This is a genomic window from Micromonospora sp. NPDC050397, assembly GCF_044901685.1.
Lineage (GTDB): Bacteria > Actinomycetota > Actinomycetes > Mycobacteriales > Micromonosporaceae > Micromonospora_G.
Genome location: NZ_JBJDPS010000006.1, coordinates 356,579 through 414,098 on the forward strand (window position 1 = coordinate 356,579; position 57,520 = coordinate 414,098).

Genomic DNA, 57,520 nt, shown 5'->3' on the forward strand with positions numbered 1-57,520 from the left:
CCGATCTGGGCGGTGCTCCGGTCGAGTACCGGGCGGATCCGGCCGTCCAACCAGATCTGGCTGATCCCACCGGCGAGCGCCGGCGCGCCGGCACCGCCCGATCGCGCGGTGGTGGCGGTGTCGGCGGGTGCGGCGGCACGCCAGAAACCGGCGAGGGAGGACTTGCCGGCGGTCAGCGCCGCCCCGCCGATGCTCGGCAACGACCGGGTGCCGGTCGTACCGGCGATGGCGACCCGGGCGCCCGCCGAGGGGTCCCGGTAGCGCACGATGAGCGGCAGGTTGGTCGAGGAGGCGTCCCCGTACCCGTCGGCGATCAGCTCCTGGACGTCGAAGAGGTCCGCGTCGACCGTGCCGGCCGAGACGTACGGCACCACGTCGCTCGGCAGCACCCGTAACCCGCCGTCGACCTCGACGGTGTGGAAGGTGATCCGTTCCCGGCCGGCGGCCGGGCGTACCGAGGCGGTGAAGCGGCCGGACCCGGCCGGGGCGACCTCGACCACGTCACCGGTGATCAGGGTGATCCTGGAGGTGGCGTCGGCGGGTGCGGCGAGCGGTGCGCCCGACGGCGTGCCCGTCGACGGCGCGGCCGATGCCGGTGGCGTGCCGGCGGCGGTGATCGCGAGTACCGCCGCCAATCCGGCGGCCGTACGACGCAGGGGAGTGGACATGGTACGGACTCCTCAGGTTCAGCGGGACGCCATCGAATGGCGACAGCTCGGAGTCTGTGACGCATTTATTTCGGTGATCCCTTGTCGGGGGTGCCGCAGAGGCGACATGGCACCAATTGGACATCGGCCCACAGCCCCGGGTGAACCCGTCGTCGACAGTCGGTGACCGGGGCTGACGGCGGCCGACGACACCCGACACGAGAAGCTCAGGGCCTGCTCCGGGGCGGACACCGGCACGGACGTACGCGGGGCCGGCCCGGTGTTTTGCACCGGAGCCGGCCCCGCCGGTTGTCGCGTGGGGAGGTGTCAGGAGGCGTGTCGGGCGAGGGCGGTCAGCCCGTCGCCGCTGAGCCGGTACGGCACCCACTCGTCCATCGGCGTGGCGCCGATCGAGTGGTAGAACTCGCGGGCCGGGTTCCAGTTGAGCACCCACCAGTCCAGCCGCTGGTAACCACGCTCGACACAGACGGCGGCCAGGGCGGCCAGCAGCAGCCGACCGGCCCCGGTGCCCCGGGCGGTCGGGCGTACGTACAGGTCCTCCAGGTAGATCCCGTGCACGCCGCGCCAGGTGGAGAAGTTGAGGAACCAGAGCGCGAAACCGATCGTCTCGCCGTCCGGGCCGACCGCGACGTGTCCGAACAGCGCCGGGCGCTCGGCGAAGAGCGCCTCGCGCAACTGTTCCTCGGTGAGGTGGCACTCGTCGGCCGCTCGCTCGTACTCGGCCAGCTCGTACACCATCGCGACGACGGCCGGCACGTCCGAGGGACGCGCCGGCCGAATCGTGGGTCGGGGACTCTCGTCCCCCCGGTCGGCGTGTGGCCGACCGGTGGAGAGAGTGGAACTCACGCCTGCTTGGTCTCCCAGAAGATCTTCGAGATCTCGTCGATCTTCTGTAGCAGCTCGTCCGCCTTGGCCGGGTCGGTGGACGCCTTGGCGCCGCCACCGCCGCCGGCCAGCTTGGTGGCCTCGTTGAAGAGCGAGTGCAGGTTCGGGTACTTCTCGAAGTGCGGGGGCTTGAAGTAGTCGGTCCACAGCACCCACAGGTGGTGCTTGACCAGTTCGGCCCGCTGTTCCTTGATGATCAGGGCGCGGGTCCGGAACTCCGGGTCCGTGTTCGCCTGGTACTTCTCGCAGATCGCCTTGACCGACTCGGCCTCGATCCGGGCCTGGGCCGGGTCGTAGACCCCGCAAGGCAGGTCGCAGTGGGCGTGCACGACGAAACGTGGTGTGAGGATGCGTGGAAGTCGCATCAAGGCCCTCCGTGGGATGTTTGCGATGATCCGAGACGACATTACTCCTGACTTACGTCCCCAGGGGCGTGGAGGTGAAACCCGGTGCGGATGGGAGAGGCAGCGGATCCGCCCGCCCGGCGCGTCAACCAGCCGGTCGTACCGGATCGCCCGCTGTACGCCGTACTCGTTCGTGGCCCGTCCATGGTGCCGACGCTGCGTCACGGCGACGCGTTGCTGGTCCGGCGCGGTGGCCGCGCGATCCGCCCCGGTGACCTGGTGGTCGGGGCCTTCCGCACCCGTCCTGAACTGCTCGTGGTCAAGCGGGCGGTACGCGAGCGGGACGGCGGTTGGTGGCTGGTCGGTGACAACGAGTTGATCGCCGACGACTCCAGAGCGTACGGGGTGGCCGACGTGTTCGGCCGGGTGGTGCTCCGTTACTGGCCGCGTCCGCGAAGGTTCGGTTACCACCCGGTATGACCCTCCTCACAGGTACGGTAAACAGACGACAGTATGCTCATTGGCCGTGCCTGGGTGATCCCCCCGCACCGCGCCACCGGTCATTCGCCGACCTCGCGTCGAGCCGGTTGGTCCCAACCGCTCGACAAATTCTGGAGTCTCCTCATGTCATCGTCTTCTGTGGATCACTCTGATCCGGTCTTCGACCTGCACCGCGGCGGCAAGTTGGCGGTCGCCTCGACGGTGCCGTTGACCAGCCGGGAGGACCTCTCCCTGGCTTACACCCCCGGGGTCGCCCGGGTCTGCGAGGCGATCGCGGCCGACCCCGGGCTGGTCGACGAGTACACCTGGGTCTCGCACACCGTCGCGGTGGTGACCGACGGTTCGGCCGTACTCGGCCTGGGCAACATCGGCCCCCGCGCGGCGATGCCGGTGATGGAGGGCAAGGCGGTCCTGTTCAAGCAGTTCGGCGGCGTCGACGCGGTGCCGGTCTGCCTGGACACGCAGGACACCGACGAGATCGTCTCGGTGGTGACGGCGCTCGCGCCGTCGTTCGGCGGGATCAACCTGGAGGACATCAGCGCCCCCCGCTGCTTCGAGATCGAGCGGCGGCTGGACGAGGCGTTGTCGATCCCGGTCTTCCACGACGACCAGCACGGCACCGCGATCGTGGTGCTCGCCGCCCTGCGCAACGCCGCCACGCTGCTCAATCGCAAGCTCGGTGACCTGCGCGTGGTGGTCAGCGGCGCGGGCGCGGCCGGGGTCGCGGTGACCCGGATGCTCGCCGCCGGCGGGGTCAACCCCGGCGACATCGTGGTCTGCGACTCGCGCGGCATCCTGCACGCCGACCGGGACGGACTCACCTCGGTCAAGGCCGAGTTGGCCGAGTTCACCAACGCCGCCGGCCGACAGGGCGACATCACCGCCGCGCTGCGCGACGCCGACGTACTGATCGGGGTCTCCGGTGGGCAGATCCCCGAGGAGGCGGTCGCCGGCATGGCCTCGGGCGGCATCGTCTTCGCGCTGGCCAACCCCACGCCCGAGGTGCACCCGGAGGTCGCGGGTCGGCACGTCGCGGTGGTCGCCACCGGACGCAGCGACTTCCCCAACCAGATCAACAACGTGCTCGCGTTCCCGGGCGTCTTCCGGGGCGCGCTCGACGCCCGGGCCACCCGGATCACCGACAACATGAAGGTGGCCGCCGCCGACGCGATCGCCGCCGTGGTCGCCGAGAACCTGACCGCCGACGCGATCGTCCCGTCGCCGCTCGACCCCCGGGTCGCCCCGGCGGTCGCCGAGGCGGTCCTCGACGCCGCCCGCCGCGACGGCGTCGCCCGCGCCTGAGGTGTAAGGAAGGGCCCCTTCCTATCGTTTTTTGTATAGGAAGGGGCCCTTCCTAACGCCCGGCGGCGGGCGTTGCGGTGGCGGCGGCGGGTGCGGTGGTGGCGGGGTGTGGTGGTGGCGGGAGTTGCGGTGGTGGCGAGCGTTTCGGTCGTGGCTCCGCGCTGTTAGCGTGCGGATCATGCGTGCCGCCTTCGCCTCGGCCATCGACGCCGACAACCCGCTCGCCGCACTCACCGTCGGGGAGCAGCCGGAACCGACCCACCCGGACGACGACTGGGTGACGGTCGACGTACGGGCCAGTTCCCTCAACCGGCATGACCTGTGGTCGCTGAGCGGGGTCGGGCTGACCACGGAACAGTTGCCGATGATCCTGGGCTGTGACGCCGTCGGGGTCGACCCGGACGGCAACGAGGTGGTCGTCTACCCGGTGGTCACGGACCCGTCCGATCCGCGTGGCATGTCGATCCTGTCCGAGCGGCTCCCGGGCACCCTCGCCGAGCGGGTGGCGGTGCCGAGGGCGAACCTGGTGCCCGTACCGGCAGGGCTGGCCCTGACCGACGCGGCCTGCCTGCCGACGGCCTGGCTGACCGCGTACCGGATGCTGACCAGCCGGGGCAGAATCCACGAGGGCGAAGCGGTCCTGGTGCAGGGCGCCGGGGGCGGCGTGGCGACCGCGGCCGTCGTGCTCGCGGTCGCACTGGGCAAGCGGGTGTACGCGACCAGCCGCGACGCCGGCAAGCGTGACCGGATCACGGCGCTCGGTGCGACCGCGGTGGCGCCCGGGGCCCGGTTGCCGGAACGGGTCGACGTGGTGATCGAGACGGTGGGCGCGGCCACGTTCGACCATTCGATGAAGTCGGCCCGCCCCGGTGGGCGCATCGTCGTATCCGGCGCCACGGCCGGGCACGAGCCGAAGGTGAATCTGCGCCGGGTGTTCGCCCTCCAGTTGGAGATCCTGGGCACCTCGATGGGCACCCCGGCCGAGCTGGCCGAGCTGCTCGCGCTCTGCGTCGACCGGGGGGTGCGCCCCGTGGTCGACTCGGTGTACGGGTTCAGCCAGGTCGCCGAGGCGTTCGACCGTCTGCACACCGGGGACGTGTTCGGCAAGGTGGTGCTCGACCACACCCGCTGAGACGGGCCGAGGGCCGGGCGTACGACTCTTGTCTCCCGCCGTCCCGGCCCTCCGCCTCACTGTTTTCTGCGCCGGGTCTGTCTCCGTCATTCCTGCTCGCGGGCTCCGTGCCGTCCCTACTCTTCGGTAGGGACGGGTTGGCTGGCGGTCGGCGACCGGTAGCGGGCTGAACACGCGCGATCACGCGATTTGAAAATCCGGACCTTTCCCCCCTGCTGCGGCCGGGCAAACGAGCGGCATAAGCCACCTGAAAAGCGCAGATAAGACCGGGGTAAGAGTCTCTTCAAGAAAACTAAAGGTTCGGTTTTCGATCTCTTTGTGATATTCCCTCGGCATGTTGGGTGCGCGGTACAGTCAGCCCGTTCTTCTCTGCTGATTGCGGACTATGTGTAGGTCGAAGGGGTCAGATCTTGAGGTTCTCGGCGGCGCACAAGGATATTGAACAAGCACCACGATCCACCCGAGGCGGGCATAAGTTATTTAGCCGTCGCCCACGCTCATTATTGGTAATTCTGGTGACGTTCGCCGTCGCCGTGGCCGGCATCGGGGTGGCCGTGGCGGGCAGCCGGGACGGCTCGATGGCGATCTACAAGGACGGCACCGTGCTCGACGGCGCGGAGGTCGACGGCTACGTCCACGTACGGGCGAACAACGTCACGATCAAAAATTCGACGATCAGGTACGGCGGGGCGTCGCACGCCCTGCGCATCTTCAGCGGTTTTTCCGGCACCGTGATCGAAGATACCAAGATTCATTGTGGTTCGACCCGCACCAATGGAGTGGTTTTCGGCAACTACACCGCCCGGCGAGTGCAGATTTTCGGCTGCCGGAACGGTTTCATGTATTCCGACTCGGCACCGGCGACGATTGTCGACTCGACCTGGAACGGTAAGGAGGTGACCGCCGGAGCGGAGATTGGCCCGGCGCCCGAACGGCCGCCGGCCGAGTCCTCCGCGACCCCCTCCGCCCGACCCAGCGCCACCCGTACGGCCGCTCCGAGCGCCAGCGCGCCACCGGCGGAGGCGATCGGAGGGATTCCCGAATCGTTCCCGGGACCGGGCAACACCGGTGTGCCGTCGGGTGTGGCGCTCAAGTCCTCCGGCTCGATCACCGCGTCAAAGGACGGCCAGGTGTTCAGCGGGCTCGACATCAAGGGATGCGTGCTCGTGACCGCAAAGAACGTGATCCTGCGGAAGTCCCGGATCAGCTGCGGCGGGCTCTACTCGATCAGGACGAACGGGGCGGTGAACCTGGTCGTCGAGGACGTGGAGATCAACGGACAGGGCAAGAACTCGGCCGCCGTCTGCTGTGGCGACTACACCCTGCGCCGGGTGGAGATCACCAACACGATCGACGGGCCGCGCCTGGGCAGCAACACGGTGATCGAGAACTCCTGGATCCACCACCTCACCCGGGCCAGCGGGTCGCACAACGACGCGCTCCAGACCACCGGCGCCTCGAACATCGTCGTACGCGGCAACTCGCTGGAGACGTACAACCCGGTCACCCGGGACCCGTTCAACGCCTGCATCATGATCGGCTCCACGACGGGTCCCGTGGTCTCGAACCTGACCTTCGAGAACAACTACTGCAACGGCGGCAACTACTCCATCGGTATCCGGGAGGACCTCAACGGTTCCAACATCAGGTTCCGTCAGAACGTCTTCGGTCGCGACTTCCGGTTCGGCGTCGTGGCCCGACCCAGCCAGAGCGGCATCAGTTGGGAGAAGTCAACCAACGTCTGGGTGGACAACCGGAAGCCGGTGGTGCCGTAACCCCCCGCTCGACTTCACCCGCCACCCTCCGCCTCGGGTCCGCGCCACCGCGCGGGCCCGAGGTGTCTGCGTACGATCCCCGGCCGTGGTCGCCGCAGGCTCGCGTCCCGCGACGACGGGTGTCGCGGCGACGCGTGTCGGGACGGACGCGTGTCGGTAGGTCGGGTGTCCGGACGAACGCGTGTCGGGACCGGGATGTCGGCGATGACGGCCGTTCGGGCGACGTGTGTCGATGCGAGGACGTGTGTCGATGCGAGGGCGGGTGTCGATCTGAGGGCGGGTGTCGGGGCGGGCGGCACCGGGGCCGCGAGCGAGCGTACGCACGCCGACCGCGTACGTCCTCTCCGGCACTGGCGAGGCACCGCCCGTTGGTCGGGCGCGCCCCGAGGCGGTGACCGCCCGCCCGCAACCGGTGCCCGGGTTCGACGTCGACGGATCGACGGACCATCCACGGTCGTTTCCGTGCACCCCTCTGACCGTAAGCGCGCGCTCCGCCGTACGCGGACAACCGTCCGGTTGCGGTACGGCGGCCAGCCGGCCGATGTTGACCAGCCACCTCGGTGGTGCACCCCGTGTCGTTACGTCCCGTCACCGGCGCGCGGAGGGGCTGATGGGGGCGGTTCGCTATGGTCATCGGCATGCCTGACACGTACCAGGATCCCAGCGGCAACACCGAGGCCTTCCGTGCCTTCGCGCATCCCGCCTCGGAACCGCCCGCTCCTCCCGTCAAGTCCTCCTCGAACCTGCCCCTGATCGTCGGCGTCGCAGTCGCGGCCGTCGTCGTGGTTGCCTTGATCGCCTGGATCACCCTCTCCTGACCCCGGTCCGTCTTGTTGATCATGAAGTTGTCGCGCCGCCACGTCTCTGACGAGTGCGATAGCTTCATGATCAACGAGACGGGGGTCAACCAGACGGGGGTCAACCAGACCGGGGTCTAGCGGACGGGGCGGGGGCAAGCGGTTAGGCGAGCAGGGTGGCGGTCTGCTGGGCTATCTCCAGTTCCTCGTTGGTGGCGATGACGCAGACCGCGACCGAAGCGCCATCGGGGGAGATGAGCCGGTCACCGCTGCCGGCGTTTCGTTCCGAGTCCACGGTGACGCCCAGGGGCTCCAGCCCGGCGAGCGCGGTCGAGCGTACGGGTGCCGCGTGCTCACCCACCCCGGCGGTGAAGGTGATCGCGTCCAGCCGACCGAGTAGTGCCAGGTAGCCGCCGACGTAGAACCTGATCCGCTCGCAGTAGGCCCGGAAGGCCAAGTCGGCGGCCTCGTCACCATCGACCCGTCGGCGCAGCACCTCGCGCATGTCGTTGGCGCCGCTCAGTCCGAGCAGGCCGCTGCGATGGTTGAGCAGATCGTCGATCTCGTCCAGCGACATCCCGGCGGTGCGGTTCAGGTGGAACACGACCGTCGGGTCCACGTCACCGCTGCGCGTACCCATCACCAAGCCCTCCAGCGGCGACATGCCCATCGAGGTGGCGACACTCCGGCCCCCGGCGACGGCACAGGCGCTGGCCCCGTTGCCCAGGTGCAGGGTGATCGTGTTCGTCTCCTCGTACGCCCGGCCGAGCAGCGCCGCCGTACGCCTGGACACGTACGCGTGCGAGGTGCCGTGGAACCCGTACCGGCGGATGCCGTGTTGACGCGCGGTCTCGGCGTCGATGGCGTAGTGCGACGCGGACTCGGGCAGGGTGCGGTGGAACGCCGTGTCGAAGACGGCCACCTGTGGCACGTCCGGCAGTAGCTGGCGGGTGACCGCGATGCCGGTCAGGTTGGCGGGATTGTGCAACGGTGCGAGCGGCACCAGTTCGGTGATCCCGGCGAAGACCTCGTCGTCGATCAGCGTGGGTTCGACATAGCGCCGGCCACCGTGCACCACCCGGTGTCCCACCCCGGTGAGTCCGGACCGGTCGATCCCGTCCAGGACCTGCCGGATGGCGCTCTCGTGGTCGGTCGGCCCGCCGCCCGGCTCGCCGATCCGCTCCACCACCCCCTCGGCGAGAACCACCGCCGGCCCACCGCCGGAAGCCTGGCCGCCGCGCTCGGAAGCCGGGTCGGCGTACGGGTCGAGCTGGTCGTACAGGCGGTACTTCACCGAGGAGGAGCCGGAGTTGATCACCAGGATTCGACTCATCGGGCCACCCCGTCTTCCGGCTCCGGTGCCGCCGCGGCCTGGATCGCGGTGATCGCCACCGTGTTGACGATGTCCTTGACGGTGGCGCCCCGGGAGAGGTCGTTGACCGGTCGCCGCAGTCCCTGCATCACCGGGCCGACGGCGACCGCCCCGGCCGAGCGCTGCACCGCCTTGTACGTGTTGTTCCCCGTGTTCAGGTCCGGGAAGACAAGTACGGTGGCCCGGCCGGCGACCGTACTGCCGGGCAGTTTGGTGGCCGCCACCGACGGGTCGACCGCGGCGTCGTACTGGATCGGTCCCTCGACCAGCAGATCCGGCCGGCGGGCCCGGACCAGTTCGGTGGCCGCCGCCACCTTCTCCACGTCGGCGCCGGCACCGGACGCTCCGGTCGAGTACGACAGCATCGCCAACCTCGGTTCGACCCCGAACCGGGCGGCGGTCTCGGCCGAGGAGAGCGCGATGTCGGCGAGCTGGGTGGCGTCCGGGTCGGGGTTGACCGCGCAGTCGCCGTAGACCAGCACCCGGTCGGCGAGCAGCATGAAGAAGACGCTGGACGCCACCGAGAGCCCGGGCACGGTCCGAATGATCTCGAACGCGGGACGGATGGTGGCGGCGGTGGTGTGGGTGGCGCCGGAGACCATGCCGTCGGCGTGGCCCAGGTGCACCATCATGGTGCCGAAGTAGTTTGCCCCGACCACCACGTCCTGAGCCAGCTCCAGGGTCGCCCCCCGGTGCGCCCGCAGCCTCGCGTACTCGGCGGCGAAGGCGTCCCGCCACGGGCTGGTGTTCGGGTCGACCAGGTCTGCGCGGTCGATCTCCACCCCGAGCTCGCGCGCCCGGCGCCGGATCTCGGCGGGGTCACCGAGCAGGGTCAGGTCGGCCACCCGGCGGCGGAGCAGGATCTCGGTCGCGCGCAGGATCCGTTCGTCGGTCCCCTCGGGCAGCACCAGCCGGCGCCGGTTGGTACGGGCCCGGTCGATCAGCTCGTACTCGAACATCAGTGGGGTGACCCGGGCGGACCGGGTGACCCGCAGCCGGCGGGCCAGTTCCGGAGTGTCGACGGCGGCCTCGAAGGCGCCGAGCGCGGCCTCGACCTTGCGCGGGTTCGCCGCACTCGGACGCCCCTCGATCCGGCTGATCGCGGCCACGGTGTGGTAACTGTCGCCGGGCACCGAGAGCACCGCCAGCCCGGTGCGCAGCCGCTCCACCAGCCGCATCACCCGGGGGTCGGGTTGTTCGCCGAGGGTGAGCACCAGCCCGGCGACCGACACCTGGCCGGCGACGTGTGCCGCCGCGGCGGCCACCAACAGGTCGGCCCGGTCGCCCGGGGTGATCACCAGCGCCCCGTCGGTCAGGTGGTCGAGCAGGGTCGGCACGTGCGCCGCGCCGACCACAAAATCGAGCACGTCCCGGTCGAGCGCGGTCCGGTCCCCGGCGAGCAGGGCCGCGCCGAGCGCCGCCGCCACCTCGGCCACCGTCGGCGCCGACACGGCCGGCACCTCGGGGATGGCGTACGCCGGCACCGGCAGTTCCGGCAGCGTCATCGCCCCCGGCACCCGGTTGGCGATCACCGCCAGTACGGTCGCGCCGAGGTCCTCCAGATCGTGGTACGCCCCCCGGGCGGACGCCGCGATCGCCTCCGGCTCCTGGCCGAACCCGTCCACCACCGGGACCACCACGCTGCCGAACTCGGTCGCCAGCCGGGCGTTGAAGGCGAGTTCCCGAGAAAGCCCGCCGGTACGGCTCTCGGCCGCGTCGTCGAAGTCGCTGCCGACCACCACCACCGCCGGGCAGCCCCGCTCGACCGCCCGGTATCGTCCCACGATCCGGGTGATCAGTTCCTCCCGCTGGCCGTCGGCGACCAGGGCCGACGCCTGCGCGTAGCTGGTGCCGAAGAGGTCCCCGGCGGGGGTGTCGATCCGGTACCGCTCGCGCAGCAGGGCCAGGATCGGGTCCTCTTCGGTGCCGCTGACCAGCGGTCGGAACACGCCGATCCGCTCGACCTGCCGGGAGAGGAGCTCGGCCAGGCCGAGCGCGATCGTCGACTTGCCGCCGCCGTGTCCCAGGCCGGCGATATAGACACTGCGTGCCACGTGCCCAACCTACAAGATCGGGCACGCCGCCGGCCCGGTCCGGACGCGTCTACCGGAACACAGCCGGCCGTCGCCCGACTAGTCCTCGTCCTCGTCGTCGAGGCGGGCGAGCCAGGTGGCGAACCGCTCGATCGGCGTCTCGAACTCGGGATTGAGGTCGACGAAGTCGCGCAGACGCTCGCCGAGCCACTCCAGGGTGACGCTCTCGTCGCCCCGTCGCTCGACGAGCTCCTCGATACCCCGGTCGGTGAAGTACATCGTGGTCCTTTCAGAGCGCCGGGGCGGATCGAGGTGGGAAACCTCGATCCGCCCCGGTTTGGACTGACGGGTGCGGCGATGCTCAGGGGCGGGGGAGAGCCGCCTCGATCAGCGCGGTCTGCTCGGCCTCGTGCATCTTCGCCGAGCCCACCGCCGGCGCCGCCGCCGCCGGGCGGGAGATCCGCCGCAGCCGTACGCCGTCGAGGTGCTCCAGCAGGTTGAGCGCCACGAACGACCAGGCACCCTGGTTGGCCGGCTCCTCCTGGACCCAGGCGAAGTCCTCGGCGTTCGGGTAGTCGGCCAGGGCGGCCTTGATCTCCTCCACCGGGAGCGGGTAGAGCTGCTCCATCCGGACGATCGCGGTGTCGGTGATCTTGCGCTCGTCGCGGGCCTGGAGCAGGTCGTAGTAGATCTTGCCGGTGCAGAGCAGCACCCGCTTGACCGACTCCGGCTTGGCGATGGTCCGGTCGCCGAGCACCGGCTGGAAGCCGCCGTTGGTGAACTCCTCGACGCTGGAGACGCAGAGCTTGTGCCGCAGCAGCGACTTCGGCGTGAAGACCACCAGTGGCTTGCGCTTGTCCGACAGGGCCTGCCGGCGCAGCAGGTGGAAGTGGTTGGCCGGGGTGGTCGGAATGGCCACCCGCATGTTGTCCTCGGCGCACATCTGCAGGAAGCGCTCCGGCCGCCCGGAGGTGTGGTCCGGACCCTGGCCCTCGTGGCCGTGCGGCAGCAGCAGCGTCACCGCCGACTGCTGTCCCCACTTGACCTCGCTGGACGAGATGAACTCGTCCACCACCGACTGGGCGCCGTTGGCGAAGTCACCGAACTGTGCCTCCCAGAGCACCAGCGCCTCGGTGTTCTCCACCGAGTAGCCGTACTCGAAGCCCATCGCGGCGTACTCGCTGAGCAGCGAGTCGTGCACGAAGAACCGGGACCGGTCGTCGGTCATCGCGGAGAGCGGCAGGTGCTCCTTGCCGGTACGCGAGTCCACGATCACCGCGTGCCGCTGGACGAACGTGCCCCGACGGGAGTCCTGTCCGGCCAGCCGGACGGTCACCCCGTCGTGCAGCAGCGAGCCGAAGGCGATGATCTCGCCGAAGCCCCAGTCGATGTTGCCCTCGACCGCCATCTTGGCCCGCCGCTCGAGCAACTGCTGGATCCGCTTGTGCGGGGTGAAGCCCTCCGGCAGCGTGGTGTGCGCGACGCCGATCGAGCGGATGACGTCCGCGCCGACCGCCGTCGTGACCTGCGGCTCCGGTTCGGGCTGCCGACGCGGCCGGGCCGACTGCCGGCCCGCCGTGGCGGCGTCCCGGGTGGCCTTGAAGACCCGTTCGAGCTGGGCCTGGAAGTCGCGCAGCAACTCCTCGGCGTCCTCGACCGTGATGTCGCCGCGCCCGATCAGCTCCTCGGTGTAGAGCTTCCGGACGGACCGCTTCGAGTCGATGATCTGGTACATCTGCGGGTTGGACATCGACGGGTCGTCGCCCTCGTTGTGGCCGCGCCGCCGGTAGCAGACCAGGTCGATCACGACGTCCTTGTTGAACGCCTGGCGGTACTCGAAGGCGAGCCGGCCGACGCGTACCACGGCCTCCGGGTCGTCCCCGTTGACGTGGAAGATCGGCGCCTGGATCATCCGGGCGACGTCGGTGCTGTAGAGGCTGGAGCGGGAGTATTCCGGGGCGGTGGTGAAACCGACCTGGTTGTTCACCACCACGTGCACGGTGCCACCGGTGCGGTAGCCGCGCAACTGCGACAGGTTCAGCGTCTCGGCCACCACGCCCTGACCGGCGAAGGCGGCGTCGCCGTGCACCGCCACCGGCAGTACGGTGTAGCCCTCCAGGCGCAGGTCGATCCGGTCCTGCTTGGCCCGGACGATGCCCTCCAGCACCGGGTCGACCGCCTCCAGGTGCGACGGGTTGGCGGTCACCGAGACCTTGATCGCGTGCTCGCCGTCCGGGGTGCTGAACTTGCCGGCCTGGCCGAGGTGGTACTTGACGTCACCCGAGCCCTGGGTCGACCTCGGGTCGAGGTGCCCCTCGAACTCGGAGAAGATCTTCTCGTACGGCTTGCCGACGATGTTGGCGAGCACGTTGAGCCGACCCCGGTGGGCCATGCCGATGACAACCTCGTCCAGCCCGCCCTCGGCCGCCGCCTCCAGCACCTCGCCGAGGAGCGGGATCAGCGACTCGCCGCCCTCGAGCGAGAAGCGCTTCTGGCCGACGTACTTGGTCTGGAGGAAGGTCTCGAACGCCTCGGCGGCGTTGAGCCGGTTCAGTACGTGCTTCTGCTCGTCCGCCGCCGGCTTCTCGTACTTGCGCTCGATCCGGTCCTGGATCCAGCGCCGCTCCTCCGGGTCCTGGATGTGCATGTACTCCACGCCGACCCGGCGGCAGTAGGAGTCACGCAGCACCCCGAGGACCTCGCGGAGCTTCATCTTCTGCTTGCCGTTGAAGCCGCCGACCGGGAAGTAGCGGTCCAGGTCCCACAGGGTCAGCCCGTGCTGGAGCACGTCCAGGTCCGGGTGCTTGCGGATCTTGAACTCGAGCGGGTCGGTGTCGGCCATCAGGTGACCCCGGACCCGGTACGCGTGGATGACCTCGATGACCCGGGCGGTCTTGTCGATCTGCCCCTCGGAGGTCACCGCCACGTCCCGCATCCAGCGGACCGGCTCGTAGGGAATCCGCAGCGAGGTGAAGATCTGGTCGAAGAAGCCGTGCTCGCCGAGGATCAGCTCGTGCATCACCTTCAGGAACTCGCCGGACTGGGCGCCCTGGATGATCCGGTGGTCGTACGTGCTGGTCAGCGTGATGATCTTGCTGACCGCGAGCTCGGCCAGGGTCTCCTCGGACATGCCCTGGTACGGCGCCGGGTACTCCATCGCGCCGACGCCGATGATGGTGCCCTGGCCGACCATCAGGCGGGGCTGGGAGTGCACCGTCCCGATCCCGCCCGGGTTGGTCAGCGAGATCGTCGTGCCGCCGTAGTCCTCCATGGTCAGCTCGTTGCGCCGGGCCCGCCGGACGATGTCCTCGTAGGCCTGCCAGAACTGCCGGAAGTCCATCTGCTCGCACGCCTTGATCGACGGCACCACCAGGTTGCGGGAACCGTCCGGCTTGGCCAGGTCGATCGCGATGCCCAGGTTGACGTGCTCCGGCCGGACCATCACCGGCTTGCCGTCCACCTCGGTGTACGAGTGGTTCATCTCCGGGTGCTCGACCAGCGCCCGGACCAGTGCCCACCCGATCAGGTGGGTGAAGCTGACCTTGCCGCCCCGGCCCCGGGCCAGGTGGTTGTTGATCACGATGCGGTTGTCCACCAGCAGCTTCGCCGGGACCGCGCGCACACTGGTCGCGGTCGGCACCGACAGCGAGGCGTCCATGTTCTGCACGATCTTGGCGGCGACACCGCGCAGCGCGGTGGTGGTGCTCCCGGCGGCCGGCGGCTGGGCCGGGGCGCTCTTCGCCTTCGGCGCGGCGGCCGGAGTCGCCACGGCCTTCGCGGCGACCTCGTTCTTGGCGTCGGCCGGCTTGGCGGCGACCGGGGCGGCGGTGGTCGCGCTCGCTGGCTGGGGCTTCGCGGCCGGTGGGGCGGCGGCCGGGTCGCGCTTCACCTCCGACGTCGGCGCTGCCGCTGCTACTGTTTTCGGGCCCGACCCGTTCCCGTCGGCCCCGGCCGGGGCCGCGTCGGTCGCCGGTCGGTAGTCGGCAAAGAAGTCGTGCCAGGCTGAATCGACGCTGGTGGGGTCGGCGAGGTAGCGCTGGTACATCTCCTCGACGACCCACTCGTTCGGGCCGAAGCCCGCCAGTGGGTTGTCCTGCGAAGTCTGCTGGGTCGACACGGCCAGTGATCGCCTCTTTCACGCGGGGTTTTGCGGTTCACGCGGGTTCTGCGCCGCCTGGGGCTGGAGTCAGAAGTCAGGCTCCAGGCTACGCCGTACGCTATCGGCGGGCATGGTCGCATCCGGCCCGTGTCGCGATTCACAGCGTGAAAGTCTTGTTCACCTGGCATTCAGGTCGTCGATGTCGCCCGGTCGGCGGAGGCTGGGCTGGTCCTCGGGCGCGGCAGGCCCGGCCGGCGACCTCCGGCGCGCTGCGTACAGGGCCGTTCACCCGATCGACACCCGGTTATCCAACGCGCGACACGCCGTAGGTATGCGGTGACCTTACACATACCCCATGGCTGTTCTGCTCACCGCTCCCGCACCCACCGGGACCAGCGGCTACACCCTGCTGATCGCCGACGACGCGGCACAGATCGCCGCTGCCCAGCGGCTGCGCCATGACGTCTTCGCCGAGGAACTCGGCGCCAACCTGCACTCCACCGTGAGTGGGCTCGACATCGACGAGTTCGACGAGCACTGCGACCACCTGCTGATCCGGGACGACAGCACCGGGTCGGTGGTCGGCACGTACCGGATGCTGCCGCCGGACCGCGCCGCGCGGGCCGGCCGGCGGTACGCGGACAGCGAGTTTGACCTGTCCGCGTTCGCGCCGCTGCGCGACGAGCTGGTCGAGATCGGGCGGTCCTGCGTGCACCCGGACCACCGCAGCGGTGCGGTGATCAACCTGATGTGGGCCGGCATCGCCCGGTACCTGCACCTGCGCGATCTGCGTTGGCTCGGCGGCTGCACCTCGCTCGCGTTGGACGACGGGGGCCTCAACGCCGCCGGGGTCTGGAACAAGGTCTCCGCCCGGAACATGGCACCGCCGCCGCTACGGGTGCGCCCGCACCGGCCCTGGCTGGCCGAGCCCGCCGGGGTGGCGGCGGTGGCGGCCAACGCCGACCCGGCGGGTGCGCCGCCGGCCGTGGTGCCGGCCCTGCTCCGCGGCTACCTGCGTCTCGGCGCCTGGGTCTGCGGCGAACCCGCGTACGACCCCGACTTCAACGTCGCCGACCTGTACGTACTGCTCTCGATGGACCGGATGCACCCCCGCTACCGCCGGCACTTCCTCGGACTCGGAGAAGACGGATGAACACGCTCTGGCAGCCCCGTTCGGACTGCGGGCCGCACTGCCTGCCCCGCCCCGGCGAGACCCCGGCGGTCTCCCGGCTGCGCCGGGCCGGTCGGCTCGCCGCCCTGATCGGCGCGTTGCTGTTCGGGGTGCTGCTCCTTCCCCTGCTGCCGCTGCTGCCCGCGGTCGGCCGGCAGGTCGGCGGACGCTGGTGGGCCCGGATGGTGCTGGGTTCGCTGGGCATCACCCTGCGGGTCCGGGGGCGGATGCCCCGGCGCCGCGCGCTGCTGACCGCCAACCACATCTCCTGGCTGGACATCATGGCCACGCTCTCGGTCGCGCCGGCCCGGATGCTGGCCAAGCAGGAGGTGCGGCAGTGGCCGCTGATCGGGTGGCTGGCGTCGGCCGGCGGGACCATCTTCGTCAACCGGACCCGGCCACGGGCGCTGCCGCAGATCGTGGCGAAGGTGGCCGAGGCGCTGCGGGCCGACACCGTGGTGGCGGTCTTCCCGGAGGGTACGACCTGGTGCGGCAAGCCGCGCGAGGCCAGCGACTGCACGGCGGCCGGCCGGTTCCGGCCGGCGATGTTCCAGGCCGCGATCGACGCCGGAGCGCCGGTGGTGCCGCTGACCATCACCTACCGCACCGGACCGGGACGCGAGGGTACGACCGCCGCCGCCTTCCTCGGCGACGACAGCCTCTGGGTGTCGCTGCGGCGGGTACTCGCCGTACGCGGGCTCTCCATCACGGTGACCGCCGCGCCGGCACTGCATCCGGAGGGGTCGGTCTCCCGGCGTCGGCTGGCCCAGGCCGCCCAGTCGGCGGTCCGCTTCGCCGGCCCGCTCGGCCAGCCGGCGGCCACGGCCCCGGCGTCGGTGCCCGTCCCGGTCGGACTCGTCGCCACGTCCCCACTCTCCCCGTCACCCGCCCTCGACCTGGCCGCCTGACCACACCCGTACCCGTCTCGCCTATCGCGATGTATCGCGTTACGATGCCGGCGGGCGGCGGCGCGCTGGCGGAGTCCGGCCGCCCCGCGCGGCCGGCGACGACGGGGACGGGTGTGGCATGGCGGGTTGGGCGATCAGCGAGTCGCGACGGCTGACCCTCGACGGGGACCCGGACGAGGCGGCGCCGGTCGTCGGAGTGTCCGATCCGGTCGGCGACGAGCGGTGGGGGGCGGCGTGACCTCGGTGTTCAGCCACGGTCGGCTCCGGCTCTACCTGCTCAAGCTCCTCGACGACGGCCCGAAGCACGGCTACGAGCTGATTCGGTCGCTGGAGAACCGGTTCCTCGGCCGCTACGCGCCGAGCGCCGGCACCATCTACCCCCGGTTGCAGCGGCTGGAGGCGGAGGGACTGGTCACCCACACCGCCACCGGCGGACGCAAGGTCTACGAGATCACCGAGGCCGGTCGGGGCGAGCTGCGCCAGCGCGGCGGCGAACTGGCGGAGATCGAGTCGGACATCCGGGCGTCGGTGGCCGATCTCGCCAGCCTGGCCGGGGAGATCCAGACCGAGGTACGCGGCCCGGTCCGGGACCTGAAGCGGGAGTTGCGGGCCGCCACCCGGGAGACCCGCCTCCACAACGGTACGGTTCCGGGCGCCTCGGCGAGCCGGCAACCGCCGCCCGGTGCGGACCTCGACGCCGAACTCGACCGCCGGCTCACCGACTTCGCCGTCGAGGTACGCGCGCTGGTGCGCGGTCGGAACCTCACCGACGGGCAGTTCAGGACGCTGATCCGTACCCTCGACGGCGCCCTCGACGGGCTGCGCCGGCTGCTGCGCTGAGCGGTCCCCGGTGGCGTCCCGCCCGGCGGCTGTCGGCCGGTCCCCGGCGGGTTCCCAGGGAGTTTTCAGGGGACGCCCAGCCCGCCCGCAGCCCGGCGGCGGATGATGTGGTCATGGCAGCGCAAACCGAGGCACGGCTTCTGGTCGTGGAAGACGACCCCAACATCCTGGAGTTGCTCTCCGCGAGCCTGCGCTTCGCCGGCTTCGACGTGGCCACCGCGACCAGCGGCAGTGCCGCCGTGACGGCGGCCAAGGACCGTCGCCCCGACCTGGTCGTGCTCGACGTCATGCTGCCCGACCTGGACGGGTTCGAGGTGATCCGGCTGATGCGGGAGGGCGGTACGCGTACCCCGGTGGTCTTCCTGACCGCCCGGGACGCCACCGACGACAAGATCCGTGGGCTGACCCTCGGTGGCGACGACTATGTCACCAAGCCGTTCAGTCTGGAGGAGCTGACCGCCCGGATCCGGGCCGTGCTGCGGCGTACCGCGTCCGGGGAGCAGGCGCCCTCCCGGCTCAGCTTCGCCGACCTGGAGCTGGACGAGGAGACGCACGAGGTGCACCGGGCCGGACAGCGGGTCCAGCTCTCGCCGACCGAGTTCAAGCTGCTGCGCTACCTGATGCTCAACGCGAACCGGGTGCTCTCCAAGGCCCAGATCCTCGACCACGTCTGGAACTACGACTTCCGGGGCGACGACAACATCGTCGAGTCGTACATCTCCTACCTGCGGCGCAAGGTCGACACGAGCCAGCCACGCCTGATCCACACCCTGCGGGGCGTCGGATACGTGCTGCGCAAGCCGGCGGCGTGACGACTCCGGTCTCGGTTCTCAAGAGCCGGCTGCGCAGTACCCCGCTGCGCTTCAAGCTGGTCACCGCAGTCCTCGCCCTGGTCGCCGCCGCGCTGCTGGTGATCAGTGTGATGACCACGTTCTTCCTGCGTAACTACCTGGTCAGCCAGGTCGACAGCGAGCTGCACACCTCGGCCAGCAGCCTCCAGACCTTCGCGGCCACGGCGAACCGTGGCACGGTCAGCCTGCCGTACGCCGACTACATCCTGGTGCTGACCACGGACGACCCGAACCGGGTCGACCTCGGTTACGACACCGGCCGGTTCAAGCCGTCCGACCTGCCGCCGTGGCCGTCGGACGAGGCGGGCTTCGCCAAGCTCCAGGGCGACCCGATCACCGTACGGGCGCACGACGGCAAGGTGCGCTGGCGGATGCTCTACACCCAGTTGCCGACCGGCCAGATGGCCGCCATCGGGCAGCACCTGACCGACGTCGACCAGGCGGTCAAGCAGCTCATCTGGATCGACCTGCTGGTCGGCGGGGCGGTGCTGATCCTGCTCGCCTCGCTCGGCGCGGCGATCGTCCGTACCAGCCTGCGACCGCTGGACAAGATCGAGCAGACCGCGGCGGCGATCGCCGACGGCGACCTGACCCGGCGGGTGCCCGACCCCGAGCCCGGTGCGGTGGAGGCCAAGACCGAGCTGGGTCGCCTCTCCCGGGCGCTGAACGCGATGCTCACCCAGATCGAGGCGGCGTTCACCGCCCGGGCGGCGTCCGAGGCGGCGGCCCGCAACGCCGAGTTGGGTGCCAGGGACGCGGCGTTCGCCGCCCAGGCGTCCGAGGCCCGGGCCCGCCGCTCGGAGGAGCGGATGCGGCAGTTCGTCGCGGACGCGTCGCACGAGCTGCGTACGCCGTTGACCACCATCCGTGGCTTCGCCGAGCTCTACCGGCAGGGGGCCGCGGGCTCGCCCGAGGAGACGGCCCGGCTGGTCCGGCGGATCGAGGACGAGGCCGCCCGGATGGGGCTGCTGGTCGAGGACCTGCTGCTGCTGGCCCGGCTGGACCGGGAGCGGCCGTTGGTGCTGGGGCCGGTCGAACTGCCGGTGCTGGCCACCGAGGCGGTCCAGGCGGCGCAGGCGATCGCACCGGAACGGGCGATCACCCTGGAGATCGTGCCCGGCGCCGGGGAGTTGGTCGTGCTCGCCGACGACGCACGGCTGCGACAGGTGCTCGGCAACCTGATGACCAACGCCCTCACCCACACTCCGCCGGACGCCTCGGTGACCCTGAGGCTGAGCTCCGAGGCGGGCAACCTGGCCGTGGTCGAGGTCGTCGACACCGGCCCCGGGCTCGCCCCGGAGCAGGCGGAACGGGTCTTCGAACGGTTCTACCGGGCGGATGCCGCCCGTACCCGTCGGGCCGGCGGGGCGACCGGCACCGGTCTCGGACTGGCCATCGTGGCCGCCCTGGTGGCCGCGCACAACGGCAGCGTGGAGGTGCTCGAGACGCCGGGCGGCGGCGCGACCTTCCGGGTCAGGCTGCCCCTCGCCCCGGAGGCCACCGACCCGGCCGAGGGTGAGTAGCGCGGTCGTGGTCCGGCGCGGGTGCGGCGATTCACAGCGAACATCCAGTGCGATTCCAGGTGGGTCGCAGAGCGACGGGGCAAGGTAGGGGCCATGAACGAGTACGAGACCGACCCGCAGCGGCCTTCGGCCAACGCCGACGCCGACGCCACGCCGTCGTATCCCACCGCGGAGTTGTCGCCCGTCGAGCGCGGGCCGGCCGACTCCACCACCGGTCCGGTCACCCCGACCGAGGATGGCGCCGAACCGGCCGCCGCCCGGTCGGACGTCGTACCGGACGCCACGCGGGCGGAACCGGCCGCCCCGCCGGCCGCCGCGACCGAGCAGCAGAACAGCCCGTACGCCGCCCCGACGACGGGCGCCCCGGCCGGCACGACGGAGGCGCGCCCCGGTCACCCGTACCCGGCTCCGGCTCCGGCTCCGGCCGGACCGTACGCCGGCTACCCGGGCCAGACCGACCCGTACGGTCGCCCGTACGGCGCCGCCCAGCCGGCCTCTCCCGGGCACCCGGCGCCGACCCCCTACCCGCCGAGCCCCTGGCACCCGGCGGCGCAGAACCAGCCGGGTTGGACCGGCAACCAGAGCTACGCCGGGCAGCACATGTCCGGCTCCCACCTGCCGCCGCAGCCGCCGCACCTGGGCGGAAACCCGCCGCCGATCTGGGCCCAGGGCCCGGGTACGCCCGGCGCCCCGCAGCGGCCGAGCCGGGCCGGCAAGTTCGCCGCCATCGGTGCCGCCGCGCTGGTCCTGATGGCCGGCTCCGGCATCGCCGGTGGCGCGGTCGCGCTGGCGCTCGACGGCGGCTCGTCGAACGTCACCCGGACCTACACCGCGGCCCCGATCATCAACAGCGAGGACCTGCCGAAGATCGCGGCCTCGGTGGAGAACAGCGTCGTCTCGATCACCACCGGCACCGGCGAGGGCTCGGGCGTGGTGCTGACCGCCGACGGCTACGTGCTGACCAACAACCACGTGGTCGCGGGCGCCTCCGGTGACGCCGTGCGGGTGGTCTTCGCGGACGGCAAGACCGCCCAGGCGAAGATCATCGGCACCGACCCCAAGACCGACCTCGCGGTGGTCAAGGCCCAGGGGGTCAGCGACCTCGCCCCGGCGAAGTTCGGCGACAGCGACGCGATGCAGGTCGGCGACACGGTGCTCGCCCTGGGCAGCCCGCTGGGCCTGCAGGGCTCGGTGACCGCCGGCATCATCAGCGCCCGGGACCGGACCATCCAGGCCGGCGGCGAGGACCAGCAGCAGCCGCAGAACCCGTTCCAGCAGCAGCGACCGCAGGCGGTCAGCTCGATCTCCGGCCTGTTGCAGACCGACGCGCCGATCAACCCGGGCAACTCCGGTGGCGCCCTGATCAACACCAAGGGCGAGGTGATCGGCATCAACACCGCCATCGCCACCGCCGGGAGCAACGGCAACATCGGCGTCGGCTTCGCCATCCCGAGCAACAAGGCCAAGGACGTGGCCGGCAAGCTCCAGCAGGGCCAGAAGATCAGCCACCCGTACCTCGGGGTGAGCGTCACCGAGTCCGACGACGGCGGCGCGGTGGTCAGCGCGGTGACCGAGGGCAGCCCGGCCGCCCAGGTCGGCCTGGAGCAGGGCGACGTGATCACCCGGTTCGGCGACAAGACGATCAACGACTCGAACGATCTGGTCGGCGCCGTACAGACCGGCAAGGTGGGCGACAAGGTCCAGTTGACCTTCAAGCGGAACGGTGTGGAGAAGACGGCAACCGTGACGCTCGCCGAGACGTCATAGCACCGGGACCCGCGACAGCGGCGGGACCCGCGCAGACCTGAGGGCGGCACTTCCGTGACCCGGAAGTGCGCCTCCTCCCCAAGCGGCGGGCGATGTGACCAAGGGGGTTGGTCACGTCGCCCGCCGCGCCTTTTCCCCCGTTCCTGCCGGCGGGCCCCGGAACACGTGCTTGTCGGGCCGGCTCACACCCCTCACCTGGGGCGGATGAGGTCGGGTCACCCCGGCCGGCGGCAGGCTCGGGGGACAGGGACGGATCCGGGGAGGGACGGCGATGGCCACGGCAACCGTGACCCGGGAGGACTCGGCCATCCAGCGCGACGTGCTGGCCGAGTTGGAATGGGAGGCACAGGTGCAGCCCAACGAGGTCGGGGTGATCGTCACCGACGGCGTGGTGACGTTGACCGGTTCGACGGACAGCTACTCCCGGAAATGGGCGGCCGAGCGTACGGCGCACCGCATCCGGGGTGTCCGAGGAGTGGCCAACACCATCGAGGTACGGGTCGGGGCGGACGGCCGCAGCGACACCGACATCGCGAAGGCGGCCAGCCGGGCCCTGCAGTGGGACTCCTTCGTGTCGGTGGACCGGATCGACGTGACCGTCGCCAACGGCTGGGTGGTGCTGCGCGGTGAGGTCGAGCACGGCTTCGAGAGGCAGGCCGCCGAGCGGGGCCTCGGACGGCTGACCGGGGTGCGCGGGCTGACCAACCTCATCTCCGTACGCCCCGGCGAGCGGGTTCCGCCCGAACAGCGCGAACGCGACATCCGGCGCGCTCTGGCACGGGTGATCGAAGACAACGCGGACCACATCGTCGTACACGTCGACGGCGACACCGTCATCCTCGCGGGCACCGTCCGGTCTTGGATGGAACGCGAGGAAGCGCGCCGGGTGGCCTGGTCGGCACCGGGGGTCAGGGAGGTCGACGACCGGCTCGGCATGGCCATCTGACCCGCCGGCCGTCGGTCATCCCCGAGAACCGTCGGTTATCCCCGGGAACCGCTGGTTATCCCCGGCCGAGTCGGGAAACCCGGACCATCCGGCAGGTCAGCCGGAGCAGTGGGGAGGGCTCGACGTCGTGAACCACATGCCAATCGACCGCCTCGACCAGACGGCGCCATTGCGGATCGCGATGGTCGTGCCGCCCTGGTACGAACTTCCGCCCGCCGGTTACGGCGGGGTGGAGCAGGTCTGCGCGGCACTGGTGGACGCCCTGGGCGCCCGTGGCCACGAGGTGACCCTCTTCGGCGCCGGAACCGGATCCGGCACCAGTGCCCGGTTTGTCGGTACGATGTCCCGGTTGCAGCACGATCGTCTCGGCCAGTCACTGCCGGAACTCGCCCACCTTGCCCGAGCCGATCAGATGATCAATCCGGATGTCTTCGACGTGGTGCACGACCACACCACCATCGGTCCGTTCCTCGCGCCCAGACGCTCGGTGCCGACGGTGGCCACCGTGCACAACCGGCCGACCGGCGAACTCGGCGACATCCTCGACGACGTCGACCGGTCGGTCGGGTTGGTGGCGATCTCGCACGCCCAGCGCCGGCTGCGCCCGTACCTGCCGTGGGCGGCGACGGTGCACAACGGGATGGCGCTGGACGACGTGCCGTACAAGACGGAGGCCGGCGCCGGGCCGGTCCTCTGGCTGGCCCGCTTCAGCCCGGACAAGGGACCGGACCTGGCCGTACGCGCCTGCCGGGCGGCCGGGTTGCCGCTGGTGCTGGCGGGCAAGTGCGACGAGCCGGAGGAACAGCGCTACCTGGCCGAGGTGATCGAGCCGATGCAGGGGCCGGACGTCACCGTGTTGCGTAATCCGGACCGGGAGACCTGCTTCGAGCTGCTGCTCTCGGCCCGTTGCCTGATCATGCCGATCCGCTGGGAGGAACCGTTCGGCATGGTCATCGTCGAGGCGATGGCGACCGGAACGCCGGTGGTCGCGCTCGACCGGGGTGCCGTACCTGAGCTGGTCCGTCCCGGCGTGACCGGTCTGGTCTGCGCCGACCCGGACGACCTGCCGGAGGCGCTGCAGCGGGTGGCCGCCCTGGACCCGGCGGCATCGGTGGCGCACGTGCGGAACTCGTTCTCGGCGGAGTTGATGGCCGAGGGCTACGAGCGGGTCTACCGTCACTGGGCCGCCACCGTCCGCCCGTCCGAAAACGCCCTGATCCCCACCGGCGCCTGGTGACCCGAGCAAGGAAGGGCCCCCTGTTATCGCTCTTGGTAGAGGAAGGGCCCCTTCCTAACCGCTCTCACCGCGCCGTCCGGCGCAGTGCGGGGGGCGTCCGGCGCACCGGGGCCGGCCGAGCAGGCTGCGGGGTGGCGGGCTGCCGCGCCGCGCAGGACCATGTGGGGCAGGAGGTGGTTCCCCGTGGTCGCCATCACCCTCGACCGGCTGACGAAGGTCTTCGACGGCGGGATCGTGGCCGTCGACGACGTACGGGTCGAGATCGGCTCCGGTGAGTTCGTGGCGCTGCTCGGGCCGACCGGCTGCGGCAAGTCGACCATCCTGCGCCTGATTGCCGGGCTCGAGGAGCCGACGGGAGGCCGGGTCCTGTTCGACGGCGAGACCGTGGACGAGCGGAGCGTACGGGACCGGCGGGTGGCGATGGTCTTCCAGGACTATGCCCTGTACCCGTACCTGACGGTGGCGCAGAACATCGGGTTCCCGCTGCGGCTCGGCGCGGAGCCGACCGGCGCGCTCGCGGCGCGGGTGGCCGAGGCGGCCGAGCAACTCGGCATCACCGACCTGTTGGACCGCCGGCCCGGCAACCTCTCCGGGGGCCAGCGGCAACGGGTGGCGATGGCCCGGGCGATCGTCCGTCGGCCGCACGCCTTCCTGCTCGACGAGCCACTGTCCAACCTGGACGCCGGGGTCCGGGCCGAGCTGCGTACGGAGATCGCCGCTCTGTCCCGGAGACTCGGCGTGACCACGGTGTACGTGACCCACGACCAGGTCGAGGCGATGACGATGGCGGACCGCGTGGCGGTGCTGCGCCGGGGCCGGGTGCAGCAGATCGGCCCGCCGGCACAGGTGTACGGGGACCCGGTCAGCCTCTTTGTCGCGGCGTTTCTCGGTACGCCCCGGCCCAGTCTGCTCCAGGGCGCGATCTACGTGGACGTGGCCCGGGTGCTGATCGACGTCGGATCGCAGCTGCTGGAACTGTCCCGTGACGACCCGAGGGTCCGGTCCCTGATCGGCCGCCACACCGAGCGGGTGACGCTCGCGGTACGCCCGGACGCACTCGTCCCGGTGGTCCCGGACACGGACTCCGGTGCGGTGCTGCGCGGCAGCGTACGATCGGTGGAGCAGTTGGGGCACGAGGCGCTGGTACGGGTGGACGTCGGTGCCGTGCCCACCTCGGTGGTCGAGTCCCGGCTGGACCACCCGGACACCGGTCGGCACCTGTCCGACCTGCTCGCCGACGACCCGCCGACCGGACACCCGTTCCGGCACACGCTCGCTCGCATGATCCCGCACCAACGGACCGACGAGCCGTCGCCCACGGCGCGGACCGAGTACGGCTTCTACCCGGTGTACGACCTCGATCCGGCCGACGAGCAGCCGCCGGGCGGCGACCTCGTGGTACGGGTACCGGCGCTGACCCCGCCCCGACCCGGTGCGTCGATGGTGCTCGCGGTCGACCTGGACCGCCTGCTCCTCTTCGACCGGGCCGGGAACCGGATCCGCCTGGACTGACCGCCTGGCGTCGCCTCGGCACGTGCGGGGTCGCCCGAGGCTGTGCGGGGTCGCCCGAGGCCGTGCCTGGTCGGCCGCCCCGCCGGCCCAGCTCGACCCGCCCGTTCAGTACGCCGAGGCGCGTACGGCGAAGACCGAACGGCTGCCGGCGTACTCGGTCAGCGACCAGAGCTGGTTCTTCGCCGGCCAGTAGGAGAGGTCCTCCGGCCCGATCGGCAGCGTGTCGGTGTGCATCACCACCGAGCCGCCCGGGCTGAAGGTGGCCAGGTCACCCCGGTTGCCGTCACCGTCACTGGTGGAGAGGTAGAACCTGCCGTTGATCGCGGTCGCGCCCTGCATGCTGGTCACCGAGACGTCGTACGCCTCGGAGCCGTGCGCGTAACCGTCGCCGGCCGTGGTCAGCATCCTGTTGGTGTAGTCGATCGGGAAACGCACCAGCCGGGTGCCGGTGCCGGGATAGGCGTACTCGCCGACGACCACGCTGTCCGGGGTGCTGGTCCGGTCCAGCGAGACGAACGAGAAGGTCAGGTCCAGGTAGCCGCCGGTGGTCGAGCGGGCGTACGTCAGCACCTGCGGCAGCACGTACTTGTAGCCGTACGCCTGGTAGCTGCCGTCGGTCTGGAGCCCGATCGCGGTGTCGTCGCTGGTGCTCGCCTGCCAGAGGTGTCGCATGTCGAAGACCCGAAAGCCGGAGTTGGTCGAGGCGAGGTAGAGGTGGTAGCCGTACCAGAACATGCCGCCGGCGTGCACGTTGACCGGGCGGAAGGACGCCTTGCCGTCGCCGCGACTGTAGGGCTCCACCAGCAGCACGTGCCGGTAGGTCGGCGCGCTCGGCGTCGAGTAGTCCACGAAGGACACCCGGACACCCCGGTCGATGCCGTCGGAGGCGTTGTCGTACCAGCTCACCAGGATCGCGGTCGCGCCCTCGTAGGTGCCGACCTCGTACGCGTCCGCGCTGGTGGTGATGGCCTGGGGAATCCAGTAGGTCACGTTGTTGTCGCCGCTGTTCCAGCAGAACGAGGCCACCCGGTTTGCGGCGTTTGGCGAGCAGGAGGTGGCCACCCGGTTGCCGTCGCCGACCACGGTGGGCACGCTGACGTTCGGCAGAGCGGCGTCCAGGTCGTCGACGAGCGACGAGTACGAACTGGCCCGGAGCCGGAAGTTGGCCGCGTTCAGGGTGGTCGCGGCGGCGGCGACCGGTGCGGCGGTGACGCTCCCGCCCGCCGTGCCGACCGGTGCGGCGTTCACGGCGGTGGCCGGCGTCTTGGCGGCGGTCGCCGATGGGTTCGCGGCGGCCGGTGCGGCGTTCGCGGCGGTGGCCGGTGCGGCGGCGGCGAGCAGGGTCACGGTCAGGGCCGCGACGAGCAATCTCCGTGTGACCAAGGGGTCCTCCTCGGACGGATCGGCATACCCGTTCGGTACCGGACTCTGTCCGGTGTGGATGACCGGTGTCAACGAGTTTCGCCGTTTTCGTCCGGTGTTTACCCGGCGGTGACCTTCCTTCGGTGAGCGTCGATCGCTTTCATCGGCGGATGGTGGTCGCGTAGGTCTGGACAGCAACAGTTAACAGTCCTAATAATTGGCCAACTGTCGATGGCCCACGGGCCGTGACCGGCCAGGAGGACGGGATGAGACGCTCCAGATCGTTGTTGTTCGGTGTGGTGGCCGCGCTGGCCGCCGGGGTGGGCGCGGTCTCGGTCTCGATGCCGGCGTTCGCGGCTGGTCCGACGGCGACGTTCGTGAAGACTTCTGACTGGGGTTCGGGTTGGGAGGGGAAGTACACGATCACGAATGGTGGTACGACGGCGATCTCGTCGTGGTCGGTGGCGTTCGATCTGCCGGCGGGGAGTCGGGTGGGTACGTTCTGGGATGCGTTGATGACGTCGTCGGGTCAGCGGTTCACGTTTACGAACCGTTCGTGGAACGGGAGTTTGGCGCCGGGTGCGTCGGCGTCGTTCGGGTTCAACGCGACGGGTGCGGGTTCTCCGTCGAACTGCACGTTGAACGGTGCGGCGTGTGGTGGTGGTACGACTCCGCCGACCACCCCGCCCGCGACCACCGCACCGCCCACCACCCTGCCCCCGACGACCCCGCCCCCAACCACGCCGCCCCCGACAACCCCGCCGCCCACGACCGGGCCCCCGCCGAACACCGGGCTGCCGAAACACGCGCTCATCGGCTACCTGCACAGCAGTTTCGCCAACGGTTCGGGATACCTACGGATGGCCGACGTGCCGGCCGAGTGGGACATCATCAACCTCGCCTTCGGCGAGCCGACCTCGGTCACCTCCGGTGACATCCGGTTCCAGCTCTGCCCGGTGGCGGAGTGTCCCGGGGTCGAGACCGAGGCCCAGTTCACCGCGGCGATCCGGGCCAAGCAGCAGCAGGGCAAGAAGGTGCTCATCTCGATCGGCGGCCAGAACGGGCAGGTGCAGCTCACCACCACCGCCGCCCGGGACGCCTTCGTCCGCTCGGTCAGCGCCATCATCGACCGTTACGGGCTCAACGGGCTGGACATCGACTTCGAGGGTCACTCGCTGTCGCTGAACACCGGGGACACCGACTTCAGGAACCCGACCACCCCGGTGATCGTGAACCTGATCTCGGCCATCCGTACGCTCAAGGCCCGTTACGGCTCCGGCTTCGTCCTCACGATGGCGCCGGAGACCTTCTTCGTGCAGCTCGGTTACCAGTTCTACGGCTCCGGCCCGTGGGGCGGCCAGGATCCGCGAGCCGGGTCGTACCTGCCGGTCATCCACGCGCTGCGCAACGACATCACCGTGCTGCACGTACAGGACTACAACTCGGGTCCGATCATGGGGCTGGACAACCAGTACCACACCATGGGTGGTGCCGACTTCCACATCGCGATGACCGACATGCTGCTGGCCGGGTTCCCGGTCGCCGGCAACACCGCGAACGTCTTTCCCGCCCTGCGCGAGGACCAGATCGCCTTCGGTACGCCAGCCGGCAGCAGCGCCGGCAACGGGTACGTCGCACCGGCCGGTGTGCAACAGGCGGTGAACTGCCTGGTCCGGGGCACCAACTGCGGCGGCTACAGCCCGCGCAGCGGGACCAACCCCAACTTCCGTGGGCTGATGACCTGGTCGATCAACTGGGACCGCTTCTACAACTGGGAGTTCAAGAACAGCCACGAGCCGTTCCTGAACGCCCTGCCCTGATCCCCACCTGAGTGCAAGGAAGGGCCCCTTATTAACGCATATGCGTTAATAAGGGGCCCTTCCTTACGCCAGTTGGGCCAGTACGGCGTCGAACCGTTCGGCGTACTCGGGAGTGATGCCGCCCTCGTGCACCCGGGTCGCGACCGCGCGGCGGAGCAGGCCGACCGGTTCGACCAGGTCGACCGCACCGTCGAGCGCCGACGTCCGCAGGTTGCGTAGCTGGTTGCGCAGATCGAGCCCGACGTCGTCGCGGATCGCCCCGGCGGCCAGGCCGGCGCCGATCAGGCGGTCGAGCTGTGCCACCGCCTCGTCGAGCGTGAGTACGCCGACCAGGCCGGGTTCCGTCCCGGTCGACCGGGACGGGGCGCTCGGTTCTCCGACCGGTGTCGGTGTCGGTGTGGGGTGTCCGGTCACGGCACTGGTCGGCGTGGGCGCGGCGGGCAGGCCGACCTGCCGGGACGGGGGCGCCTGGTTGAGCGCGATCCCGACGACCACGGCCAGACCGAGTACGGCGACCGTCCCGAACGCCAGCCCGATGGTCGCCATCCGGGGTCTGCCGGTCGGCTCGGCCGGTGGCACGGCGGGCTCACCGGCCCGGCCGGGGTCCGGCCCGACCGGTGTGAACGGGTCGGGGCGTGGGGGCAGTACGCGTACCCCGGGGCCCGCCCGCTCGCGTGCTCCGGCCGCCGGGGCCGGGGCCGCCGGGGCCGGGGCCGCCGGGGCCGGCGCGGCCGGGACGAGCGGCGGCAGGGTGATCACCGACGGTCGGGAGGAGGCCGACGGTGACCGGGACGCCACCGCCACTGCCACCGGGGTCGGGGCCGGGGTCGGGGCCGGGGGAGGCTCGGCGGCGAGCAGTTGACCCCTGAGCAGTTCGGCGATCTCCCGGGTGCTCGGCCGGTCGGCCGGGTCCCGGGCCAGACAGCGCGAACACGCGTCGGCCACCGTGCGCGGCAGGCCGGGCACGGTGGCCAGCGACGGTACGGGTTGGTCGGCCCGCAGCGCCTCGGTTAGGTCGTCCCAGGTCTCGGCGGGGTAGGGCACCCGTCCGGTGAGCGTCTCGTAGAGCAGCACACCCAGCGAGTACGTGTCGGTCGCCGGCTGGGCGGGCGTGCCGTCCAGACGTTCCGGCGCGACGTACGCCGGGGTGCCGAACGTCTCCCCGTCCTCGTCCTCGTCCGGCGCCCCGATCCGGGTGGCGATGCCGAAGTCGAGCACCTTGGCGCCGACCGCGGTCATCATGATGTTGGACGGGGTGATGTCCCGGTGCACGATGCCGAGTTCGTGGGCCTCGGCCAGCGCCTCGGCCACCTGCGCGCAGATTTCCACCGCCTCGGCCCAGGGCAGTGGGCCGTCCAGCAGTCGGCGCTCCAACTCCTCGCCGGTCAGCAACTCCATCACCACGAAGGCGGTGACCGTCCCGTCCGGCGCGATCTCCTCCCCGTAGTCGTGCACCGAGGTCACGTGCGGGTGGACGAGTTGGGCGGCGGCGCGTGCCTCCTCGCGAACCATGTCCCGGAACTTGGCGTCGGCGGCCAGTGACGCGGCCAGCACCTTGATCGCGATCATCCGGTCGAGCACCTCGTCGCGGGCCCGCCAGATGACGGACATGCCGCCGGCGCCGATCTGGTCGATGAGTCGGTACCTGCGGGCGAGCAGGACGCCCGCGTACAGCGCAGCCATCGTTCGCAGCACCTGCCTGGGGAGGGGGTCGTATCAGGTTGCGTGAATGTAACCATTCTGTCAACGATCAACCGCCCGACCCGGCACCTGCCGTCAACCCTGGTCGGAGCCGGCTTTGCCGCCCCTCCCGATGCCCGGACCGGCGCGGCTCGCCGGCCCGGGAGAGCCCTCCTGATGTCCGGACCGGCGCGGCTCGCCGGCCCGGGAGAGCCGGTCAGCCGGCGGTGCCGGTCTGCCAGACGACCTTGCCGTTCGAGGAGATGACCACGTTGCCGTCGGCCCGCAGGACGAGGGTCGCGCCGTTGTTGCGGGCCGTCTTCGTGGACCAGACGGTCCCGCCGTAGCGCGAGTAGAGCACCAGGTTGCCGTCGGACTGGAAGACCAGGAGATGACCGCCGCGGTCGGCGACACCCGCCCGCCAGACCGTACGTCCCTGGTCGCGCAGGACGACGTCGCCGTCGTCGGTCAGGGTGAGTTGCAGGCGGTTGGAGGTCCAGGACTCCTCGCGTCGCAGCGCCGCCGTGGACCTGATGGTCCGTTCCTGCCAACTCGCCGACGGTGACGGCGACGAGGGTACGCTCGCCCGAGGGCTGGCCGGGGCGCCGTTGGTGGGTGTGGTGCTCGGTGTCGTTCCCGGGTTGCCGCCGGCCGGCTGGCTCGCGGTCGGCCCGGTCGACGGGGTGCGCCGGGGAGGCGTGGACGGCCGGTCGCCGATCCGCCGGTCACGCTCGTAGTAGGCGGTGTAGTCCGACACCATCTCGGCGAAGGCGCGCAGGCTCGGCGCGTCGGGGAGCCCGCCGGCCTCGCGTACCGCCTCCGGGCCCCACTGGAACGCGGCCAGCGCGGTCGGGTACGCCTCCCCGCTGAGCTGGCCCAACTCCTCCACCAGGGCACACATCGCCCGACCCAGGGCGGGTACGGCCAGTTCGGGGTCGGTCGCGACGGCATCCTCCGAGGGGCGGTACGCCTGCCACAACTCGGGCCGGAACTGTGCGACGCCCTCCGCGCCGTCCTCGCCGAGCACGTTGGCGTCGAAGCCGGAGGCGGCCATCAACTGCGCCGCGACCCGGGGCGCCGGCACCGCCGGGCAGACGTTGCCGGCGGTGAGCACCAGCGGGACGAACTCGTCCGGTACGGGCTTCGGCGCGGTCCCCGGACTGGGTGCCACGCCGACCGGCGCCGCCGCGCCGCCCCGGCTGCCGTTGCCGCCGTCCGGGTCCCGGGCGTCCACCACGGGCACGATGCCGAGCCCGGTCCGGAACACGACGCCGACCAGGACGAGGAGCGCGAGCGTCCCGCAGAGGGTGCCGATGGCGACCCAACGCAGTGGACCGGGCGTACGGAAAACGGTGCGGCGCAGCCGGGTGAGGGCATCGAGGCCGGGCGGTTGGGGCACTTCCTGGTCTCCTCGGCCGCCGTGATCGCAGGTCTCGCGGGAAGGTTCGCGGGCGGGCTCATGCTACCCAGCGCCGGTGACGGGAGCCAGCCAGCGGTTGCCGATATACGACTGCCTCAAGATGTAGCACTCATGCTATGGTCTGGCCGACTGGTTAGACGGGGAGGTGAAGGTCTATGACGGGGTTACGGGAGCTGGACGTACCGGCTCCGATGTCCGACCGGACCGACGGTTCGACCGTGCTGGACGTACGCGACCTACGAATGAGGTACGGCACCAACGACGTACTCGACGGCGTCACGTTCACCGCGCGGCGGGGTGAGGTGGTGGCGCTGCTCGGGCCGAACGGCGCGGGCAAGACCACCACCATCGAGATCCTGGAGGGCTTCCGAATGCGCTCGGCCGGCGAGGTCTCGGTGCTCGGGGTGGACCCCGGGCGGGGCGACGAGCGGTGGCGCTCGCGGCTCGGTGTGGTTCTCCAGTCCTGGCGTGACCACGGCAAATGGCGGGTACGAGAGCTCCTCTCCCACCTCGGCTCCTACTACGTCCCCTACTCCGCCGACGGGCTCCGTCGTCCGTGGCAGGTGGACGAACTGATCGACGCGGTCGGGTTGACCGAGCACGCGGGCAGGCGCATCGCCCAGCTCTCCGGTGGGCAGCGCCGCCGCCTCGACGTGGCGGTCGGCATCGTCGGTCGCCCCGAGCTGCTCTTCCTCGACGAGCCGACGGTCGGCTTCGACCCGGCCGCCCGGCGCGAGTTCCACGACCTGGTGCACCGCCTCTCCGACACCGACGACACCACGATCCTGCTCACCACCCACGACCTGGACGAGGCGGAGAAACTGGCCGACCGGATCCTCATCCTGGCCGGTGGGCGGATCATCGCCGACGGTTCGGCGGACGAGCTGTCCCGGCGGATGTCGACGGAGGCGGAGGTGCGCTGGAGCCGGGACGGCCAACGGTTCGTCCACAGCGGCACCGACGCCACCCGGTTCGTCCAGGAGCTGTTCCGGCAGCACGGTGATTCCGTCGCCGACCTGGAGGTACGTCGGGCCAGCCTGGAGGACACGTACATGGCGATGGTGCGGGAGTTCGAGTCGGGTCGGACCGGCTCCGCCGCGCGTACGTTCGCGGAGGTGGTCCGATGACGCCGTTGCTGGTCGCGGCCCGGTCCGGGCTGGCGCGCGGCGGGATCGAGCTGCGCCAGACGTTCACCACCGCCCAGGATCTCTGGACCTACTTCTTCCCGACCGCGATCCTGCTGGTGGTCATGTTCTTCACCCGGGACGTCTCCGTGCCGGGCACGAACTTCTCGCTCGGGGCGCGGACCCTGCCGAGCGCGATCGGCATGGGCGTCGCCTTCGGCGGCCTGGTCAACGTGGCCCAGCAGCTCATCGTCGAGCGTGAGGACGGCACCCTGCTGCGGGCCAAGGCGGTGCCGAACGGGATGTTCGGCTATCTGATCGGCAAGATCGTGCTGATCTCCGGCATCACCGTGGTGAGCATCGTGATCCAGCTCGTACCCGGGGCGTTCGTGGTCGACGGACTCGCGCTGGACAGCGTCACCGCCTGGCTGACCCTGGCCTGGGTGGTGCTGCTGGGACTGGTCGCGACCATGCCGATCGGCGCGATCCTCGGATCGCTGTTCGACAACCCCCGCAACATGGGCCTGATCATGTTGCCCATCATGGGACTGGTCGCCAGCTCCGGTATCTTCTACCCGATCACCGGCTATCCGGCGTGGCTGCAAGGGATCGCGCAGGTGTTCCCGATCTACTGGCTGGGGTTGGGCATGCGCTCGGCGCTGCTGCCGGACGAGCTGTCGGCGGTGGAGATCGGTGAGTCCTGGCGGCACCTGGAGACGCTCGGCGTACTCGGGGTCTGGGCCGTCGTGGGATTGGTCGCGGCGCCGGTCGTGCTGCGCCGGATGGCCCGCCGCGAGTCGGGGTCGAGGGTGGCCGCGCGTCTGGAGAAGGCCATGCGGCGGGTGACGTGAGAGGGCGAACGCCATGAACGAGGTGATCTACGACCGGATCGCGGTGCTCCGGGTGGAGCGCGGCATCTCCCGTCGGCAGCTCGCCGAGGCGCTCGGGGTCCACTACCAGACGATCGGCTATCTCGAGCGCGGCGAGTTCCGGCCCAGCCTGCACCTGGCGCTGCGGATCGCGGCCTTCTTCGAGGTGCCGGTGGAGGTGGTCTTCTCCACCGAACCCTTCCCCCGGATCGGTGCCGGCCCGGCCGCGCCCGGGCAGCAGCGGTCGGCCTGAGCGCCGCTGGACCGACCGCGCCGAGGGCATGATCGGTCACCGCCCGCCCGGCACCCGGTGCTCCACGATCGGCACGTGGCGCCCGCGACACGCACTTACTGTCCGTAACGCGAGTGGTCGTACTACGAACAGTTTGTAGCCCCCACGACGGCGGTGACCGCCCGTGCCACGATGAAGGGCATGGTCAAGGGTCCGGTCGCGTTCGTGCTCGGTGGCGGGGGCGTACTCGGCGCGGTCGAGGTGGGCATGCTCCGGGCGCTGTTCCGCGCCGGCATCCGCCCCGATCTCGTCATCGGTACGTCCATCGGCGCGGTCAACGGCGCCCTGGTGGCGGCCGACCCCTCGGAGGCGGTGACCAACCGGCTGGTCCGGCTCTGGGCGTCACCGGAGGCGAGCGAGGTGTACGGCGACTCGGTCGCCCGCCAACTGCGCCGCTTCGCCGCCCGTACGCACCTGCACTCGCCGCGCCCGCTGCGCCGGCTGCTCGAGTCGGAACTCGGCGAACAGACCACCTTCGCCGAACTGAAGGTCCCGTTCCGGTGCTGCGCGGCGAGCATCGAGCGGGCCGCCGAGCACTGGTTCACCAGCGGCCCGCTGGTCGACGCCGTACTCGCCTCGGCCTCGGTGCCCGGGCTGCTCCCGCCGTCGGAGATCGACGGTGAGCACTTCGTCGACGGCGGGATCGTCAACTCGATCCCGATCGGCGAGGCGGTGGACTGCGGCGCGAAGCAGATCTTCGTCCTCCAGGTCGGCCGGATCGAACGGCCGCTCAGCCCGCCTCGACGGCCGTGGGAGATCGCCCAGGTGGCGTTCGAGATCGCCCGCCGGCACCGGTTCGCCCGGGAGATGGCGGCGCTCCCCGACGACGTGGACGTACACGTGCTGCCGACCGGGGGGTCGCAACCCCGCGACGACACGCCCTGGGCCTACCGCGACATGGCGGCGGTGGGCCGACGGATCAGCCGGGCGTACACCGCCTCCCGCCGCTACCTGCACTCGCACGTCGAGGGCGTCGAATGAGGTTGCCGCCGCGTTGGCTGCGGCGGGTGCTGCTCGGGCCGCTGGTGGTGCTCCTGGCCGTGGTCGTGGTGAGCGCGCTACCGGTCTGGCTGATCCTCGCGGCGGCGGCGTCGCCGCTGGTCCCGGGCTACCTGCGCCCGCTGCGGGTGCTCTGGATGGGGATCATCTACCTGGCCTGGGACGCCACCGCGCTGCTCGCGCTCTTCGGGCTCTGGGTCGGCTCCGGGTTCGGGTGGAAGAAGCGCTCGCCCCGGTTCCAGCGGGCGCACTACGTGTTGACCGGGTGGTTTCTCGCCTTCCTCTTCTGGCAGGCGCAGTGGACCCTGCGGTTGGCCATCGAGGTGGTGGGCGCGCACCCGGACAGCGCGCTGCCGGGACGGCCGCAGTTGGTGCTCTGCCGGCACGCCGGGCCCGGTGACTCGTTCATCCTGATCCACGCCTTGGTCAACTGGTTCGACCGGGAGCCGAGGATCGTGCTGAAGGAGACCCTCCAGTGGGACCCGGCGGTCGACGTGCTGCTCAACCGGTTGCCGAACCGGTTCATCGCGCCGGGTCGGGCACAGGACCCGGCGATCGGCGGCGACAGCCGGCAACCGGGGCAGACGCTGACCGAGCAGATCGGCCACCTGGCGGTCGGCCTGGACAGCAACGACGCGTTCGTGATCTTTCCCGAGGGCGGCAACTTCACCCCGCGCCGCCGGATCCGGGCCATCGAACGGCTGCGGGCCCGTGGGTTGGAGAAGATGGCCGTACGGGCGGAGGCGATGCGGCACGTGCTGGCGCCGCAGCCGGGAGGTGTGCTGGCCGCGCTCGACGCCGCACCGGACGCCGGGGTCATCTTCGTGGCGCACACCGGGCTCGACCGGATGACGACGGTGGCTGACGTCTGGCGCGAACTGCCGATGGATAAGAAGATTGTGATGCGGTTCTGGTCGGTCCCGCCGGAAGAAATACCAGCCGGGCGACAGGAACGCATCGACTGGCTCTACGACTGGTGGAAACGCATCGACGAATGGGTCGATATCCACCGCACCACCGCGTAAGGTGCGCGGCGTGGACCAGCTCTGCGTGGTAACGACCGTGGTGGATGCCCGGTCGGTGGCGGACCTGCTCGCGGCCGCTGCGGTCGCCGGCCGGCTGGCGGCCTGTGCCCAGGTCGGCGGCCCGATGGACAGCACCTACTGGTGGCAGTCCCGGATGGAGACCACCCGCGAGTGGTCGGTGCAGTTCAAGACCGCGCCGGACCGGGTGGAGGCGCTCGTCGACCACCTGCGCGGTGCCCACCCGTACGAGGTGCCGGAGATCCTGGTCCACTGGGTGGAGGGGGGAAACCCGGACTACACGGCCTGGGTGCACGACCAGACCCGGACCTGAGCCCGGGGGCGGCACCCCGCGCGACCACTCACCCGCCCATGAGTACGCGGACTCTGGGCCGGAGCCGGCGGCGGCGACGACCATGCCAGGGTGACCATTCCGCCGAACCTCCGTCCCTGCCCCGTGTGCGGGGGCGGCGCCAGACTGAACACCGTCTGCCCCGGCTGTGGACGGGCACCGGACCCGGTCGCCGCCGAGATCGTCCGGCTGGACGGCGAGATCAACGCGCTCGCCGGCCAGGCCGAGCAGGCCCGACAGACGTACGCGATGCTCGTCGGCAGCCTGGACGACCTGCGGCGCCGACGAGCCGAGCTGGCCGCCCGCTGGCGTCCGGCGGCGCTCGTCGCGCGCCCGGTGATCGCCCCGGTCGCTCCCGTCGCCACCACGGCCCCGGAGCCACCGGTACGCCCGGAGGCGTCCACCAGGGCGGTGCAGAATCTGCTCTTTGTCCTCGGTGGACTGTTGCTCTGCGCCGCCGCGGTCGTCTTCATGGTGGTCACCTGGTCGGTGGTCGGGGTGGCCGGCCGGGCGGCGATCCTGGCCGGGATAACCGCGGCCGTGCTGGCGCTGCCGATGCTCGCCACCCGGCGCGGTCTCACCGCGACCGCCGAGACGTTCTCGGTGGTCGGACTCCTGCTGGTGGCGCTCGACGGTTACGCCGCCTGGTCGGTGGACCTCTTCGGCGTCACCGCCTGGTCGGGCACCGGCTACGCCGCGCTGGTCTGCGGGGTCAGCGCGCTGGCGGCGATCGGCTACCAACGGCTGACCCGGCTCTGGGCGCCCTGGTTCACCATGTTCGCCCTGGCCCAGCCGGTGCTGCCACTGCTGGCCGCCCAGTTCGACCCGGGCGCGGCCGGCTGGGCGCTGGTGTACGCCGCACTGGCCACGTTCGACCTGCTGGTGATCCACAGTGTCGGCGTCCGTCCCGTTGTCGGGGACCGGGGCACCGACCCCGGCACGACCGGACCGGGGGAACGCGACCGGGATACCGGATCGGGGGAGCGCGACCGGAATGCCGCTCCGGGGGGCGCCGGATCGTCCGGCGCCGTTGAACCGGAGGCGCCCGGATTACGTGTGGGCGGTGGGGGAGCTGACGGGGCGGCGCCCGGAGGGGTGGCGCTGGCTCGTCGGGTCGTCGGCTGGGTGGCGTACGCCGCCGCGCTGGCCGGCGCCGCGCTCAGCGGTCTGATCGCGCTGTTGTTGGGCGACGGGGCGGGAGCGCCGGTGCTGGCCGGTGGCCCACTACTGGTCGCGGCGGCGGTGCTGGTGGCCGGTGCGGTGCTCGCGCGCAACACCGGTTTCCAGGCCGCCGCCGGGCTGGTGGTGGTGCTCGCGCTCGCCGCCGCGACCCTGCGCCCGGTCGCCGACCTGTACGGGGAGTGGCTGCTGGTCGCGACCGGTCTGGTCGTCGCCGTGCTCTCCGGTGTGGTGGCGCTGGTGCGGCCCCGGCTGCCGGAGGGGGTCCGGCGCGGGCCGTGGGTCGGCGGCCTGGTGCTCGTCGTCGGGCTGGGCAGCCTGACGGGTGCGATGACCGCGATGATCGCACTTGAGGCGGCGACCCGTTCGCAGCCGCTCTGGCGGGCGAGCGGCACCGGCCCGGTCAGCAACCTGGACTGGCAGGTGCCGGTCACGGTCCTGCTGGTCGCGCTCGCGCTGGCGGTGCTGCTGCCCCGGTCGGCCCGGGAGCCGGTCGGAGCGGTCGGGGTCGGGCTGGCCCTGCTCGCACTGCCGGCCGCGCTGCCGCTGCCCTGGTGGGGCCTGGCCACGCTGGAACTGGTGGTGGCGGTGGCGCTGCTGCTCGCCGCCGTACGGGTGCCGGCGACCTCGGTGGGGATCGTGCTGGTCCGGGTCGCCGTGGCGGTGGTGCTGGTCGGGCACGCGTTCCTGCTCAGCCTCGCCCGTCCGGCCGGCGCGGCGACCGTACTCGGGGTGATCGTGCTGGTCGGCCTGGCGGTTGCCGGACTCGCCGTCGACGGGCCGACCGATCCGGACCGCGTCGGGGCCGAACGGGTGCGGGCGGTACGGCGCCGGATCGGCGGGGTGGCGCTCACCACCGGCCTGCTCGCCGTACCGGGGACGACGGTGCTCGGGCTCTTCGCCGCCGGGGTTGTCCCGTGGTGGCAGGTGCGGGCGCTGCCGGCCAGCGCCGTACTGCTGCTCGCGGCGCTGGGACTGGTACGTCGGCACCGCCGCGACCACCTCCCGTACGCCGACACCGCGCTCGCCGGGACCGTGCTGGTGGCCGGGCTCGCCCCGCTGTTCGGCCGGACGGGGGAGCCGCTCGGTGTCTACTCGGCCGTGGCGCTGCTGCTCGCCGTCACCGCGCTGTGGGTGGGCGGCCGGCTCGACGGTCGGCGCTCGGTGGTCGCCCCGCCGGCCGGACGGCCGGGCGCCCCGGAGCGCCGGTACGCCACACCGGGCCAGCTCTCGCCCACCCTGTTCTGCGTACCGGTGCTGACCTTCCCGGTCCTGCTGGTGGTCGCGCCGGCGGTCGGCGCGGTGCTGCTCGGGCCGTACGGCTGGCTCACCCGGATCTGGTCCGGTGGGCCGGACGGGGTGGGGATCACTCCCGGCGGCTGGCCGGTCGACGGTCGTGCCGCCGCCACGCTGGTGCTCTTCACCCTCGCGCTCGCGCTGGCCGGCGGGGGCTGGCACCGCTCGGTGCGCGGCGCGCTGCTGGTGGCGTTCCCGTCGCTGGTGGTGGCGGTGCCGGTGGTGCTCGCCGCGGCGGGTGCCCGGTGGCCGGTGGTGCCGGCGGTCGCCCTGCTCGGCGGTCTGGCCGCGCTGCTGGTCGGCACGGTGGGGGCGGGCGGTTCGGCGGCCACCGGCCCGATCCGGTCCGGGCTGGTCTCCGTACCGGTCGGGTTGCCGCTGGCCGGGGCGGGGCTGGCCGGCGGGCTGCCGACAAAGGCCGGCACGCTGGTCGCGCTGGGCCTGGTCGTGCTGGCCGGTGCCGCGATCGGCGCGGCGGGTCGGCGGCCGGTGGCGCGGGTCGTCGGTTGGCTGGTCTGCGTCGGCACCGGGCTGGCCTTCGCGCTCACCGCCGGCCGGGCCGCCGAACTGCCGCTGCGGCTGGCCGCCTTCGCGGTGCTCGGGGTGGCCGCGACTGCCCTGGCCGGTGGAGCGCTGCTGCGCGTCCGACGGCCGACGGAGTCGGTCGCGATCGAGGCGGCCGGGCACGCCGGTGCGCTGGTCGCCCTGCTGGCGACCGTCGGCGCGGCCAGGTACGCCGCCGCGGTCGCCACCATCTGGGGGGTGGTGGTGGGCATCCGCGCGCTACGGCCGAACGAGTCGGTCCGGGCCCGGACCCGGCTCGCCTCGGTGGCGGCCGGTTGTGAGCTGCTCGCGGTCTGGCTGCTGCTCACCTCCGCGCAGGTCGCGGTGCTGGAGGCGTACACCCTGCCGGCGGCGGCCTGTGCGCTGGTCGTCGGTGCCCTGGCTTTGCGCCTGCGGCCCGAGCTGAGCAGTTGGGTCACGTACGGGCCGGGGCTCGCGGCGGCGCTGCTGCCGAGTCTGGCCTCGGTGTTGGTGGCCGGGGACGAGCCGTGGCGGCGGTTGCTGCTCGGGGTCGGAGCGCTGGTCGTGGTGCTGGCCGGCGCGCACTGGCGGCAGCAGGCGCCGGTGTTGCTCGGTGGCGGCACCCTGGCCGTCGTGGCGCTCTACGAGGTGGTCGGCGCCTGGGACCGGCTCCCTCGGTGGATCTTCCTGGCCGCCGGTGGTGTGGCCCTGATCAGTCTGGCCGTGACGTACGAGCGGCGGCGGCGGGACCTGGCCCGGTGGCGCGCGGCGGTGGGCCGGATGGGCTGATCGCGGCTGCCGGCACCGGTCTGCCGATCGGTGCCGGTAGGGCTGGCCCTACCACGCATTAGGGGGCTTCCAGGGTTACTCAGCGCAAGCTCGGTCGCGAGACTTGGGTGAGCGCGCGTCGCCCGGCGCGTCGTCAAATCCGAGCATTTTGGGAGAAGAGATGACGGTCGGTGCGGTGGCGGAGCCCGCTCTTCGCCGGGGTAGTGATTACGCACAGTTATCACGACGGATCTCACGGGCGGGTCTGCTGAACCGCCGCCCCGGCTGGTACGCGGCCAAGATAGCGATCACCGTCGGCCTCTTCGCCGGTGGCTGGGTCGCCCTCTTCCTGGTCGGCGACTCGTGGTGGCAGCTACTCGTGGCGGTCGGACTCGCCGTCGGTTCCACCCAGGTCGCCTTCCTCGGCCACGACGCGGGCCACCGGCAGATGTTCCGCAACCGCCGGGCCAGCGAGGTCGCCGGGCTGCTGGCGGCGAACCTGGCGGTGGGGCTGAGCTACGGCTGGTGGATCGACAAGCACAACCGGCACCACGCCAACCCCAACCACGAGGACCACGATCCCGACGTCGGCGCGGGTGCCCTGGTCTGGACCGAGGAGCAGGCGCGCGAGCGACGTGGATTCGGTCGTTGGCTGGCCCGGCGGCAGGCGTACCTGTTCTTCCCGATGTTGACGCTGGAGGGGTTGAACCTGCACTACGCCAGCTTCCAGGGGCTGTTCCGCTCGCCGATGCGTTACCGCACGGTCGAGGCGGTGCTGCTGGTCGCGCACCTGGCCGCGTACCTCGGTGTGCTGTTCACCGTGCTCTCCCCGGTGAAGGCGCTGGTCTTCATCGCCGTGCACCAGGGGCTGTGGGGGGTCTACATGGGCTGCTCGTTCGCCCCGAACCACAAGGGCATGCCGGTGCTGACCGCCGAGGACGACCTCGACTTCCTGCGCAAGCAGGTGCTCACCTCGCGCAACGTACGCGGCGGTGTGGTGGTGGACTTCGCGCTCGGCGGGCTGAACTACCAGATCGAGCACCACCTCTTCCCGAGCATGCCCCGGTCGAACCTGCGCCGGGCGCAGCCGATCGTCCGGCAGTACTGCGCGGAGCAGGGCATCCCGTACGAGGAGACCGGGCTGATCGACTCGTACGGCCAGGCGCTGCGGCACCTGCACGCCGTGGGAGCCGAACTGCGTACCGGCGGTCGACCGGCGCGGGCCGGGCGCTGACCCGTACCCGTCGGGTGCCGGCCGGGGAGGCCGGGCGCCGACCGGGACAATCCGCCCCGGCGGGCCGCCACGGTTGCCCTCCCTGGCCGGGAGGTGCGGCGGTAAGGTCTGCCTCATGGCAGAGGTGCTGGACGCCGAGGCGGTGCGTGGCGAGTTGGAGCGGCTGGACGGCTGGTCCGGGCACCCGGCGGTGATCACCCGGACCGTCGAGCTGGGCAGCTTCCCGGACGCGATCGGGGTGGTGGACCGGGTCGCCGTGGTGGCGGAGGAACTCGACCACCACCCGGACATCGACATCCGCTGGCGTACGGTGACCTTCCGGTGTGCCACCCACTCCGTTGGCGGAGTGACCCGGCGCGACATCCAACTTGCGGAACGTATCGATCAGATCCTCGGGGGAGCGGCGTGAGATTCGAGATCAGTAAGGTCCTCGACGCGATCGAGGGCCGGGTCTGCACGGATCCGTCGCTGGCCCGAGCCGTGCTCGACCTGGCCGAGGTGGTCCGCTACACCGACTTCGACGGCGGTCGGCCGGCGAGCATGCTCCGCCTCGGCATCGTGATCGACGCGCTCAGCCGGCAACTGGAGGAGGACAGCGTCCCGGTCTACCCGGTGGTGCACCGGGCCCTGCTCTCCGACGCCGACCTGACCTCGAACGAGCGGATGGTGGTCCGCCGGTGGGCCGACGACGGGCTGGTCGAGGTGCTGCCGAACCCGGCCGAGCGGATGCTGGAACTGGCCGACCTGCTCGGCCTGCCGGTGCTGAGTCGGATGCGGTTCGACGGGATGCTCGGGCGCTTCCCCTGGCTGGGTTCGCAGCCGGGCCGGCTGCTCGCCCCGGTGAACAGCCCGAACGGTCCGACCCTGGTGGCACAGGCCGGTGGCAAGGCGGTCTGGACCTCGCCCGGTCCGTCCCCGACCGGTGCGAAACTGCTGGCCCGGCTCTGGCGCTGCCCGGAGCCCGGCTGCGTGCTCTTCGGCGGTGGCGGCGGCGGTGGCGGGTCCTTTGCCGACCTGGCCCGCTCCGACCGTGAGCCGGGTGGCCAGCCCCCACCCACGCTGCGTGGCGGGCCGCCGAGCTGCCCCCGGCACGATCGCCGGCTCACCGACGCCGGTCCCCGGCCGGACAGCGAGGTGCTCTCGGTCCGGGTCGGCGGCCAGGTGCGTCGCCGGTTCGTGGTCTCCGCCGACCGGCCGGTCACGGTCGGCCGGGCGCCCGAGGAATCCGGCGGCATCGTGCTCGGCCAGTGGCTGAGCGACGAGGCGCGGCGTTGGATCAGCCGCAACCACGTCCGGTTCGAGCTGCGTGGCGGTGACCTGGTCGCCTTCGACGTGAGCACCAACGGTTCGGGTATCCGGCCGGGTGGCTCGATGGAGGAGGAGGACCGGATCACGCTCAAGCAGCAGGCCAGCCGGGTGGTGCGCGGCGGCGACATCGTCGAGCCCTACCCGGGCGTCCAGATCGGACGGTCGACGAACTGGACCTCCGGTGGCGTGATCAACCCCACCTCGGTGATGGCCGAGGCGCCGACCATGGCGATGCGGGTGATCGAGCGCCCCTGACCGGCGAGCCCGGGTACGCGTACGAAGAGAGTGGTCGTCCGCTGCGGATGGACGACCACTCTCTCCGTCTTCGGGTGACGCCGCCTCGCGGTTCGGCTCGGCCCTCGCGCCTCGGCGCCTCAGCTCAGGATGGCGCGGAGCTGCCGTACCGCGAAATCGATCTCGTCGGGTTCCACCACCAGGGGCGGGGCCAGCCGGATCGTCGACCCGTGGGTGTCCTTGGCGAGCACGCCCCGCTCGGCCAACCGCTCGCACGCCTGCCGGCCGCTCATCAGGGACGGGTCGATGTCGATGCCGGCCCAGAGGCCGCGTCCGCGTACGGCGACCAGACCCTCGCCGACCAGCCCGCGCAGCCCGGCGTGCAGCCGTTCGCCCAGCTCGGTCGAGCGGCGCTGGAACTCGCCGGTGGCGAGCAGACGTACCACCTCGGTGGCGACCGCGCAGGCGAGCGGGTTGCCGCCGAAGGTCGAGCCGTGCTCGCCGGGACGGAGCACGCCGAGCACCGACTTGTCCGCGGCGACCGCGGAGACCGGCACGATGCCGCCGCCGAGTGCCTTGCCGAGCAGGTACATGTCCGGCTTGACGCCCTCGTGGTCGAGGGCGAACGTGGTCCCGGTGCGCCCCAGCCCGGACTGGATCTCGTCGGCGAGGAAGAGCACGTTCTGCTCGGTGCAGAGTTTCCGTACGCCGGGCAGGTAACCGGTCGGCGGCACCACCACGCCCTGCTCGCCCTGGATCGGTTCGAGCAGTACGGCGACGGTCGTCTCGTCGATCGCCTCGGCCAGCGCGGTCAGGTCCCCGTACGGCACGATCCTGAACCCGGGGGTGTACGGACCGAAGTCGTCGCGGGCGTCCGCGTCGGTGGAGAAGCTGATGATGGTGGTGGTCCGGCCGTGGAAGTTGCCGTCGGCGACCACGATCGTCGCCTGCCCCGCCGGCACCCCCTTGACCCGGTAGCCCCACTTGCGGGCGACCTTGATCGCGGTCTCCACCGCCTCGGCGCCGGTGTTCATCGGCAGCACGAGTTCGGTGCCGCAGAGGTCGGCCAGCTCGTGGCAGAAATCGGCGAACTGGTCGTGGATGAAGGCGCGGCTGGTCAGGGTGAGCCGGTCGAGCTGCTGGTGCGCGGTGGCGACCAGCTTCGGGTGCCGGTGGCCGAAGTTGAGCGCGGAGTAACCGGCCAGGCAGTCCAGGTAGCGCTTGCCGTCGACGTCGGTCACCCAGGCGCCCTCGGCGGTGGAGATCACCACCGGCAGCGGATGGTAGTTGTGCGCGGTCCAGCGTTCCGCGTCGCGTACCGCGCCGGGGGTGAGCAGCATGTCGTCCACGATCACTTGCTGGCCTCTCGTTCCCGCAGCACCAGGGTGCAGCACTTCGGTCCGCCACCCGCTTTGCGTAGCTCGGACAAATCAACGCCAATTGTCGCGTATCCGCGCGCGCGGAGCTTGCTCGCCAGGCCGGTGGCCTGGGCCGGAAGCACCACGTTCCGGCCGTCGCTGACCGCGTTCAGGCCGAGCACCTCGGCATCCGCGGCCTCGGCGAGGACCGCGTCCGGGAAGAGCCGCCGCAGGACCGCCTGGCTGCCGGGGGAGAACGCCTCCGGCAGGTACGCCACGGTCCGGTCGTCGAGCACGCAGAGCGCGGTGTCCAGGTGGTAGAAGCGCGGGTCGACCAGTTGCAGCGTCACCACCGGACGGCCGAAGACCTCCTGCAACTGGGCGTGCGCCGGGTGCGTCGTACGGAATCCGGTGCCGGCCAGCAGCATGCCGTCGACCAGCAGGATGTCACCCTCGCCCTCGTTGACGTACTTCGCCTCGTGGACCGGGTACCCGGCCCGCTCGAACCACGACCGGTAGGCCGGTGCCTCGTCGGCCCGCTGCGGGTCGCGGAACTGGACGGCGAGCACCTCACCGTCCACCACGGTCGCGCCGTTTGCGGCGAAGACCATGTCGGGCAGGCCGGGCACCGGTTCGATCTCGTCGACCGTGTGGCCGAGGTCGAGGTAGGTGCGACGCAGTGTCTCCCACTGCCGGATCGCGAGCGCGGTGTCGACCGGGCCGCTCGGATCCATCCACGGGTTGATCGCGTACTCGACCGCGAAGTATGTCGGCCGGCACATCAGGTAGTGCCGGCGGCTGGAATCCAGCGTCATGCCCTGCTCCCAGTGGTCGGGCGCGCCCGGCCGATGGTCGGCTCACAACCGCTGGCGCGTCACCCAACGCTATGCGGCAGGGCCTGACCGAAACCACTGGCGGAACTTGCGTCGTACGATCGATCGTTGCGTCTGGGACCGGTGCGGCCGACGATTCGTTGCGTCTGTGATCGTCATCGCCGTACCCGAAGATCGTGATTGTCGCTGAGGGGGCGGCGCGGAGGCCGCCCCCTTCATCGACTCAGCTCTGGCGGTGAACCACCCCCGGTGAGCTACGCCCGAGCGATGAACCACCGCTCTGGCGTTTTAACTGCCCCTCAGAAACGATCGACAAACTGTGAGTCGAGCCACTCGCGGAAGCGCAGCACCCAGTCCCCGTCGGTGGTCGGCCAGGTGAACTGACCGGTCATCGCGAGAATGCCGAGGACCACCGCGCCGAGCCCGAGCACCAGACCGAGCAGCGCGTCGGACTTGCCGGCCACGTGCCGGCGGCTGGTGGCGGAGATGCCGGCCACGCCGAGCAGCGCGCCGACACCACCGAGCGCGATGCCGTAGCCGGCGAGTGCGCCGGCCAGCACGAACAGCACCGAACCGACGCCGAGGATCAGACTCAGGGTGGCGAACAGACTGGCCCGGGGACGGGGCCCGGCCGGCGCGACCACAACCGCCTCACGCTCGGCCCGCCCGGTGTCGTCGTCGCGGTCGAGCCGGGTGTCGTCCCGGTCGACGTCGGCGCGTGGGCGGTCGACGACCGGCGCGGTCGCCGTGGCGGGCCCGCCGGTCGCCGGTGCGCCCGTCGTGGGCCCGGCCGGCGGAGCCGACGAACTACGGTACGTCGCCCGGTCGACGCCCGGCCTCGGCGTGGGCTTGGGCGCGTCCCCGGCCGGCATGACCGGCGTACGGGCGCCACGCGGCGCGGTCCCGCCCGTCCGGGGTGCCGCCACGGCGTCGCCCCCGTCGATCCGCCCGTCGATGCGCCCGTCGATCCGTCCGTCACCGTTCTCGTCCCGGACCGGCACCGTCGTCCCGGGCTCCGGTTCGGACGGAGCTGGCCGCCGCGAGAGCGAAGGAATCCTGACCACAACACACCTCCTGGTCGTAGCGCGGCTACCGAGGCCCGTTCGCTGGCGCCCACGCGGTTACGCCCATCGGAGTACCCCGATCCCGCACCGCCCAACCCCCGCGCGACCGGACCTGTTGATCATGAGGTTGTCGCTGGCCGCCACGCTCGCGACCTGCGACAACCTCATGATCAACGAGGTGGACCGGCACCTTCGGAGGGTGGAGGTGGGCAGGATTGGGGCGGTGGTGGGGGAGCCGGGCGGGCGGGGATGTTCGGGGGTGGGGCTCGGTGGCGCAGATCGGGGACAGCGGGCGGGCGCTACGTAGCCCGGGGGATCGTGGCCAGGTCACGTTCGTCGAGCTCTTCTTCGATCTGATCTACGTGCTGGCGATCACCCAGCTCACCCATCTGCTGCTCGACCACCTGGATTGGCTAGGCGTACTACAGACCCTGCTCCTGCTGCTCGCCATCTGGTGGGCCTGGGTGGACACCGCCTGGGTCACCAACTGGTTCGACCCGAACCAGCTCGGCGTACGGCTGATGCTGGTCGTGGTGATGCTGCTCAGCCTGATCGTCTCCGCCTCGTTGCCCGAGGCGTACGGGGAGCGCGGGCTCTGGGTCGCCGGAGCGTACGCGGCGATCCAGGTGGGGCGGAACGTCTTTGCCGTGGTCGCGCTCGGCCGGCACGGCGGTGCCCTGCGGGGCGAGTCGGCCGTACCGGAGAGTCAACGGCTCATGCTGCGGACCAACTTCCAGCGGCTGTTGGTGTGGAAGTCGGCCTCCAGCGCGCTCTGGGTCGCGGGTGGCCTCGCCGAGGGGGCGACCAGACCCATCATCTGGAGCGCCGCCGTGGTGGTCGAATACCTGACCCCCATCACCGGCTTCTACGTGCCCGGGATGGGGCGATCCACCCCGGCGGACTGGCCGGTCAACGGCCGACACCTGGCCGAACGCGGTCAACTGTTCATCCTGATCGCGCTCGGCGAGTCCATCCTGATCACCGGTACGGTCTTCGGCGACCGGCCGGCCGAGGCGTCGCACCTGCTCGCCTTCGTCGTCTCCTTCCTGGGCAGCGTCGCGCTCTGGTGGCTCTACTTCGACCGCAGTGCCGAGGCCGCCAGTTCGGCCATCGACCAGTCCGAGAACCCCGGGCAGATCGGCCGTTCGGCCTACACCTACTTCCAGTTGCCGATCGTCGCCGGGATCATCATCTCCGCCGTCGGGGACGACCTGGTCATCGCGGATCCGGTCGGCCACTCCGGTGCCGTCACCATCGCCACCGTGCTCGGCGGACCGGCCCTCTTCCTGGCCGGTCACGTGCTGTTCAAGCATGCCGTCTTCGGCGGCGTCTCGGTGCCCCGGCTGGTCGCGATCGCGGCGCTGGCGGCCCTGGCCCCGGTGGGTCTGGTCGTTCCGCCGCTGGCCCTCGCCACGCTCTCCACCCTGGTGGTGATCGGGGTCGGCCTTCGGGACTCGCTGGTCGCGCACCCCAGTCCGGCGACGAGTTAGGACCGGGCGACGTGATGGTGGCGGTCAACGCCGTCTGCGCCGACACCGACCAGTCGGGGTCAGCCGACCGAAGCGGATCGGTCGGCACGGCCGATCGGTAATTGATTCGGTGAGTGTTGTCACGTTCGGCTCTCCGATTGTCGTCGCCGGCGCGGCGGCATTATCGAATCCAATCGAATTGTGAGCCGACCCACTTCCGGATAGAGCAGGCGTCGGTCGGGATATGACCGAAATGCGATACCGAATCGCCTCGTCCGTATCCGTTCCGCGGCGAGTGGTCGATCAAGATCCACCGTTCGGCGGAGCCCGGAAAGCGGTCCTGGAGCGTCCTTATGCTGGGCAGCGGTACGGGGGCCGCCGCCGCGTGCCCTCCGCTCGTCTCGGCGGGCACAACTGGCGAAGACCCGGGCACGGCCGGGAGGAAAGGCAACAACGATGACCGATTCTGGCACCCGGATCTGGGATGGTATGACCATTCCGGCGGCCGGCACCTATCTTCTCGATCAGGCGCACAAGCGAATCGGTTTTGTGGCCCGGCACATGATGGTGAGCCCGGTACGCGGTGAGTTCGCCGAGGCGACCGCACAGGTCTACGTGGCCGAGGATCCGCTCGCCTCCTCGGTGACCGCGACCATTCGAGCGGCCACCATCGCCACCGGAAGTGTCGACCGGGACACCCACCTGAGTAGCGCGGACTTTCTTGACGTGGAGCGGTATCCGACGCTCGAATACCGGAGCACCGGTATCAAGTGGCAGGGCAGCGAGGACCCGATCTTCGCCTGGGCCCGGCTGCGCAACCATCGGCTGGGCCTGCGGGGCAGGAGCCAGAACGTACCGCAGCAGGCGGCTCCGACGCCCGGACGGTTCGTGCTCGGCGGGGAGCTGACGGTCAAGGCGATCACCCGCCCGGTCGACCTCCAGGTCGAGTTCGGTGGCGCCCGCCGCGACCCGTACGGGCAGGACATCTTCGGGTTCAGCGCGACGACGGAGATCGACCGTGAGGATTACGGGCTGCTCTGGAACGTGGCGCTGGAGAGCGGTGGGGTCCTGGTCGGCAGGACCGTACGGATCGAAATCGCCGGCGAGGCCATCCGCCAGTCCTGACCGACCCCGACCCCGACCCGGCGAGCGGGAGAGCCCGCCCGCCCTCAGCCCTTCGGCTGGGTGAAGCGGATGCTGTTGCCGAACGGGTCGCGCAGGGCGCAGTCGATGCCGTACGGCCGCTCGGTGGGCTCCTCGGTGAACTCGACGCCCCGGCCCAGCAGCGTCTCGTACGTCTTGCGACAGTCGTCGGTGCTGAAGATGAGCGAGCCGCCCATCGCGCCCTTGGTGACCAGTTCGCGTACCTGCCGGGCGGTCTCCTCGGACATCGCCGGAGCGCCCGGTCGTTCCAGCAGGATCTGACGCCCGGCGTCGCCGGGGATGTTGACGGTGAGCCAGCGCATGAAGCCGAGGTCGACGTCGGAGTTGACCTCCAGGCCGAGCTTGCCGACGTAGAAATCGAGGGCCTCGTCCTGGTCGAGGACGTAGATCTGCGAGTGCGTGATGGCGTTGAACATGTGGATCACGCTACCGGGCAGGTCAGCCGGAAACTTATCCGAAACCGCTCGAACCAGGGGCGGCACGCGGGCTCCCGCAGGGTCAGGCGGTCGGCCGGGTCCAGGCCATCGTGAAACACGTCGGTACGTTCACCGCCGCCGTCTCCCGGCGGTACTGCCTGGGCGAACGGCCGACGATCTCGCGGAACGTACGGCTGAAGGTGCCGGTGCTCCCGAAGCCCACCTCGAAGCAGATCTCCGTCACGGGGTGGCCGGTCTCGCGCAGCAGGAACATCGCTCGCTCGACCCGGCGGCGTTGCAGGTAGCGGTGTGGCGTCTCGCCGAAGGTGGCCCGGAAGGTGCGGTTGAAGTGCGCCTCGGAGACGTACGCGATCCGGGCCAGCGCCGGCACGTCCAGCGGCTGCGCGTAGCCGCGGTCCATCGCGTCGCGCGCCCGGAGCAGCCGGCGGTTGGTCTCCTCCACGGCCCGGCTCACCGTGCCATCACACCACAGCCCGCCAGCGCGGCCCGCGCCCGACCGGCTCTGCGACCCGGCACGCCCGGCCGGCGAGCCGGAGCCGTCCGGCCCGATGACGTGGGTCACATCACCCGAACCGGCCCTGCTTCTTTGAACGGTTGATCCGGGCGCCACGTGTACCCAGCAACCCTCGCCCGGGAGGGTACGTGTTTGTCGTACCACCGTGTGAGCATGGCGGACAGTGAGAGGGCGTGTGATGAGGTGGCGTGAGGTGCTCGAATACTGCCTGGCCAAACCCGGCGCGTGGCAGGACGAGCCGTGGGAGTCCGACGTCGTGGTGAAGGTCGGCTGCAAGATCTTCGCGTTTCTCGGCTCCGAGTCGCGGGCCACGGTCGGGGTCAAGTGCGGCGCCTCCCGAGAGATGGCCGACGAGTGGCTGCTGCGTCACCCGGAGGACGCCTGGGTGATGGCGTACATCGGGCGTTATGGCTGGAACAGCCTGCGGATCGACGGCACGATCCCCGCCGACGAACTCACCGAGGCGATCGACGCCTCCTACGAGGCGGTGCTCAGCAAGCTTCCCGCGAAGGAGCGCCCGAGCCGCTGACCAGCGGTTTTGTGAAAAGATCATGAAAAATCGGTACGGCGGCGATGGAGCCCGGCCCCGCCCGGCCCCCGCCACGGCTAACTGATCCGATCCTAAGAACTACTTCACAACCCGCCGATTCACTCCCTGGCAGGTAACGCGTAAGGCGTGTCAAGGAGAGGTCAGCGCGATGTTCGATTACCAGGGTCAGACGGGGTACGAGTCGATCAGCGAGGTCGACCGCAAGGAGTTCCACGAGAACGGCTTCCTGCTGCTGCGTCAGGTGCTGACCGAGGAGCACCGGGCGGCGTTGGAACGGGCCGTCGACCGGAGCTACGAGCGGGCCGCCTCGGCGGGCGACACCGGCCGGAACGGGACCCTGCACCTGTTGGGATTCCTGGAGCGGGACGAGCTCTTCGGCGAACTGCTCACCCACCCGACCACGTTCCCGTACGTCTGGGGGCTGCTCGGCTGGAACATCTACACCCACCACAACCACCTCGACGTCACCCCGCCCGAGCCGGCCGAAGAGGCGGACCGGCCGTACTGGGGCTGGCACCAGGACGGCTACCGGCAGAACTCCGACCCGGAGACGCTCGACCCGGACCTGGCCCGGCCGATGTTCTCGCTCAAGGTCGCGTACGTCCTGTCCGACCTCGCCGAGACCGGTCGGGGGGCGACCAAGGTCATTCCGGGCAGCCACCTGCGCAACTCGCTGCCCCGTCCGAGCGACCTCTCGGTGCACCACCCCGACCCGGCGGGCGCGGTCGAGATCACCGCCAACCCGGGTGACGCGTTTGTCTTCGACCGCCGGCTGTGGCACTCGCGGTCCGTCAACCGCTCCACCATCACCCGGAAGATGCTCTTCGTCGGTTACACGTACCGCTGGATCCGTCCGCTGGACGACCCGCGCCTGGACCGCGAGGGTCCGTGGTGGACGGCCCGTACGCCGGTCCAGCGGCAACTGCTGGGCCAGAGCCCGCACACGGCGAACAACTGGGGCGTCAACTGGGACGGGTACGTGGACGACGAGATTCCGCTGCGCCGGGAGCTCAAGCGCCGTCGCCAGCTCGACCGCACCGTTCCCTGGCTGCGCTGATGCCCCAGGGGTGCCGGGAGGGACGCTACCGGGGCCGGGCGTCCGCCCAGGCACGGGCGCTCCGCTCGCGCTCGCCCGGCGAGAGCTGGGCCCGGATCCAGACCAGGTCGTCGCCGGTGACCGCGAGCTCTCCCTCGCCGAGATCGGCGCAGGCGGAGAGGTGTGGGTGCCGCACGACCAGGTCGCCGAGGTAGGCCAGGCAGAGGTCGTCGGCGGGGTAACCCCGCTCGTCCAGCACGTCGTACGCGCCGTCGTCCAGGCTCACCCGGGCGATCGGCCGGGCACCGTCGAGCACCGACGCGGTGGTCAGGGCCCAGTTGTCCGGACCCAGCGGGAAGGGAAAATCCGGCTCCAACTCGCCGACGAGCCGCCACGGACCCGGGGGATGCTCGGTGACCGGCAACCAGGCGAACGCCTGCCGACTCCGACTGCTCGCCGACGCGAGGTCCGCCCAGGGCCAGCGCCCGTCCCGGTCCGGCCAGACGAGCTGCGCCACCGGGACCGTGAAGTCGCCGTAGAACCGGTGTGCGGTGCCGAACAGGGCTCGGTGCCAGGACGGGTGCACCGGTCGTAGCTGGGTGGGGAAGTCCCCCAACACCCCCTCGAACGGCTCGCCCGGCTCGGGCCAGCCACGATCACGCCCGAGTGCCACGCACGCGTTCAACCAGTGCTGCATGTGCTCGCCCTCGAGCCCGAACATGACCAGCTCCGGACGGCGCAACGTGTGCCACAGCCCGACCGTGTACGCGAAGCCGACGCCTCCCTCGACCCGCAGCGCCGACCAGCCGTGCTCCCGGATCGTGTCGACGATGCCGCCGTCCCGGCCGGCGGGGTCGTCGACGCAGAGCACGCAAGGGCAGGAGGGCTCGGTCACCCGGCGACTCTACCGACGGCGTCGGTCCTGCATGCCGGTCAGGGTCGGCGGTTGGCGCTGGTCAAGATGCGTGGTCTGGCGCTGGTCCGGGTCACGGGCGGCCCGACGTACGGGCCAGAGTGCCGGCGGCGGGACGGTGGGGCCAGCGACGGCCCGTCCCGGTGCGCATACTGACCGGATGTCGAGCAGACCAGAGTTCATCCACGCGTTGCGGGGTTACGACGTCAGGGAGGTCGACGCGTTGGTCGAGCGGGCGGAGCGGGCCGCCGCCTCGGACGATCCGGTGTTGCGCGCGTCGGTCCGGCACGAGATCCACCGGGCGGCCTTCACCGTCGCGCTGCGGGGTTACGACCGGTCGCAGGTCAACGGCTATCTCCAGACGCTCGCCATCCAGCTCGGCTGACCCGCGTCACAGTGGTCCACAACGGACGGTCGGGGTCGGCCGCCGGTCCGGCAACGGCCCGTACTGTGCTCGCACACGTCGAGCGTACGCAATTGTCGGAGTTGGCAAGCGGTGTCGGTTACCGCGAGCGGCTCCCCGGGTGGCGGTGTTCCGGCGTCTGATGAGCGGAGCCACGGGTGCGTACGCCGTCACGGACGGTCAACCGCCCAGGGGTCGGCGTCCGGTCGTCGACGATCTCCGGACACTCCGTCGGAGTGCCGCCGAGCAGCAATGATCCGAGGGTGGTACGCAATGATGCTTATGTTGTCGCGCGCTGCCAAACTGGAGGTCATCGGTGTCCCCTCGTTCCCCCCGGGTGAACGTCCAGATGCGCCATCGGTCGCAGGAGCGGATCATCGGCGCGGCGTTGGAGGTCTTCGCGGCCCACGGGTACGAGGGAGCCACCATCTCCCAGATAACCGAGCGGGCGCAGGTGTCCCGGGGTCTGATCTCCTACTACTTCGCCTCCAAGCGTGACCTGCTGGAGGCGGTGCTGGGGCGCTGGCTCGACAGCATGCTCTCGATGCTCGACGACCAGGGCGAGGACGTACCCGCCGACCAGCTCCTGGCGACCGTGATCGACCGGGCGGTGTACGGCGCCCGCGAGTTCCTCGGCATGCAGCGGTTGATGCTCTGCCTGATGCTCCAGCCCGGCACCCGTGAGGTGTTCGCGAAGGTCGAGCGGTCCCGGGAGACGGCGGTGCTGGCCTTCGAGGACCGGCTGCGGTCGATCTTCGCTGCCCGGGGCGCGGCCGACCCGGCGGTGGAGGAGGTGCTGCTGCGCAGCGTGCTGGAGGGCGTGGTCTACAAGCTCGCGGTCTACGAGGACACCTATCCGCTGACCGAGATCCGGCCGAGGCTCTACCAGCTCTACAACCTCGGCGAGCCCGGACCGCTGCCGTTGCCGCCGGACACCTTCCGGGTGCTGAACCGGATGCGCACACCCGCCTGACCGTGGCCGTCCGCTCGCTGTCGGTGGACTTGCGTACGAACGGTTGACTAGCTGATGATCGGCCTCGTAGGGTCGTGTCGACAGTGGACTGGACGGACGTACAGTCAAAGTTGCCCCGACTCCAGTGCCCCCTCGTGCCTCCGCCATGGCCGTGGGGGCACTGGCCGTGGGGGCGGAGCCGCGACGGCATAGGCTTGGACACCATGCCCGAGGGTCACACCATCCACCGGCTCGCGGCCCGGCACCGGGCGCTCTTCGCGGGCGACAAGGTGCTGGTCGACAGCCCGCAGGGCCGGTTCGCCGAAGGCGCGGCGCTGCTGAGCGGCACGGTGCTGGACAACACCGAGGCGTACGGCAAGCATCTGCTCCATCATTACGCCAGCGGCGTCAGCCTGCACATCCACCTCGGGCTCTACGGCAAGTTCGCCGACGGGGACGGCGAGCCCCCGGTCCCGGCGGGGCAGATCCGGTTGCGGATCAGCAGCGACCGGCACTGGCTGGAGCTGCGCGGGCCGAACGCGTGCGAACTGCTCACCCCGCCCGAGGTCGAGGCGCTACGGCACCGGCTCGGCGCCGATCCGCTGCGCGCCGACGCCGACCCGGACCCGGCGTACGCGCGGATCGGGCGCAGTCCGACCCCGCTGGCCGCCCTCCTGCTGGACCAGACGATCGTGGCCGGCACCGGTCTGATCTTCGTGACCGAGGCGCTCTTCCGGGCCGGGATCCACCCGCTCGCGGCCGGGCGGGGATTGGCCGCCACGGGCTGGGCCGCGCTCTGGGACGATCTCGGCGAGCTGATGCGGGCGGCGGTGCTGACCGGCCGAATCGACACCGTACGAGCCGAGCACCTGCCGGAGGCGATGGGCCGGCCGCCCCGGGTGGACCGGCACGGCGGTGAGGTCTACGTCTACCGCCGCGCGGGCCAGCCCTGCCACGTCTGCGGTACGCCGATCCACCAGGGCGAGCTGGTCGGCCGCAACCTCTACTGGTGCCCGATCTGCCAACCCGGCTGAGGCGCCCTCTCTGGCCGTTCGGCTGTCCGAACACGTCCGGTTTTGTATGTTCGGAGAGTGACAGGAGAGTCAGGACGCCAGCACCTCCCCGACCGGACCGGCGGGTCCTAGGAGGCAGCCGCCGTGACGTCGAGCCCGTTGCCCCGGATCCTGCGCAGGCCCGACGACCCGCCGTACCCGACGTTCCTGGAACTCTTCTTCGACCTGGTCTACATCTTCCTGATCTCCCGCATCGCGGGCCAACTCGCCGCCAACCCGAGCCCGGGCAACGCGGCGCGGATGGCGGTGATGCTGCTCGCCGCCTGGTGGGTGTGGGTGCTGACCGCATGGCTCACCGACCTGTTCAACCCCCAGAAGCCGATCATCCAGTTGGCGGTGCTGCTCTGCATGTTCGGCACCCTGGTCATGGCCGTCACCGCACCGCACGCGTTCGGTTCCCACGGCTGGGTCTTTGTCCTGGCCTACTTCGGCATCCACGTCGTCCGTGACTCGGTGCTGATCCCGGGCACCCGGGTGAACCGGGACATCCAGGCCAGGAGCATCCGGGTCTTCTTCTGGTTCGGGGTTACCCTGCCGCTCTGGGTGGCCGGCGCGTTTGTCGAGGGGTCGGTGCGACTGGTGCTCTGGGCCGTCGCGGTGCTGGTGGACCTCGGCTCGGCCCGGCTCGGCTGGCCGACACCGAGACTCGGGCGGACCGAACTCGCCAGCCAGATCTTCACCGGCAGCCACCTCTCCGAGCGGCACCGTCAGATCTTCATCATCGCGCTCGGCGAGCTGATCCTCACCATCGGTATCCAACTCGGTCTCAGTCGCTTCGAGACCGGGCCGGTGGTCGCCTGCGCGGTGGCGTTCACCGGCGCGGTCGTGCTCTTCCACCTGTACTTCCAGCGGGTTCGTCAACTGCTGGCGCCGGCCAACGTCTCGCTGGTGGAACGGATCCGGCCGGGCATCCTCACCTCCTACTGCCACCTGGTGATGGTCGCGGGGGTGGTGGTGATGTCGGCCAGCAACACCATCGTGATCCGCGAGCCGTTCGGCACGGCGTCCACGAACCTGATCGTCCTGATCCTGGGTGGCCCCGCTCTCTTCCTGCTCGGCGGCTCACTCTTCGACCTGCTGGCGACCGGTCGGCTGCTCCGGTCCCGGGCGATCGCGATCGTCGTGCTCGGTGCCGTCGGCCCCGCCATGGTGCCGCTGTCGCCCCTGCTCGTCATGGCGGTGGCCAACTCCGTGCTACTGCTCACCCTGGTCGCCGAGATGACGCTCGGCGGCACCCGCAACGTGGGCAGGGCGATCGTGATCCTCTAGTCGGGCCCCGTCCGGCCACCCATCCTGGGCGGGGCCGGGTCGCGCCGGTGTACTCGGGTGCTGAGCAGGTTCAGTGCCGCGATCACGAAGAGAATGACCATGACCAGGAGCGCGATGGTGACCGGTCGCAGCAGGCCGATCGCGGGTGCCACCGCCGCCAGTAGCACGAGTCCGGCGACCCGGGAGCGGGACACCCGGCTGAAGACGACGTAGTCGAAGAAACCGCGGCCGATCAGGAAGAGGGCGGGTCCGCCGAGGATCGCCGTGGCCCAGGCCGACGGGGTGGGTTCGAGCGGGTGTTCGACCACGAGTTGGCTGGCCGAGGCCGTGCCGATGATGCCGGCCACCATGATCAGATGGGCGACCGCGGTGTACTGGCTGAGCCGGGCCGGGTTGTTCGACCGGTCGATGGCGACGGTCATCACCTCGCCGGCGCGGTAGATGTAGATCCGCCACATCAACACCGCGATCACAAACATGATCACCAGTGCCCAGGTGTGACTCAGCGGGTAGGACGTCTTCTCGGTGAAGGCCCGGCCGACCACGAAGAGCGCCACCCCGAGCGCGATGATGACGAACTGGCGGTAGCGCTCGGAGATCCGCCTCCCGGACGGTCGTGACTCCCGTGAGCGCGAACTGCCGAGTCCGCGTACGGGCCAGCCGAGCGCGGTGCCCAGGTATTCGAGTCCGACCGCCACCGCCCAGAGCACCACCCGGGCCGTACCGCCCACCATCGCGCCGGCGATCCAGCCGATCGAGGCGGCGAGTTCCCAGACCAGGACCCGGCGACTCTGGGTCGGCGTCGGGCCGCGCCGGTGGACCACGGTGTTGTAGGCGCCCGAGCCCAGGTGGATCAGCACGTAGGTGACCGCGAACAGCAGGCCGTGGTCGGCGTATGCCTCGGGCACCGCGGCGGCCAGCACCAGGCTGCCCGCCATGGCCGCGACGATTTGTGGCTGGACCGACACGTGGTTCGGGTTGAAGGTGCTGCCGGCCCAGGCGGTCAGCGCCCAGATCATCGTGAACGCCAGCAGCAGGGTCAGGGTCTGGACGGCACCCGTCCAGGTCATCTCGCCGACCAGCTTCTCGGCCAGCGAGATCAGCGCGACGATGAAGACCAGGTCGAAGAAGAGTTCCAGGAAGGCGGGCCGCTCCCGCTCCTCCTCGGCGGCGGCCGCTGCCTCGGCGTCGGCCGGGCCCCCCGTCGCCATCGACCACCCCGCCCGTCCGGTCCGCCGTCTCCGCCGTTACCAGACACTAAGCGGAAAAAAGCTGTGGTGTCGGGCAATCCGGTCTGGGGTCGCCCGACATGCCCGAGCGGTACGGCTCAGCCGCGCA

At 71.0% G+C, this 57,520-nt stretch carries 51 protein-coding genes (2 of these 51 cut by a window edge); 33 read left to right on the forward strand and 18 right to left on the reverse strand.

Annotated elements, in window-relative coordinates:
- From ACI2K4_RS22690 to sodN, 3 genes are all read right to left on the reverse strand, one after another.
- Positions 1-668 carry the beginning of a S8 family serine peptidase gene (locus tag ACI2K4_RS22690; protein WP_404513933.1) on the reverse strand. The gene continues 3,094 nt to the left of window position 1, outside the view, so 668 of the gene's 3,762 nt are visible here — the first part of the coding sequence; it begins with the start codon at positions 666-668; its stop codon lies off the left edge, out of view.
- A gap of 306 nt (positions 669-974) precedes the next feature.
- A complete protein-coding gene (locus ACI2K4_RS22695; RefSeq protein ID WP_404514074.1) occupies positions 975-1,406 on the reverse strand; it encodes a GNAT family N-acetyltransferase in 432 nt (143 codons plus the stop codon).
- A 104-nt stretch (positions 1,407-1,510) separates the two neighbouring features.
- Entirely contained in the window at positions 1,511-1,918 is a 408-nt protein-coding gene (sodN, locus tag ACI2K4_RS22700) for a superoxide dismutase, Ni (RefSeq protein WP_404513935.1), read from the reverse strand.
- 90 nt (positions 1,919-2,008) lie between these two features.
- Here sodN and ACI2K4_RS22705 point away from each other — a divergent pair, with 90 nt between their 5' ends.
- From ACI2K4_RS22705 to ACI2K4_RS22725, 5 genes are all read left to right on the forward strand, one after another.
- A complete protein-coding gene (locus tag ACI2K4_RS22705) occupies positions 2,009-2,377 on the forward strand; it encodes a S24/S26 family peptidase (RefSeq protein WP_404514075.1) in 369 nt (122 codons plus the stop codon).
- A gap of 144 nt (positions 2,378-2,521) precedes the next feature.
- Positions 2,522-3,700, forward strand: a complete 1,179-nt coding sequence (locus ACI2K4_RS22710) for an NADP-dependent malic enzyme (RefSeq protein ID WP_404513937.1) — start codon at positions 2,522-2,524, stop codon at positions 3,698-3,700.
- Positions 3,701-3,869: 169 nt separating this feature from the next.
- Positions 3,870-4,832: a zinc-binding dehydrogenase gene (locus ACI2K4_RS22715; protein WP_404513939.1), complete on the forward strand. Its 963-nt coding sequence runs from the start codon at positions 3,870-3,872 to the stop codon at positions 4,830-4,832.
- A gap of 515 nt (positions 4,833-5,347) precedes the next feature.
- Entirely contained in the window at positions 5,348-6,607 is a 1,260-nt protein-coding gene (locus ACI2K4_RS22720; protein WP_404513941.1) for a hypothetical protein, read from the forward strand.
- A gap of 638 nt (positions 6,608-7,245) precedes the next feature.
- Positions 7,246-7,425 (forward strand): hypothetical protein, encoded by a 180-nt coding sequence (locus tag ACI2K4_RS22725; RefSeq protein ID WP_404513943.1) that lies wholly within the window; start codon positions 7,246-7,248, stop codon positions 7,423-7,425.
- 142 nt (positions 7,426-7,567) lie between these two features.
- Here the strand turns inward: ACI2K4_RS22725 and ACI2K4_RS22730 are convergent, their stop codons facing one another.
- The 4 genes from ACI2K4_RS22730 to ACI2K4_RS22745 all read right to left on the reverse strand — a co-directional run bounded on the left by ACI2K4_RS22730 (position 7,568) and on the right by ACI2K4_RS22745 (position 14,926).
- Positions 7,568-8,737, reverse strand: a complete 1,170-nt coding sequence (locus tag ACI2K4_RS22730) for an acetate/propionate family kinase (RefSeq protein ID WP_404513945.1) — start codon at positions 8,735-8,737, stop codon at positions 7,568-7,570.
- On the reverse strand, positions 8,734-10,830 hold the full coding sequence (pta, locus tag ACI2K4_RS22735) for a phosphate acetyltransferase (protein WP_404513947.1): 2,097 nt from the start codon (positions 10,828-10,830) through the stop codon (positions 8,734-8,736). The genes ACI2K4_RS22730 and pta overlap by 4 nt, the downstream gene beginning before the upstream one ends.
- 78 nt (positions 10,831-10,908) lie before the next feature.
- Complete coding sequence (locus ACI2K4_RS22740) at positions 10,909-11,088, reverse strand: DUF6104 family protein (RefSeq protein WP_404513949.1); 180 nt, start codon at positions 11,086-11,088, stop codon at positions 10,909-10,911.
- Between the two features lie 82 nt (positions 11,089-11,170).
- Positions 11,171-14,926, reverse strand: coding sequence for a multifunctional oxoglutarate decarboxylase/oxoglutarate dehydrogenase thiamine pyrophosphate-binding subunit/dihydrolipoyllysine-residue succinyltransferase subunit (locus ACI2K4_RS22745; protein ID WP_404513951.1), 3,756 nt, complete (start codon positions 14,924-14,926; stop codon positions 11,171-11,173).
- Between the two features lie 337 nt (positions 14,927-15,263).
- Between ACI2K4_RS22745 and ACI2K4_RS22750 the strand changes: the two genes are divergently transcribed.
- The 9 genes from ACI2K4_RS22750 to ACI2K4_RS22790 all read left to right on the forward strand — a co-directional run bounded on the left by ACI2K4_RS22750 (position 15,264) and on the right by ACI2K4_RS22790 (position 25,663).
- Entirely contained in the window at positions 15,264-16,061 is a 798-nt protein-coding gene (locus ACI2K4_RS22750; RefSeq protein ID WP_404513953.1) for a GNAT family N-acetyltransferase, read from the forward strand.
- Complete coding sequence (locus tag ACI2K4_RS22755; protein WP_404513955.1) at positions 16,058-16,987, forward strand: lysophospholipid acyltransferase family protein; 930 nt, start codon at positions 16,058-16,060, stop codon at positions 16,985-16,987. Before ACI2K4_RS22750 ends, ACI2K4_RS22755 begins: the two co-directional genes overlap by 4 nt.
- Positions 16,988-17,221: 234 nt before the next feature.
- Positions 17,222-17,827 (forward strand): PadR family transcriptional regulator, encoded by a 606-nt coding sequence (locus ACI2K4_RS22760; RefSeq protein WP_404513957.1) that lies wholly within the window; start codon positions 17,222-17,224, stop codon positions 17,825-17,827.
- 113 nt (positions 17,828-17,940) lie between these two features.
- The gene (locus ACI2K4_RS22765; protein ID WP_404513959.1) at positions 17,941-18,639 is read left to right on the forward strand and encodes a response regulator transcription factor; all 699 of its coding nucleotides are present in this window, start codon (positions 17,941-17,943) and stop codon (positions 18,637-18,639) included.
- The gene (locus ACI2K4_RS22770) at positions 18,636-20,201 is read left to right on the forward strand and encodes a sensor histidine kinase (protein ID WP_404513961.1); all 1,566 of its coding nucleotides are present in this window, start codon (positions 18,636-18,638) and stop codon (positions 20,199-20,201) included. The genes ACI2K4_RS22765 and ACI2K4_RS22770 overlap by 4 nt, the downstream gene beginning before the upstream one ends.
- A 93-nt stretch (positions 20,202-20,294) precedes the next feature.
- On the forward strand, positions 20,295-21,968 hold the full coding sequence (locus ACI2K4_RS22775; RefSeq protein ID WP_404513963.1) for a trypsin-like peptidase domain-containing protein: 1,674 nt from the start codon (positions 20,295-20,297) through the stop codon (positions 21,966-21,968).
- 271 nt (positions 21,969-22,239) lie between these two features.
- Positions 22,240-22,914 (forward strand): BON domain-containing protein, encoded by a 675-nt coding sequence (locus ACI2K4_RS22780; protein WP_404513965.1) that lies wholly within the window; start codon positions 22,240-22,242, stop codon positions 22,912-22,914.
- 136 nt (positions 22,915-23,050) lie between these two features.
- Entirely contained in the window at positions 23,051-24,151 is a 1,101-nt protein-coding gene (locus tag ACI2K4_RS22785; protein WP_404514076.1) for a glycosyltransferase family 4 protein, read from the forward strand.
- A gap of 183 nt (positions 24,152-24,334) precedes the next feature.
- Complete coding sequence (locus ACI2K4_RS22790) at positions 24,335-25,663, forward strand: ABC transporter ATP-binding protein (protein ID WP_404513967.1); 1,329 nt, start codon at positions 24,335-24,337, stop codon at positions 25,661-25,663.
- Positions 25,664-25,768: 105 nt separating this feature from the next.
- Here ACI2K4_RS22790 and ACI2K4_RS22795 read toward each other — a convergent pair whose 3' ends face one another.
- Entirely contained in the window at positions 25,769-27,046 is a 1,278-nt protein-coding gene (locus ACI2K4_RS22795) for a hypothetical protein (RefSeq protein ID WP_404513969.1), read from the reverse strand.
- Between the two features lie 245 nt (positions 27,047-27,291).
- On the opposite strand from ACI2K4_RS22795, the gene ACI2K4_RS22800 reads away from it, so the two are divergent.
- The gene (locus tag ACI2K4_RS22800; RefSeq protein ID WP_404513971.1) at positions 27,292-28,845 is read left to right on the forward strand and encodes a chitinase; all 1,554 of its coding nucleotides are present in this window, start codon (positions 27,292-27,294) and stop codon (positions 28,843-28,845) included.
- Positions 28,846-28,908: 63 nt separating this feature from the next.
- Here the strand turns inward: ACI2K4_RS22800 and ACI2K4_RS22805 are convergent, their stop codons facing one another.
- Positions 28,909-30,528: a serine/threonine-protein kinase gene (locus tag ACI2K4_RS22805; RefSeq protein WP_404513973.1), complete on the reverse strand. Its 1,620-nt coding sequence runs from the start codon at positions 30,526-30,528 to the stop codon at positions 28,909-28,911.
- Between the two features lie 214 nt (positions 30,529-30,742).
- The gene (locus ACI2K4_RS22810; protein WP_404513975.1) at positions 30,743-31,924 is read right to left on the reverse strand and encodes a hypothetical protein; all 1,182 of its coding nucleotides are present in this window, start codon (positions 31,922-31,924) and stop codon (positions 30,743-30,745) included.
- Between the two features lie 212 nt (positions 31,925-32,136).
- Here ACI2K4_RS22810 and ACI2K4_RS22815 point away from each other — a divergent pair, with 212 nt between their 5' ends.
- From ACI2K4_RS22815 to ACI2K4_RS22860, 10 genes are all read left to right on the forward strand, one after another.
- Complete coding sequence (locus tag ACI2K4_RS22815) at positions 32,137-33,072, forward strand: ABC transporter ATP-binding protein (RefSeq protein ID WP_404514077.1); 936 nt, start codon at positions 32,137-32,139, stop codon at positions 33,070-33,072.
- Positions 33,069-33,920, forward strand: coding sequence for an ABC transporter permease (locus tag ACI2K4_RS22820; protein WP_404513977.1), 852 nt, complete (start codon positions 33,069-33,071; stop codon positions 33,918-33,920). Before ACI2K4_RS22815 ends, ACI2K4_RS22820 begins: the two co-directional genes overlap by 4 nt.
- Positions 33,921-33,933: 13 nt before the next feature.
- Positions 33,934-34,191: a helix-turn-helix transcriptional regulator gene (locus ACI2K4_RS22825; protein ID WP_404513979.1), complete on the forward strand. Its 258-nt coding sequence runs from the start codon at positions 33,934-33,936 to the stop codon at positions 34,189-34,191.
- Between the two features lie 180 nt (positions 34,192-34,371).
- On the forward strand, positions 34,372-35,211 hold the full coding sequence (locus tag ACI2K4_RS22830) for a patatin-like phospholipase family protein (RefSeq protein WP_404513981.1): 840 nt from the start codon (positions 34,372-34,374) through the stop codon (positions 35,209-35,211).
- On the forward strand, positions 35,208-36,254 hold the full coding sequence (locus ACI2K4_RS22835) for a 1-acyl-sn-glycerol-3-phosphate acyltransferase (protein WP_404513983.1): 1,047 nt from the start codon (positions 35,208-35,210) through the stop codon (positions 36,252-36,254). Before ACI2K4_RS22830 ends, ACI2K4_RS22835 begins: the two co-directional genes overlap by 4 nt.
- Before the next feature lie 10 nt (positions 36,255-36,264).
- The gene (gene cutA / locus ACI2K4_RS22840; protein ID WP_404513985.1) at positions 36,265-36,585 is read left to right on the forward strand and encodes a divalent-cation tolerance protein CutA; all 321 of its coding nucleotides are present in this window, start codon (positions 36,265-36,267) and stop codon (positions 36,583-36,585) included.
- 90 nt (positions 36,586-36,675) lie between these two features.
- A complete protein-coding gene (locus ACI2K4_RS22845) occupies positions 36,676-40,392 on the forward strand; it encodes an SCO7613 C-terminal domain-containing membrane protein (protein ID WP_404513987.1) in 3,717 nt (1,238 codons plus the stop codon).
- Between the two features lie 160 nt (positions 40,393-40,552).
- A complete protein-coding gene (locus ACI2K4_RS22850) occupies positions 40,553-41,605 on the forward strand; it encodes a fatty acid desaturase family protein (protein ID WP_404513989.1) in 1,053 nt (350 codons plus the stop codon).
- Between the two features lie 115 nt (positions 41,606-41,720).
- The gene (locus ACI2K4_RS22855) at positions 41,721-42,014 is read left to right on the forward strand and encodes a 4a-hydroxytetrahydrobiopterin dehydratase (RefSeq protein ID WP_404513991.1); all 294 of its coding nucleotides are present in this window, start codon (positions 41,721-41,723) and stop codon (positions 42,012-42,014) included.
- Positions 42,011-43,168 (forward strand): FHA domain-containing protein, encoded by a 1,158-nt coding sequence (locus ACI2K4_RS22860; RefSeq protein WP_404513993.1) that lies wholly within the window; start codon positions 42,011-42,013, stop codon positions 43,166-43,168. The genes ACI2K4_RS22855 and ACI2K4_RS22860 overlap by 4 nt, the downstream gene beginning before the upstream one ends.
- Positions 43,169-43,287: 119 nt before the next feature.
- Here ACI2K4_RS22860 and rocD read toward each other — a convergent pair whose 3' ends face one another.
- The 3 genes from rocD to ACI2K4_RS22875 form a co-directional block, all read right to left on the reverse strand.
- Positions 43,288-44,487, reverse strand: a complete 1,200-nt coding sequence (gene rocD, locus ACI2K4_RS22865) for an ornithine--oxo-acid transaminase (protein WP_404514079.1) — start codon at positions 44,485-44,487, stop codon at positions 43,288-43,290.
- 11 nt (positions 44,488-44,498) lie between these two features.
- A complete protein-coding gene (gene ddaH, locus ACI2K4_RS22870; protein WP_404513995.1) occupies positions 44,499-45,320 on the reverse strand; it encodes a dimethylargininase in 822 nt (273 codons plus the stop codon).
- A 317-nt stretch (positions 45,321-45,637) separates the two neighbouring features.
- Entirely contained in the window at positions 45,638-46,402 is a 765-nt protein-coding gene (locus ACI2K4_RS22875) for a hypothetical protein (RefSeq protein WP_404513997.1), read from the reverse strand.
- A gap of 269 nt (positions 46,403-46,671) precedes the next feature.
- Between ACI2K4_RS22875 and ACI2K4_RS22880 the strand changes: the two genes are divergently transcribed.
- Both ACI2K4_RS22880 and ACI2K4_RS22885 read left to right on the forward strand, forming a co-directional pair.
- The gene (locus ACI2K4_RS22880) at positions 46,672-47,892 is read left to right on the forward strand and encodes a low temperature requirement protein A (protein ID WP_404513999.1); all 1,221 of its coding nucleotides are present in this window, start codon (positions 46,672-46,674) and stop codon (positions 47,890-47,892) included.
- A gap of 435 nt (positions 47,893-48,327) precedes the next feature.
- A complete protein-coding gene (locus ACI2K4_RS22885; RefSeq protein ID WP_404514000.1) occupies positions 48,328-48,996 on the forward strand; it encodes a YceI family protein in 669 nt (222 codons plus the stop codon).
- Between the two features lie 44 nt (positions 48,997-49,040).
- Here the strand turns inward: ACI2K4_RS22885 and ACI2K4_RS22890 are convergent, their stop codons facing one another.
- Complete coding sequence (locus tag ACI2K4_RS22890) at positions 49,041-49,451, reverse strand: VOC family protein (protein WP_404514002.1); 411 nt, start codon at positions 49,449-49,451, stop codon at positions 49,041-49,043.
- Positions 49,452-49,533: 82 nt separating this feature from the next.
- Positions 49,534-49,926 carry a helix-turn-helix domain-containing protein gene (locus ACI2K4_RS22895; RefSeq protein ID WP_404514003.1) on the reverse strand — a complete coding sequence of 131 codons (393 nt, stop codon included), beginning with the start codon at positions 49,924-49,926 and terminating at the stop codon, positions 49,534-49,536.
- 238 nt (positions 49,927-50,164) lie between these two features.
- Here ACI2K4_RS22895 and ACI2K4_RS22900 point away from each other — a divergent pair, with 238 nt between their 5' ends.
- Positions 50,165-50,515 carry an MmcQ/YjbR family DNA-binding protein gene (locus ACI2K4_RS22900; RefSeq protein WP_404514005.1) on the forward strand — a complete coding sequence of 117 codons (351 nt, stop codon included), beginning with the start codon at positions 50,165-50,167 and terminating at the stop codon, positions 50,513-50,515.
- 169 nt (positions 50,516-50,684) lie between these two features.
- A complete protein-coding gene (locus tag ACI2K4_RS22905; protein WP_404514006.1) occupies positions 50,685-51,593 on the forward strand; it encodes a phytanoyl-CoA dioxygenase family protein in 909 nt (302 codons plus the stop codon).
- Between the two features lie 25 nt (positions 51,594-51,618).
- On the opposite strand, the gene ACI2K4_RS22910 is transcribed toward ACI2K4_RS22905, so the two are convergent.
- Positions 51,619-52,467 (reverse strand): DUF4262 domain-containing protein, encoded by an 849-nt coding sequence (locus tag ACI2K4_RS22910; protein ID WP_404514008.1) that lies wholly within the window; start codon positions 52,465-52,467, stop codon positions 51,619-51,621.
- 178 nt (positions 52,468-52,645) lie between these two features.
- Between ACI2K4_RS22910 and ACI2K4_RS22915 the strand changes: the two genes are divergently transcribed.
- From ACI2K4_RS22915 to ACI2K4_RS22930, 4 genes are all read left to right on the forward strand, one after another.
- The gene (locus ACI2K4_RS22915) at positions 52,646-52,870 is read left to right on the forward strand and encodes a DivIVA domain-containing protein (protein WP_404514010.1); all 225 of its coding nucleotides are present in this window, start codon (positions 52,646-52,648) and stop codon (positions 52,868-52,870) included.
- A 367-nt stretch (positions 52,871-53,237) separates the two neighbouring features.
- Complete coding sequence (locus tag ACI2K4_RS22920) at positions 53,238-53,861, forward strand: TetR/AcrR family transcriptional regulator (protein ID WP_404514011.1); 624 nt, start codon at positions 53,238-53,240, stop codon at positions 53,859-53,861.
- 203 nt (positions 53,862-54,064) lie between these two features.
- A complete protein-coding gene (locus tag ACI2K4_RS22925; protein WP_404514013.1) occupies positions 54,065-54,874 on the forward strand; it encodes an Fpg/Nei family DNA glycosylase in 810 nt (269 codons plus the stop codon).
- A gap of 123 nt (positions 54,875-54,997) precedes the next feature.
- On the forward strand, positions 54,998-56,182 hold the full coding sequence (locus ACI2K4_RS22930; RefSeq protein WP_404514014.1) for a low temperature requirement protein A: 1,185 nt from the start codon (positions 54,998-55,000) through the stop codon (positions 56,180-56,182).
- Here ACI2K4_RS22930 and ACI2K4_RS22935 read toward each other — a convergent pair.
- Both ACI2K4_RS22935 and ACI2K4_RS22940 read right to left on the reverse strand, forming a co-directional pair.
- A complete protein-coding gene (locus tag ACI2K4_RS22935) occupies positions 56,179-57,393 on the reverse strand; it encodes a low temperature requirement protein A (RefSeq protein ID WP_404514015.1) in 1,215 nt (404 codons plus the stop codon). The two genes, ACI2K4_RS22930 and ACI2K4_RS22935, sit on opposite strands and share 4 nt — an antisense overlap.
- A 116-nt stretch (positions 57,394-57,509) precedes the next feature.
- Positions 57,510-57,520 carry the 3' portion of a WGR domain-containing protein gene (locus ACI2K4_RS22940; protein ID WP_404514016.1) on the reverse strand. The gene runs 1,483 nt beyond the window's last position, so only the last 11 of its 1,494 coding nucleotides appear in the window; its start codon lies beyond the right edge, outside the window — the gene reads right to left on this strand; it ends in the stop codon at positions 57,510-57,512.

Coding starts and splice junctions, on each gene's coding strand:
- ACI2K4_RS22695 (WP_404514074.1), bottom strand. CDS start 1,406: ATGGTGTACGAGCTGGCCGAGTACGAGCGAGCGGCCGACGAGTGCCAC.
- sodN (WP_404513935.1), bottom strand. CDS start 1,918: ATGCGACTTCCACGCATCCTCACACCACGTTTCGTCGTGCACGCCCAC.
- ACI2K4_RS22705 (WP_404514075.1), top strand. CDS start 2,009: ATGGGAGAGGCAGCGGATCCGCCCGCCCGGCGCGTCAACCAGCCGGTC.
- ACI2K4_RS22710 (WP_404513937.1), top strand. CDS start 2,522: ATGTCATCGTCTTCTGTGGATCACTCTGATCCGGTCTTCGACCTGCAC.
- ACI2K4_RS22725 (WP_404513943.1), top strand. CDS start 7,246: ATGCCTGACACGTACCAGGATCCCAGCGGCAACACCGAGGCCTTCCGT.
- ACI2K4_RS22730 (WP_404513945.1), bottom strand. CDS start 8,737: ATGAGTCGAATCCTGGTGATCAACTCCGGCTCCTCCTCGGTGAAGTAC.
- ACI2K4_RS22740 (WP_404513949.1), bottom strand. CDS start 11,088: ATGTACTTCACCGACCGGGGTATCGAGGAGCTCGTCGAGCGACGGGGC.
- ACI2K4_RS22750 (WP_404513953.1), top strand. CDS start 15,264: ATGGCTGTTCTGCTCACCGCTCCCGCACCCACCGGGACCAGCGGCTAC.
- ACI2K4_RS22755 (WP_404513955.1), top strand. CDS start 16,058: ATGAACACGCTCTGGCAGCCCCGTTCGGACTGCGGGCCGCACTGCCTG.
- ACI2K4_RS22765 (WP_404513959.1), top strand. CDS start 17,941: ATGGCAGCGCAAACCGAGGCACGGCTTCTGGTCGTGGAAGACGACCCC.
- ACI2K4_RS22775 (WP_404513963.1), top strand. CDS start 20,295: ATGAACGAGTACGAGACCGACCCGCAGCGGCCTTCGGCCAACGCCGAC.
- ACI2K4_RS22780 (WP_404513965.1), top strand. CDS start 22,240: ATGGCCACGGCAACCGTGACCCGGGAGGACTCGGCCATCCAGCGCGAC.
- ACI2K4_RS22785 (WP_404514076.1), top strand. CDS start 23,051: ATGCCAATCGACCGCCTCGACCAGACGGCGCCATTGCGGATCGCGATG.
- ACI2K4_RS22800 (WP_404513971.1), top strand. CDS start 27,292: ATGAGACGCTCCAGATCGTTGTTGTTCGGTGTGGTGGCCGCGCTGGCC.
- ACI2K4_RS22805 (WP_404513973.1), bottom strand. CDS start 30,528: ATGGCTGCGCTGTACGCGGGCGTCCTGCTCGCCCGCAGGTACCGACTC.
- ACI2K4_RS22815 (WP_404514077.1), top strand. CDS start 32,137: ATGTCCGACCGGACCGACGGTTCGACCGTGCTGGACGTACGCGACCTA.
- ACI2K4_RS22820 (WP_404513977.1), top strand. CDS start 33,069: ATGACGCCGTTGCTGGTCGCGGCCCGGTCCGGGCTGGCGCGCGGCGGG.
- ACI2K4_RS22825 (WP_404513979.1), top strand. CDS start 33,934: ATGAACGAGGTGATCTACGACCGGATCGCGGTGCTCCGGGTGGAGCGC.
- ACI2K4_RS22830 (WP_404513981.1), top strand. CDS start 34,372: ATGGTCAAGGGTCCGGTCGCGTTCGTGCTCGGTGGCGGGGGCGTACTC.
- ACI2K4_RS22835 (WP_404513983.1), top strand. CDS start 35,208: ATGAGGTTGCCGCCGCGTTGGCTGCGGCGGGTGCTGCTCGGGCCGCTG.
- ACI2K4_RS22850 (WP_404513989.1), top strand. CDS start 40,553: ATGACGGTCGGTGCGGTGGCGGAGCCCGCTCTTCGCCGGGGTAGTGAT.
- ACI2K4_RS22855 (WP_404513991.1), top strand. CDS start 41,721: ATGGCAGAGGTGCTGGACGCCGAGGCGGTGCGTGGCGAGTTGGAGCGG.
- rocD (WP_404514079.1), bottom strand. CDS start 44,487: ATGCTGCTCACCCCCGGCGCGGTACGCGACGCGGAACGCTGGACCGCG.
- ddaH (WP_404513995.1), bottom strand. CDS start 45,320: ATGACGCTGGATTCCAGCCGCCGGCACTACCTGATGTGCCGGCCGACA.
- ACI2K4_RS22885 (WP_404514000.1), top strand. CDS start 48,328: ATGACCGATTCTGGCACCCGGATCTGGGATGGTATGACCATTCCGGCG.
- ACI2K4_RS22890 (WP_404514002.1), bottom strand. CDS start 49,451: ATGTTCAACGCCATCACGCACTCGCAGATCTACGTCCTCGACCAGGAC.
- ACI2K4_RS22900 (WP_404514005.1), top strand. CDS start 50,165: ATGAGGTGGCGTGAGGTGCTCGAATACTGCCTGGCCAAACCCGGCGCG.
- ACI2K4_RS22905 (WP_404514006.1), top strand. CDS start 50,685: ATGTTCGATTACCAGGGTCAGACGGGGTACGAGTCGATCAGCGAGGTC.
- ACI2K4_RS22915 (WP_404514010.1), top strand. CDS start 52,646: ATGTCGAGCAGACCAGAGTTCATCCACGCGTTGCGGGGTTACGACGTC.
- ACI2K4_RS22920 (WP_404514011.1), top strand. CDS start 53,238: ATGCGCCATCGGTCGCAGGAGCGGATCATCGGCGCGGCGTTGGAGGTC.
- ACI2K4_RS22925 (WP_404514013.1), top strand. CDS start 54,065: ATGCCCGAGGGTCACACCATCCACCGGCTCGCGGCCCGGCACCGGGCG.
- ACI2K4_RS22935 (WP_404514015.1), bottom strand. CDS start 57,393: ATGGCGACGGGGGGCCCGGCCGACGCCGAGGCAGCGGCCGCCGCCGAG.